Genomic DNA, 55,701 nt, shown 5'->3' with positions numbered 1-55,701 from the left:
GCCACAGATAAAGCCCGCGTGCGCCGATCGGATTGCTCGGACCGCCGTCCTGCCCGTCACGATATTTTTCCAGTTTCGGATCCCGTTCGATCATCTCGTCCGGCGGAAACCATTTCGGCCACTCGCGCTTGAAGCGGATTTCCGCCTCACCGTTCCAGGCAAAACCGGCGCGACCGACACCGATGCCATAGCGGATGGCACGACCACCGGGCTGGATCAGGTAGAGATACTTGCTGCCGGGATCGACAACGATTGTGCCGGATGGATATTTGCTCGGATAGAACACCACCTGGCGCAGATATTTCGGGTCGAACTTCTGATACTGGATCGCCGGTATCGAAAACCCGCCATCGGTTCTGGCGGCATAGGCCGTCGCGTAATCCGGTGTTCCGTCGGCCAGCGGCGTCAATCCCGCCTGCACGGTTGAACTCTGCTGGCTCTGGCAGGCTGCCAGCAGCAGGGGTATTGCAGCAACAAATGTGCGTCGGCTCATCGTGGAAGCCATATTCGCGTCCTTTCAGCGGCGTGCTCGAACCGTCAAACTTGCAATAATACGGTTCTGACCGGATCAGAAAATTCTAAAGACACATCACGCGATCCAGGAGCGAAAGCAACATATTTATGGTAAACAGTTGATTAAAATTGGGGCTTTTCTGCCGTTAGGTTAAACAAACAATCAGGCGCTCAACCTGTTGCGGCAGGCAATCAGGTCCATTCTTGTGACAGGCACCAGCGCTCCACGGCTGCCGATCACATGCGCGGCAAGGGCACAGCCCGCACGAACAGCCTCACGCGTTCTTGCCCGTTCCATGTATTCGACCAGGAACGCCGCATTGAAACTGTCGCCTGCTGCCGTCGTATCGACGACCGTGCTTGCCGGTTCCGGCTGATACTGAAAACTGTCGCCATCGGCCCCGCGCACAAGGATCGGCCCCGCCCCGTTCTTGACCACGACCAGCCTCGCCCCATTGGCGAGATAGCGCGCCGCGGTTGCCGCTTCGTCGGTATCCTTGAAATGGCTGGCTTCATCTTCAAACGACGGCAGCACGATGCCGGCGACACTGGCCGCCTTCATCGTCCAGCGGCACATTTCGTCACTGGCCGGCCACAGGCGCGGCCGCAGGTTAGGGTCGAAGACGATTTCCGCGCCGCGCCCGGCAGCCGCCTGCAGGGCGGCTAGCAGCCGGTCCCGGGCTGCTTCGGCAAGAATGGCCACTGTGATACCGGAAAAATAGAGCAGGTCTCCTTCCCCGGCTGTCTCCAGTGCTGTGAGATCGTCGGCAAGATGCCGGGCCGCGGACTGCGAGCGCCAGTACTGAAAGCTTCGTTCGCCTTCGCTGAGGAAGATCATGTACATGCCCGGCGCTGCACCTGGCACCCTGGCCATCAAGGGCCTGATTCCTGCAGCTTCGATGAAATCCGTCAGTTGTCCGGAAAGTGCGTCATCGCCGACAGCACTCAGGTACCCGACATCCAGCTTTTCGGTGTCCGTCAGCTGGCGCGCGTACCAGGCCGTGTTGAACGTATCGCCGGCAAAGCCGACGGCGTAGGTTCCTGACGGTGTCGGTGAAAACTCGACCATGCATTCGCCGATGGCGAGAAACCGCATCGGCATACTCATTCCTCGAAATGGTCCAGGTTCTCGGCGCGGATGCGGCCGAGAATGGTGGCAATCCGGCCCAGGTGTTCGGTCAGCATGGATTCGGCCAGTTTTCCGTCCCGCCTGCGAATGGCCGACATGATACGGAAATGATCGTCCAGTGCGACTTGCGCGCCGGACGCCAGCGACAGGAACCGCACCCGGTCCATATGCGCTTTCTGCTCGCGGATCAGCGCCCAGACATAGTCGTGGCCCGAGATTTCACAGATCCTCCGGTGAAACGTATCGTCAAGCGTGTGAAACAACTGGCGTTCATTCGCATCCACCGCCGCCTGCTGCTGTGCAAGCAGCTCGTCCAGATCGTCGATCTGTGCGTCCGTGATCACTTCGATGGCGGCTCGCATGCAGGCAACTTCCAGTGCCGTCCGCACGAACTTGGCCTTTAGCACCGCAACTTCCGAGATCTTGGAGATAACCGTTGCCCGTTGGGGCCGGATCAAAAGGAACCCGAGTTGCGACAGCCGGTAGAAGGCATCGCGCACGGGTTGGCGAGACACGCCGAAGGCCTTGGCCACTTCCGCTTCCGACATGCGCGTGCCCGGCGCCAGGTCCAGTGACAGGATCTGCTGGTGCAATTCCTCGAACACCGTATCTGCGACGGTCGGGATCTTGATCGGCTCGAGCACCTTCAGGGCGCTACTTTCTGACATCAGCGTTGTCTCCGTTGACTCGTCTACTCAACTAGCATATCAGTTTACTAGTAGCAACATCAGCCTGCCCAAAGGCGCCACGGGAGAAACGAATGTCACTGGAAAGAGCGGATGCACCGGATATTTCGGAACAGGGCCTTGACCCGCACCGCCTGTTTCCCGCCGATGCGACCTCGCGCAAGATCGCGACGGAGCTTTATGCCACCGTCAAGGATCTGCCGATCGTCAGCCCGCACGGGCACACGGATCCGCGCTGGTACGCCGAAAACGAAGCTTTCCCCGATCCGGCGCAACTGTTCATCGTTCCCGATCACTACGTCTTCCGCATGCTGTTCTCGCAAGGGATCGACCTCAGCCAACTGGGTGTACCGCGCATCGACGGCGGCTTGAGCGAGACCGACAGCCGCAAGATCTGGCGAACCTTTGCCGAGAACTTCCATCTTTTTCGGGCCACACCTTCACGCATGTGGCTGGAGCATTCCTTCCAGGAAGTCTTCGGCTGGACCAAACGGATCTCCGCCCAAACCGCGGATGAAGCCTACGACCACATTGCCGATTGCCTGAGCCGCCCGGAATTCCGGCCTCGTGCGCTGTTCGAGCGCTTCAACATCGAGGTGATCGCAACCACGGAATCACCGCTGGACGACCTGAAATGGCACCGACAGATCCGGGACAGCGGCTGGAAAGGGCGGGTCGTCACGGCTTATCGCCCCGATGCGGTTGTCGACCCGGAGTTCGAGGGATTTAGCGCCAACGTCGAAAAATTCGGCGAGCTCGCCGGTGAAGACACCACCAGCTGGCAGGGCTACCTCAATGCCCACCGGGTGCGCCGGGCCTATTTCAAGTCCTTCGGTGCAACGTCGTCCGATCATGGTCACGCCACCGCACGCACCGAGAACCTGTCGGCTGCGGATGCTGAAGCCCTGTTCCAGAAGGCCCTGAAAGGCAATTGCTCACCAGAGGAAGCCGACGCATTCCGCGGCCATATGCTGACGGAAATGGCACGAATGAGCCTCGAGGACGGGCTGGTTCTGCAGATTCATCCGGGCAGCTACCGCAATCATTCGTCCGGCATCATGGCAGCTCATGGCCGGGACAAGGGTTTCGACATCCCAACCCAGACCAGCTACGTCAAGGCGCTCAAGCCGCTGCTGGACGCGGTCGGTCTGGAAAAGGACCTTTCGATCATTCTCTTCACGCTGGACGAAACGGCCTATTCTCGTGAATTGGCCCCGCTTGCCGGCGTCTATCCGACGCTCAAGCTCGGTCCGGCCTGGTGGTTCTACGACAGCCCGGAAGGCATGCGCCGCTACCGGGAACTGACCACGGAAACTGCGGGTTTCTACAACACAGTCGGTTTCAACGACGACACCCGCGCCTTCTGCTCGATTCCGGCCCGCCACGATGTGGCCCGCCGTGTCGATTGCGCTTACCTCGCATCGCTCGTGACATCCGGGAGGCTGGACGAGGACGAGGCATATGAGGTCGCTCACGACCTCACTTACAGGCTTGCCAAGCAGGCCTATCGGCTCTGACGAGCCAATTTCGGGAGGAGACTATGAAAGTATTGAAGACCCTTGCGGCATCGCTTCTGGCCACCGCCGCGCTCACATCCGCATCGCTTGCATGCGAAGTGACACTGAAATCGTCCGACACTCATCCGGACGGCTATCCGACGGTGGAGGCCGTCAAGCAGATGGGCAAGCTGCTGGAAGAGCGCACTGACGGCCGCATCTGTGTCGAAGTGTTCCATTCCGCGCAGCTTGGCGAGGAAAAGGACACCATCGAACAGACCAAGTTCGGCGTCATCGACCTGAACCGCGTCTCCATGGGCCCGTTCAACAACCTGGTCGAGGAAACCAAGGTTGTCTCGCTGCCTTACATCTTCAAGGGCGTCGATCACATGCACACAGTGATGGACGGTCCGATTGGTGACGAGATCCTGGCGGCGTTCGAACCGCACGGCTATGTCGGCCTTGCCTTTTACGACGGCGGGTCGCGCAGCTTCTACAACAAGGTCAAACCGATCAAATCGATTGAAGATCTTGAAGGCATGAAGGTTCGCGTCATGCAGTCCGACATCTTCGTCGACATGATGTCGGCGCTCGGTGCCAACGCGACGCCGATGCCCTATGGCGAAGTCTATTCGTCCATCCAGACCGGCGTTATCGACGGTGCGGAAAACAACTGGCCGTCCTACGAATCTTCCGGTCACTTCGAAGTTGCCGGCTACTACACTCTGGACGAACACCTGATCGTGCCGGAAGTGCTGGTGATGTCGAAGAAGTCCTGGGACAATCTGTCTCCGGAAGACCAGGCAGCCGTCCGCCAGGCTGCAAAGGACTCGGTCCCCTTCATGCGCGAACAGTGGCAGGCCCGCGAAAAAGCGTCTGAAGAAAAAGTCCGCGCTGCCGGTGTCGAAGTCGTCACGGAAATCGACAAGGAGCCGTTCATGGCAGCCATGGACAGCGTCTACGAGAAGCACGTGACCTCCGAAAATCTGAAGGATCTCGTCGCCCGCATCCGCGCGACCGACTGATCTTCGCAAGCCCGCAGCCGGCAAAGCTGTTTCGCGGTCCATCGACCGCGGAACGGCCCGGCTGGCTGCTGGCCGTTTTTCAGGATCCGCCTTGACCCGGCCCCCTGCTTCAGGATCTCGACGTGCAGCCTCATCTCAAGTTCACCGCGCAGATGTTGCGCCATGTCTCCACGGCAGCGCTCTGGCTTGCCGGAGGCGGCCTCATTCTCATGACCGTGTTCATCACGGCGCAGGTCTTCATGCGCTACGTCATGAACGACAGCCTCGTCTGGTCGGAACCTGCTTCCGTCATCCTGATGGGCTGGTTCATCTTCCTGGGTGCCGCCGTCGGCATCCGTGAAGGTTACCATCTCAGCTTTGACGTCCTGCTCTACTTTCTGCCGCAGGGAGCCAAACTGGTGCTTTACAGCATCTCCGATGCCGTGGTCGCCGCCTTTGGCGCGGGCATGGCCTGGTACGGCGCGGAACTGGCGCTGTCGGCCTGGGACGTAAAACTGCCGTCGCTCGGCGTTTCAGGCGCGGTTGATTTCCTGCCGCTCGTTGGCGGCGGTTGCCTGGTTTTTCTCTTTTCCATCGAACGCCTGATGCGTCGCGCAGCCGGTCTGCCGACCGCACGCTTCGGCGAAGATCCCATCGAAGAGGCTGCTTGATATGGAACCCGTTATCCTCTTCGGCACTTTCACGGTTCTGCTCCTGATTGGCACACCCGTTGCCTTCTGCCTGGGCGCAGCGTCACTGGCCACCGTGCTCTACATGGGCCTGCCGCCCGTCGTCGTCTTCCAGCGTCTGAACTCGGGTGTCTCCGTTTTCGCACTGATGGCGATCCCCTTCTTCATTTTTGCCGGCGAACTGATGGTGCGCGGCGACATTGCCCGAAGGCTGGTGGCGCTCGCCGGGGCCGTGGTCGGGCATATGCGCGGCGGTCTCGGTCAGGTAAACATCACCGCCTCCGTGCTCTTCGGCGGCATCTCCGGCTCCGCCGCGGCGGATGCAACCGCCATCGGCGGCCTGATGATCCCGCAGATGAAGGAAAAGGGCTATTCGGTCGAATACGGTGTCAACGTCACCGTGGTCTCCTCGATCATTGCGCTGATGCTGCCGCCCTCGCACAACATGATCATCTATTCGATCTCGGCTGGCGGGCGTCTTTCCATCGCCGACCTGTTCACAGCGGGCATCCTGCCGGGCCTCTTGCTCGCAGTTTCCCTGATGGTCACAGCCTGGTTCGTTGCCCGCCGTGCCGGTTATCCGACGGAACGCTTTCCCGGCCTGTCGGCTCTTGGTGCGATGTTCATCAACGCCATTCCAGGCCTGCTGTTGATCGGCATCATCTTCGGCGGCGTGCGCTCCGGTGTGTTCACGGCTTCCGAAAGCTCCTGCATCGCGGCCGTCTACGCGCTGCTGGTGACCACGCTTGCCTACCGCACCATGCACTGGCCGGAATTCGTCGCCGCCACGAAAGCCGCGGTGCGCACCACCGCCATGGTTCTGCTGGTCATCGGCTGTGCGGCTTCCTTCGGCTGGCTGCTGGCCTTCCTGCGCATTCCTGCGGAACTTGTGGCATTCATGAAGGGCATTTCCGAGAACCCGCTGATCATCCTGCTGATGATCAACATTGTGCTGCTCTTCCTCGGCACCTTCATGGACATGTCGCCGCTGATCGTCATCACCACGCCGATCTTCCTGCCGGTTGCCACCGCTTTCGGGGTCGACCCGGTCCATTTCGGTGTCATCCTGGTGCTCAACCTCGGGATCGGCCTATGCACGCCGCCGGTCGGCACAGTGCTCTTTGTCGGCTGCGCCGTCGGCCGGATATCGGTCTGGGATGCGATCAGGACGATCTGGCCATTCTACGGTGCCGCCATCTTCACATTGCTTCTGGTGACCTACATCCCGTCTCTGTCGCTGTGGCTGCCATCCCTGTTCCATTGAGGCAAAACCAATGTTCGTGAAAACCTTTCCCGAAGTGACCGCCGATCCGGGCATCCGCCGGCAGGTGCTGTCCGACAGTCCCGACCTGATGGTTGTCGCCTTCCGCTTCCAGCAGGAAGGCGCCGAAGGCAAGCTGCACAATCATCCACACGTACAGTCGACCTATGTCGAAAGCGGCCGTTTCCGCTTCACCATCGACGGCGAGACCTTCGACGTCAGTCCCGGCGACAGCTTCGTCATCCCCTCCAACGCCCTGCACGGGTGTGTGTGCCTGGAACCGGGAACACTGGTCGACACTTTCACGCCGCGCCGCGACGACTTTCTTTGAACACCGCCTGCACCCAAGGACTTTTGCCATGCTGACCGTTGAAACCCGCTACGCCATCGACCCGGACACCGCCAAGACGCTCGACACCACGGGTCTTCGGAAACATTTCCACGCCGCCGGCCTTTTCCAGGAAGGCAAGATCAACCTGATCTACACCCATTACGACCGGTTGATCCTGGGCGGCGCCGTCCCCGGAACTGGCGAACTCGTTCTGGACGAAGTGAAGGAAGCCGGCACCCCGTCCCTTCTCGACCGCCGCGAACTCGGCATTCTCAATATCGGGGAAGCCGGCACAGTGAAGGCGGGTGGGGAGACCTATCAGGTCGGCAAGGGAGATGTGCTCTACATCGGCATGGGCTCCGGACCCGTCACCTTCTCCGGCCCGGGCCGCTTCTACATCCTGTCGGCGCCCGCGCACCGGGCCTGCCCAAGCAGACTGATCACCGTCAAGGATGCGCGCCGGGTGGAACTCGGCTCGGCGGAAACCTCCAACGAGCGCGTCATCCTGCAATTCCTGCATCCGGAAGTCGCCGAAAGCTGCCAGTTGCTTATGGGCTACACCCAGTTTGCGCCCGGCTCGGTCTGGAACACCATGCCGGCCCATGTCCATGACCGGCGCATGGAAGCCTATCTCTATTTCGAGCTTGGCCCGGACCAGCGTGTGTTCCACTTCATGGGCAAGCCGGACGAGACCCGGCACCTGGTGATGGCCAACGAGGACGCCGTGGTCTCTCCGCCCTGGTCTATCCATTGCGGCGCCGGCACGGGGGCCTACACGTTCTGCTGGGCCATGGCCGGCGATAATGTCGACTTCACCGACATGGACATGGTCGCGATGGGAGATCTGCGATGAGCCCGTTTTCCCTGGAAGGCAAACGCGCCCTGGTGACAGGCGCCAACACCGGCATCGGCCAGGCCATTGCCATCGCCATGAGCAAGGCAGGCGCCGAAGTTCTGTGCGCGGCCCGGCGCGACTGCGACGAAACACTGGCCCAGATAACCAGGGGTCGCCATGTGCACCTCGATCTGTCCGACCCGATGGCTGCGATGCCACTGTTCGATGCGGAACAGATCGACATCCTGGTCAACAATGCGGGCATCATCCGCCGCGGCACGGCGGACAGCTTCAGCGAAGCCGACTGGGACGACGTGATGGACGTCAACCTGAAGTCCGTTTTCTTCACCTGCCAGGCTTTCGGCAATGCCGCGTTCAATGCCGGCCGGACCGGGGCAATCGTCAACATTGCCTCGCTGCTGTCCTTCCAGGGCGGTATCAAGGTCGCGTCCTACACCGCGGCCAAACACGGCGTTGCAGGCATCACCAAGCTGCTGGCGAACGAATGGGCGGCGCGGGGCATCAATGTCAACGCCATTGCACCGGGTTACATCGCCACCAACAACACCGAAGCCCTGCGTGACGACCCGGAGCGCAGCCGGCAGATCCTGGAACGCATTCCGGCCGGCCGCTGGGGTGAAGCCAGCGACATTGGAGAAGCCGCGGTCTTTCTCGCTTCACCGGCTGCAAAATACATTCACGGTGCTGTCCTCAATGTGGATGGAGGCTGGCTTGCACGCTGACTTGCCGCGCCTTTCCAGAACAACACCGGCGGCAAAAGCCGGCATCGTTCATCTGGGGCTCGGAGCATTCTTCCGGGCCTTTGGAGCGATCTACATAGAAGAAGCCATGAAGGCTTCTGGCGGCACCGGACAGAACAACTGGGGCATTATCGGCGTCAGCCTGCAAAGCCCGCGCATGCATGACCAGCTGGCTCCGCAGGACTTTGTCTACACAGCGCAGGAACTTGGCCCGGAAGGCGAAACCCTTCGCCAGGTAGAGATCATACGGGATGTGCTGGTCGCACGGGAAAACCCGGAAGCCGTGCTGGCCGCGATGGCGGATCCGGACGTCAGGATTGTCACCCTGACCGTGACGGAAAAGGGGTATTGTCACGATCCGGCAACCGGCAGACTGAATGCCGATCACCCGGACATCACACACGACCTGAAAGCCGCGCTGCCTGTCTCCGCTCCGGGTTACCTCGTGCGGGCGCTCGCAAGGCGGAAGGCCGCAGGCCTGCCGCCCTTCACGGTGCTCACCTGTGACAACCTGCCGGACAATGGCCGCCTGGTCCGCCGGATTGTGCTGGATCTTGCGGAGAAGCTCGATCCGGAACTGGCCGCGTGGATCGAAACCGAAGGCCGTTTCCCGTCAACCATGGTCGACCGGATCGTGCCTGCCACAAAACCAGAGGATATCGACGCCCTGGCCCGCAAGACCGGCCGCTACGATGCAGCCCCTGTGCTGCATGAGCCGTTCCGCCAGTGGGTGGTGGAAGATGATTTCGTCCCGGCTTACGGCGCGGATGCGAGGCCGGACCTCGGTGCCGTAGGTGTCGAGCTTGTTGAGAGCGTCACCGCGTTCGAGCACATGAAGTTGCGTATGCTCAACGGCACGCATTCCTCGCTGGCTTACCTCGGCTATCTCGCGGGGCACGAGACGATCGCCGAAACCGTTGCAGATCCGCTGTTCGCCCGGTTCGTGAAAAACCTGTGGCGCCAGGAAATCATTCCGTCCTTCGAGGCTCCGTCGGGTGTTGATCTGGAAGCCTACGCGGATGCGCTTTTCGAACGCTATGCAAATCCCGGCATCCGGCACCGCACCTGGCAGATCGCCATGGACGGCAGCCAGAAACTGCCTCAGCGCATTCTCGGCACCGTGCGCGACAACCTGACGAACGGTCGAAACTGCCCGGGCCTTTGCCTCGCGATTGCCGCCTGGATGATCTATGTCGGCGGCGCCGATCTTGAAGGCAAGCCGATTGACGTGCGCGATCCGCTGAGCGATCGCCTCAAGTCTCTTGTCGGAGAAAGCGATGGCGACGCCGGCAAGGTGGCAGCGCTTCTGGGGGTCACCGAAGTCTTCGAACCCGGCCTCGCCGCAGCCATCCTGGCGCCCGTCACAGCCGCCTATGCTGCCTTGAAGGCTGACGGTGTCGGCAAATCAATCGGAACCCTGTCATGATCGAAGGTTGGCGCTGGTATGGCGGCTATGACCGCATCTCGCTTTCTGAAATCGCCCAGACCGGTGCTGTCAGCATCGTCACGGCACTGCACGAAATTCCCTACGGCCAGATCTGGCCTCGCGAAACAATCGCGAACACCAGGACCCGGCTCCACGCTGCCGGTTTCGACTGGACCGTGGTGGAAAGCCTGCCGGTTCACGAAGCCATCAAGCGCGGGGAAGGCGATCTTTCGGAACTCTTCGCCAACTACCGGCAATCGATGGCAAACCTGGCCGCTGAAGGCATAAAGGTCATCTGCTACAACTTCATGCCGTTGCTCGACTGGACCCGGACGGACCTGGCCGCGCCCGTGGCACGTGGCGGTACCTGCCTGCGGTTTTCCGCTGCCAGGATGGCGGCCTTCGAAATCTACATGGTCAAGCGACCCAAGGCGGAAGACGATTATTGCGAACAGGTTCTGGTCGAGGCAAAACGCTGGTTTGATGCCGCAAAACAGCCGGACCTCGACTGCTTGACCCAGGCCATCATGGCGGGTCTGCCCGGGGCCTATGATCGTTACGACCCCAACGGCCTGCGTGAGGCTCTGGTGCCCTATCAGGGACTCGACCGGGCGGCTCTCAGACAAAACCACAAGCGCTTCCTGGAGGAAGTGGTCCCGGCTGCCGAAGAGCTTGGCCTGAAACTGGCGGTGCATCCGGATGACCCGCCCCGGGATCTGCTCGGTCTTCCGCGGATTGTCTCGGATGCGGACGACATCGACTGGATCCTGTCGGCAGTGGACAGCCCTTCCAATGGCCTGACGCTGTGCTCGGGCTCTCTTGGCGCCAACCCGAAGAACGATGTCCCTGCAATTGCGGAACGCTTTGCCGGCAAGATCCATTTCGCCCATCTGCGCAATGTCGCGAAAGATCCGGATGGCTCGTTCGAGGAAGCAGCGCATCTTGGCGGCGACACCGACATGCCTGCATTGCTCGGCGTTCTTCTTGGCGAAGAAGCAAGACGGCGACACGCGGGCCGGAAAGATGACGAAATCGTCTTCCGGCCAGATCATGGCCACGAGCTGATGAGCGATGCCGACCGCGGTGCGCACCCGGGCTACCCCCTGATCGGGCGAATGCGCGGACTGGCGGAACTGCGCGGCGTGATCGCAGGTTTGACGGCTCGCCGCGCTGTCCAGGCCTAGCCGTTACACAGGACGTGCCCGCGGACTTCGTCTTCGGGCACGCCCAGCGCCTTCAGAAGAGACGGATCGATAACGGTTTCGGAGCGGTTCAGCAGATCCTTGTTGGCCCGCCCGATTGCCTTGCGCGTGTTCGGCCCGAGCGACCCGTCCGGAGTGCCCACGTCAATGCCGCTGTTGTTGAGACCGGCCTGCACCAGCCGCACAAGACCGGCATCATATTCATCGACCTGACCGCAGAACTCCCGGGGCACCTCGGCAAAGGCGAGGCTTGCCGGGATGCGTTTGAAGGATGTCTCGAACGTTCCCATGTTTTCGGCGAACAGCTCGACAAAATAGAGCAGCGCAACCCGGTGATTGTACTCCTTCAGCGCCAGACCAACCTCGGTATTGTCGATCCCTGCGGCAATGTTCATCAAGGCCGACGCATCCCGGTCTCGAAACCCCGAAAGCTTGCCGTTGGCTTCCAGTTCGAACAGCGCCACTTGCCCGAAGTCACCGAGCAGACATTTCGAACTGCCATCGCAGACGTAGGACCGCCAGCTGTCGCCATTCGGGCTCTTCACGCCCAGACAGACAAAATTCTGCCCGGTGACATAGGTCAGGAAAGTGCGTTCGTTCGATTGCAGATTGGCCAGCAGGTCCGGCGACACGGTGTTGAAGCGCCCTTGATACAGGCTGGAACAATAGGACAGCATCTGGCTGCGGCTGAGATTTGACAGATCCTGCGGACGTCCAACGACGAAGATCCCTTCGGCCGCCATTTCCGCCAGGGACAAGTGATACATTGACCCGGGTTTCGTGCCGTACATGTTGCGCATGAAGCCGATGCCGATACCTGTGCTGAGGAAATAGTCCGTAACCTCGTTGACGCCCCGATTGATCAGCTGAACGACCTGCCCGACCTGCTCCGCGCTGTAGTTGCCCTCAGGAAGCTGGATATAAGGCTGATGAATGCCGAGACGGGCGGTTTCATGAGTAAAACGGCGAGGAAAGAAGAACCCCTCGTATCGCGTGTAGCCCGCCAGAAAGACCAGGGAACAGGCGGACTCGCAGACGGCATTTTCCGGCAGCAGCGTGATGAAGTTCTGCTCCGCGATGTATTTGCCGATTTCCAGCGCCTCGCGCAGGTTGCCGCCCGGGCTGTTGAGGGAAATCACGTTGTTATAGGGGCAGTAGCCGGGTCTCAGGCAGTCCGAAAAGCCGGTGCGTTCCACAAGAGCCTTCAGGTGATCGAGGTCCCCCTTCTGGATCTGTCCCTCGATGGAAATGACCTTGCCCGTCTTTAGCCCACCCCAGGCCGGCACGATATGCAGTGTCTCATAGGTATGTGCGCCATCGCCCGCGATGCCGTTTTCGAAATAAGGCAATGATCCGTCCTTGACGGCGCTCTTCGATGTGAAGCCGTCTTCAACGCCCTTGGCGTGACCGACGGCTTCTGCGCTCACCGTCCCAAGGTCCAGAAGCTGGTAACCGGCAGCTGCTGCAGGATTGCTGTCGAGAAGACGCATTTCCGCAGCATGGGCCGCCGAAAAGGCAGGAAAACATACAACCACCGACGCAAGCGTCTGTATTACGCTTCGGGCAAAGCCTTTTCCCGCCACCGCCGCTACAGCGTTTCGCAACATGATCAGCCCCTCATTCAATCCAGTTGTCTGCAATTTGATTTTGTAAGGCCGCAAATGTGGCAGGGATGATGGGACAGCGTCAAATACCCAACTGACGCAGTGGCCACTTTCATTTTTTGCCAACCGTATGGTAGAAGCGGATCAATCCGAGAAACGACCACGTAACGGTTCGGGATATTGCCATGAAGCCTTTTGCATTTCTTTTGATTTTTATTTCCCTGGCTCTGCCTGCCGCGGCGCAAAGCACTATCACGCTTGAGGATTTCGATCTTGGCGGCGACACCAAACCCGCAACTTCCGCCTCGCGTGACGCCAGTGCCCCGGCGGAGACCGACATGGAAAAATGCCTGCTTGATCAGGCCGCCTGCAGCAACTCGGAATTCAAGTCAAACACCGCCCTCTCGATGGACGATGTAGTGAATCTCAAGCTTGTCGATCGAGAAGGTGCTGCCTCCACCCCGCCACCAGTCGGCGGCTCTTCGGAAACCGCGTCATCGGCACCACTGCCGACGATCGACATGGAAATCCTGTTCGACTACAACTCGGCGTCGCTGCGTCCGGACCAGGCCGCGAAGATTACCGAACTCTCGCGCATTCTGAGCCAGGACAAGTTCAAGAACTATCGCTTCCTGCTGCTTGGCCACACGGATGCAAAGGGCAGCGCACAGTACAATCTTGCCCTCTCGCAACAGCGCGCCCAGACGGTCGCAGGTTTCGTTGCAGCCTGGGGCGGGCTTTCAGAGCAGCGTGTTCTGGCAAGCGGAATGGGCGCCTCCAGACTGAAGGACCAGAGCGATCCCTACGGCGAACAGAACCGCCGCGTCCAGCTGGTCCTGCTGCCGGTCAACTGATCCTCACAAGAGGACCTGCCTACACAGTCGCCTCCCCGACGTCCTCCCGGCCAATCGAAGCGCGGGCTGGACTCGGGGATGCACAGGCCTTTCGGTCTCAGAGCGCGGGCGCATCTTCGTTGAAAGCGACCCGCCTCTTCTCCTGCGTCAGTTGATCTTGAACTCGGCAAAATGATAGGCAACCCGTTCCGCGTCGGACCCGATGGTCCCGGACATCTCGTTTTGCGCGAGCTGTCCGTTGATCCGCCTGAGCACTTCCTTCTTCTGCTGATCGGAAAGAGCGGGTCCCATTGAGCAGAAGAAGCCGATACGGTTCGCCCCCTTCTCGTCCGCTTCTTCCACGACAAGGCCATAGCGCGAGCCGGGCGAGATTTCGTACCGGATCTTGCCGCCGCCGAGTTCAACCGTCTTGAAGTACGAAGTCGGGATCGGCGTCACCCGGTTTGACGGCGTTATATTAAAGAAATCCGGTGCGCACTGCTGCGGCACATCCGCCAGAACCGAGACTTCCTCGCCGGCACTGACCGAACCGGGATAGACCGCCAGCAAGGTCTGCTGATCATCTGTCTCCGGAGCGGCTGCGTTGGTGCGCTTGAAATAGAATTCCGTCTGCATCTGAGACAGCTGCTGCGGCCGCTGCTCGCCGTCGGTCTCGGCCATCACGTCACGCGTCACCCGCTTCATCAAGACGGAGACTTCAGCATCCGGTGTGGAAACGTGGCGGGCCAGAGCCTTGGCGAAAGGCGAATTCTGTCCGGCACCATCCTTTGCAACGGAATTCGGCAGGGTGGCGAAAGTAACCAGCATGTCGCCAACGGTGCGGATAGGAGCAAGCCCGCGGGTGATCCCGGCGGACCGCCCGTCGGAGGAGGACTGCGACAACAGATGTTCGGCAAAGGGGTTGTTGCGGCAGGCGTCAAGGAACAGGAGACTGATCGGCACCTCTTCCATCACCTCCATGAACGAACGCAGGCTGACCGTTTCCCGTTCGATCGAGGTCGCAGATTTCAGTTGCGCATCCACGGGTATCAGAAAATTCTCACCATCCTTCTGAATGCCATGGCCTGCGAAATAGAGCACCGCCACATCCAGGTCCGGAGCACGATCGGCAAGATCGTCCAGGACCTTGCCAAGACCGTCCTCATCAAGGTCGAAATGAACCGAAACTTCGAATCCGACCGCTTCCAGCGACTTGGCGACAAGATCCGCATCCCGTCCCGGGTTTCCGAGCCGGCCGATCTTCTCGTAGGACGAATTACCGATAACAAGCGCAAAGCGGTTTTCCTCTGCCTGCGCCAGACCTGCGGCCATCAGAAAAAGACAGCAGAACCCCGTCAGAAGCCTGACACATCTCGACATTTGACCGCCCGGCACGACTGCAACCTCATCCTTAGAAATCATCAATTTGAAATACCTCATGACGCTCTGACAATTGACTCAAGCGACCCTGCGTGATGTTGTCTTGCGAACAGATTGAAACGCAATAAGGAACGGAGAAGCAACCGGGATTTTACACCGGTGCGTCAGTTGCAACGTCTGCGAGCCTGGAAACAACCGCCCCTCAACCTTTCGCTGCAAACACCCGCCAGACCGACCTATTTTATAATTTATCATGCAAGAGTTGGAGAGACTTTCCAGCATGCCGCTTATCCGAACTGTTTTACCTGCCCGCCTTATGCATCTGGCGGGCCTTGCCGTCTCCGCCGTCATCGCCCTGCCCCTCCTGACCACTGACGCTTCAGCACAACTCGTTTCATGCGAGAGCATTCAGAAGGACTGGCTTGCGATGCCGCTGAGCGCCGGTCACGAAGACCGCGTCAGGATCTACGACCAGGCCTTCAATGACAGCGATTGCGACGGCATGGTGGTGGAAGGCTTCGGCAAGGAAATCATCGATGCCCGGCTCGACGTCATCGCGCCGTTTCAGGATCTTGAAGGCTATACCGGCAACCTTGAAACCCTGAAACAGGACCTGGCCGACCTTCAGGAATTCGGCAGCCACTGGCGTATTTCCTATCTGCTCGGAGAAATTCTGCGCAAGCAGCAGCAAACCCTGCCCGCGTTCCGCGCCTATCAGGAAGCCCTTGGCCTGGTGGATGACACCGAGCTGACCCCTGCAGAACCGGCACATGCCATGATCGCCCGGCTGCGCGACCGCCTGGATGAGCTGGCGGTGGTCGTTGCCCAGATTTCAGAGGAACCGGGAGACATCAAGATCCCGGTCACCCGCAGCGGACAGTCGATCTCGCAATACAGCTTTTCCACGCGCGGCTACAAACGCAAGAAGACCCTGGTTCCGATCCAGTTCGTCTACGATCAGGATGTCATGACCAAAGCCGGCCGGACCAGCTTTGAAGACGTGCAGGAGGCCCTGGAAAAGCAGGGGTCCCCGGACATCCAGGTCGTCGGCCATACCGATCCGGTCGGCTCTGATGCCTACAACATGCAACTGTCCATGAAGCGTGCCGAGGCCGTACGTAGCGCCTTGCTGGCAGCGGGATACTCCGGCTCCATCGAGGTGCTTGGCATGGGTGAAAGCCAGCCGTTCCAGTTCGACGATCCATCCCTCTACACCGAGGACGTGCGCAACCAGGCGCACCGGCGCGTTGAATTCGTCCAGAAATAGGCGGCCCGCATGACCAGATCCATTCTGCCGGCTTCCGCGGCTTTCCTGAAAAAGCGGGTGCCGGGATTTGCCCCTGCCCTCATGCTTGCAGCAGGCCTTGCCGCGCCGCTTCCCGCATTTGCCGGCAATCTCTACGGCCTCGTCATCGGCATTGACGACTATCAGCACATCACCGACCTCAAGGGCGCTGTCAATGACGCGAGAGATGTTGCCGGAACACTGGAAAAGCTGGAGGCCAGCAAGGTCATCCTGCTGACCGATGCCGACGCCACACGGGACAACGTCTTTGCCTCGTGGCGGGAGCTGACGGAACTTGCCGGCCCGGGGGATACGCTGGTGTTTCATTATGCCGGTCACGGTGCCCGGCAGGAAGCGATCCTTCCCGGGCACGAAGAACTCGACAACATGTTCCTGCTGGCGGGCTTCGACGAAACCGGCCCGGGTGTCAACGAGCGCATCATCGACAACGAGGTCGGCCATCTGCTGGCCGAAGAAGAGGAAGCAACCGTCGTCTTCGTCGCCGACAGCTGTTTTGCAGGCGATATGGCCCGGGCAGCCGATTTCCGCGCCGAAGTAAATGTGCGCGTTGCCGATGTTCGGGTCGACAAATCCTCGGACCGGATCGCCGACCGGGTCAGGCAACTTGGCGAAGTTGAGGAAGATGCACTTCAAAATGTCATCTGGCTTTATGCCCAGGACCGCAACAAGGTCACCCAGGAAGTGCGGATCGGCGAAGAGCTGCGCGGTGCGCTCTCCTATGCCTTTTCCCGCGCTCTTGAGGGTGAAGCGGACGGTGACAGCAACAGCGTTTTGAACACGGCCGAGCTGAAGCGTTACGTCAACAGCTCGGTCAAGCGCCATACCGAACGGCGGCAACGGCCGGAGGTCAATGCCGGATCCAGAGACCTGGAAATCCTGCTGCATGATGCTGCCGGTACGCCTGCCCCGAGCGCCGGACTACCGGAACTGACGCTCTACACCACCCCCGGCGAGACAATTCCCGCCCTGTCAGGCATCCGCAAGGTCGACAGCAAGGCAGAGGCCGATCTGATTTACGACGGTGACGGCTCTTCACTGGTCTACAAGACCGGCGACGTGATCGCCTCGTTTCCCGCGCCACCTTCCGCCGAGGCCCTGCAGGCAACCGTCGACAAATGGCGTTTCCTTGCCTTCCTGATCGGCTTTGCCGAAACTGAAGGTCCGGAACTGGATCTCTCCGACGGCAGCCGGACCTATGTCGAAGGTGAGCAGGTGACATTCTCGATCCGCTCGTCCGGCAACGAAAATGTGGTCCTGTTCAACCTCGCTTCAAACGGGGCAGTTCAACTGGTCGGCCCCGTTCGCAGAGGCAAGCGCGGTCTGGCTGCAGGCAAGCTCCGGCCTGGCCGTACTGACAGCTTCCGATCCGCGGTGATCCCGCCTTTCGGCGCCGACCATCTCATCGCCATCACCACACCGTCCCCCATGCCCGATCTCGTGGATGCGGTTCAGGACGCTCAACAAAACAATGATCTCGCCGCCCTGGCGAAGGAAATCGGCCACACGCTCGACGGCCAGTCCTTCGGCCTGGACTGGGTCGGGCTTTATACGCGCGCAAAGGGAGACCTTCAGTGAAAACCGGATACCTCAAGGCCTTCGCGGCAACCATGTGCCTGTGCCTGTCCGCCGGCACGGTTCATGCCGCGCAAAAGGCATTGCTGATCGGCGCCGGCGTCTACCCCTATCTGGAACCGGACGCGCAGCTTTCAGGCCCTGCGAACGACGTGCGCCAGATGGCGGATTTCCTCAAGGGCGACTGGGGCTTTGCATCCTCCGATGTCCGCATCCTGGTGGAAGAAGGCGCAGCCAAGAACAACATTCTGGGCTCCATCACCGGTTGGCTCGCCAGTGAAACGCGGCCGGGTGACCGCGTCATCATTTATTATTCCGGTCACGGCTCCCAGGTTCCCGATCGCAATGGCGACGAAGAGGACGGCCTCGATGAAACCTTCGTCCCGACCGATTACGGCCGCAGGGGTGCAAGGGCCGAGGATATGCTCACCGACGACGAGATCGCTTCGGCGCTGTCCACGCTGAAGGGCCGCGAAGTGATCCTGATCGCCGATTCCTGTCATTCAGGTACGGTCAACCGCGATGTCGTGCCGGATCTTGTTTCCAAGGGTCTTGATGCGAAAGCGCGTTACCTGCCGTTCTCGGGCGTTTCCAGGTCCCTGCCGGTGGTGCGTGACGAAGAGCCTCTGGCACGCGAAACCAACGTGCATCTGACCCTGTCCGCTGCCTTGCCTCACCAGCTCGCCTGGGAAACCAACGGCTCGGGCATCTTTACCCTGAACCTGATCCGGGGCCTGCGCACGCGCGAGGCCGACCTCAACGGCAATGGCCGTGTCACCACCGCGGAACTTCTGAACTATCTGCGTCCGCGGACCGAGCAATGGTGCCAGCGCGTGGAGGATTGCCGTGATCTTCAGTTCACGCCGAACATGTCACCGCGCAACGAAGCCTTCATTCTGCAACCGGCATCGGCCGAAGGCCCTGTCCAGACGGTAACCGGAAATACCGCCGACGATGTTTCCGACGTGCTTCCGGAGCAATCCTCGCAGGAAATCAAGGTCTCCATCCTGCCCGGCTCCGTACACCAGATCGGTGACGAGGTGCAATTCCAGCTCACCAGCGGGGTCGATGGCTACCTGACCCTTTTCGACCTGACCGTCGAAGACGATCTGGTGCTGCTGTTCCCGACCGATGAGGATCGCTCCGCCGGCAAGACCGGTCGCATCCGTGCCAACTCCGCGCTCACGGTTCCCGACCCGTCCTACGGCTTCAGCTTCGAGGCAGAGGCACCGGCGGGCAAGGGCAAGCTGCTGGCGATCGTGACCGAGGATCCGGTTGATCTGGAAAACCTTCTTGCTGCCAACGGCGAATTCGAGCCGATCGGTGACAAGATCGATTTCATGAAGGAACTTTCCGGCCGCCTCAACAAGGTCTGGACCGCGGACAACGCCAATCGTAGCGCCCGTTGGGCGGCCGGTTATCAGGATTATGAAATCCGGCAGTAATCCCTTGCAGGCTGGCTCAAGCAGGCCTCCAAGTTCACTTTCACGCGTCGCAAACGGGCACTTTCCCGGACCTCGTTTGGCAAAAATCATCGAGGCGGCCGGCGCCCGCTTCACTCAGCAGTCGACGGTACCCATGTTGCTCAAATCCATCGTTTTCTGTCTTTCGCTGGTTTTCTCGGTTTCGCAGCTTTCTGCCGCCGAGATTACACAGCGGCCCGATCTCGCACCGCGATTGGCACAATTGAAGCCGTTGTATCCGGGCAAAGGGTCTGCCGGCAGCGTGGTCAATGAACTGCAGGGAACGATATTCCTGATTTCCGGCGTCATCGAAAAAGGAGATCTGGAAAAGCTGAAGGCTGCTCTCGACGGCACCTGGGGCAAATTTATCGTCTTCGACAGCCCCGGCGGCAGCTTTCTGGAAGGCATCCGCATCGGCCAGTATCTGCAATACAACGTTGGCTCGCAGGACCCGGATCTCAACGGTGTCTTCGTTCTCAACGGTAACGAGTGCCTGTCCGCCTGCGCACTCGCCTTCACCCTGGCAGCGACCCCGCGCAACGCTGTTTATGGCGGCGATATCCGCTTTCTGGAAGCTGGCGCGGCACTCGGGTACCACATGGCGTTCCTGCCGGAGGAGAAGGCCAACCAGCTTGTTGCGGTCAAGGAAGCCATGAACCTGGCCTATGAAGTGACGCAGACCTACGTCAAGCTGATCAAGGGCGGCATTGCCCCGTCCATTCTGCTGCAAGAGGCCCTGTCCCACCGTACTGCCGACAGCTTCTTTTATCTGGCTGGTGGCATTCGGTCCTACGCGATGGGCCTGACGCCGGTTTCAGCCGGCACTATTGCCGACCCGATCAACAAGAGCGCCCTTTACATGGACACGGTTGGCGCCATGTGCACGCAGCTTTTCCAGGCAGACAATTCAATCAGGAAATCTGAAGTCGAATATGAATTCGGCGCAATTGACGGGTCTGGTCCGAACCCGCAGGAAACCAAGCTGGAAGATCTGATCCAGCAGCTGGGGTCACGCCGTATCGCCGCCAGCCACAATGGCGTTGCTTATTGCACCGTAGAACTTTCCGAAGACGGCACCGTCGGCATGCGCATCACCTCCGGTTCGCTACCCTGTGCGAAGGGCGGGTATGACGCCCCCACATGGTGCGCAATGCCGGGACCTTTCGACGATACCCTGCCGAAAGTGACCAATGCGCTGCTTGCCGACGCAGCCAGTTGCCACGGCGGCACGCTGACGACCGAATACGCCTACTGGACGAGCGATGTCATCGACTACGACATCGGCGAGGAAACACCGACCGTTCTGACGGACTGGAATTCGTGGGAGCGCACCATCGCGCGGGACGTCAACGTTCGCCAGAACCCTTCTCTCGACGCGGAAGCCGTTGGCCGGGTGCAGATCGGCGACAAGGTCAAGATTTCCGATTGCCGTATCGTCTCGGGGCCGCAAGGTGTCTGGTATCAACTGTCCACCGGCGGCTGGATAAGTGCCCGCTTCGTTTCCGAATTCGACCAGTTCACCCGTCCGGCAACAGAAGAAACCATGATAGGCCGATAAGGGCCTTGAACCCGTCAGCTCCCGGCTGGCAAGGCCTCTTCCTGTTGTGTCTTCAGGCCGCGGTTTTCACCTGTTCTGCTGCAGGAGACCCACCGATTGTCTGCTGCCGGGCGTCATAGATTGTCAGCAGGCGGTCGGCAACACCGGCAGACAGCCAGATGGCGGTCAGGGTGATCCACGCCGTCAGCGCGAAGATGGAAGCTCCTGTGATACCGGCCCCGACGGCACAGCCGCCGGCAAGCATGCCGCCGAACCCCATGAGCGTTGCTCCGGTGAGGTAGCGCGCCATCGACTTGCCGCCTTCGAACCCCTGCAGGGCGAGTTCCCGCGTCACGAAGGCCGCCAGGAACGAGCCCAGAAAGACGCCGGGCACCAAGCCGACATCGAAATCAAGCAGATCGCCCGGTGGTGACAGAACCAGCATCAGGGCATCGGCGGACGGTCCGGTGAAGGTTACACCTTCCACCTGCACGGGGTCGAAAGCCTGCCGTGCCATGGCGGATGTGAACCACCAGGCCAAGGGAATTGCCAGCCCCGCGCCCGCTGCCGCCACCAGTTGCCAGACCTTCACCCTCGACCGCCAGGCAAAGACAAGCCCCGCCACCAGCCAGAGCGCCGTGAAGCCAAGCGTCACGGATGTGCTCAATCCCAGCATCTCGGTCAGATTGTTGCCGCCGATATCCCCTGTCGTCCAAAGACCTGCAAACCATTCGCGCACCGGTTTCAACAGGCCACGCAGGCTCGCCTGGGCGACGACGGCAAAGACAAGCCCGGACAATAATGCCCGCAGATTGCCGGTGGCCGAAAGCACCAGCAGACGGCTTGCGCATCCGCGCGCCAGCACCATGCCGGTGCCGAACATCAACCCGCCCAGCAAAGCTCCGGAGAGGCTTTGCGGCGATGCCAACTGGCGGGCTTCATTTGCCTGCACTTCGCCCAGGTGGATCAACACTTGCGTGCACAGAACCGCTGCGGAAAAGGTCAGGAGCCAGACCGGCAACCGGTCCTTCGGCGCACCGCGAGAGAATTCCAGGCTGGCAGCGCGCAAGCAAAAGCGGCTTTGCTGGGCAAAGGCGCCAAAAAGGACGCCGACAACCAGCCCGCCGATTGCCAGCAACCAGGGCTCGGAAATTTCGTCCAGAAGAAATGTCAGGTCCATGGGCCTCTCCCGGGCACACTGCGTCCTCGATTGCCACCAGCTTGGTGCCCTTTCGCTTCAACGGGCATTGACCTCTCTCAATGAAACATAGATAAATTCAAAAGTTTGAATATGTGGAGGATGCCATGTCCCGGCAATTTCGGAAAGATCTGACGAGACGCAACGTTCTTGCCGGAGGCCTCGCGTTTGCGACCGCGGGTTTTGCCAGCCGGATAACGCCTGCCTTCGCAACCGCGAACCTGACCCTCGGCGCACACGACATCACTGTCTTTTCCGACGGTCATCTGACCCTGCCGATGAACTTCATTTTGCCAGAGCAAAGCGAAGAAGAGATCGCGGCGCTGCTGAAACCCCATGGCCTTGCCACGGACGCTCTGACGCCGGATTGCAACATCACATTGCTCCGGACCGGCGACCGCACAGTCCTCTTCGACGTCGGATCAGGCGCCAATTTCCAGTCGACGGCAGGTGAGTTGCCAGGCCACCTGGCGGAAGCCGGTATCGATCCGTCGGGCATCACCGACATTGTCTTCACCCACGCCCACCCGGACCACCTTTGGGGCATCCTGGACGATTTCGACGATCCGCTTTACCCGGAAGCGCAGATCTGGATGCCACAGGCCGAATGGGACTACTGGCGCGCCGACGATACGCTGGCCAAGACGCCGGAGGAGCGCAAGAGTTTCGTGGTCGGGGCACAGGCGCGTTTCGACGTGATCGAAGACCGGGTGAACATGATCAAGCCGGGCCAGGAAGTGCTTCCAGGCGTTGAGGCGGTCGACACGGCGGGCCACACTCCGGGGCACATGTCCTACATGCTGCACGGCGGATCCGAGAGCCTGCTGGTGGTGGGCGACGCAATTTCCAACACGGTGATTTCTTTCGAAAAACCCGGCTGGGCTTCCGGCTCCGATCAGGACCGCGATATGGGCATTGCCACCCGCAAGGCACTGCTCGACCGCCTGGCGCAAGATGGCTCCCGCGTCATCGGGTACCACTTCCCCCACCCCGGTGGAGGGCACGTGGAACGCACCGGCGATGCCTACAGTTTCGTCGCAGCCTGAACTGCCGAATGAAAGGTGCCGGGTTTCACTCCGCCGCCGAGTGATGGGCACTACCCTGGTTGCGCTGGAAGGCGGCAAGGACGTTGCCTTCCACAAGCCAGGCAAGCCCGACCCGCGCACCGAGCGCCATGGATACCATCACGATGGGCGCAGAAATCGCCAGCGTGGAAAAGCCGGTTATGCCCTGCCCCACCGTGCAGCCCATGGAGAACACCCCGCCGACACCCATCAGGGTGCCACCCAGAAGATGGCGGCCGAGTTCGCGTGCATCGTCGCACGCTTCCCAGCGGATATCCCGTTTCCACATGGCCGCGACCACGGCGCCGACCAGCGTGCCGGCAATCAGACCTACGCCGTAATCCGGCAGGGTCCCCGTGTAGGTGATCAGCTGCATGATGGTGTCACCGACCGGCACCACGAAGGATCCGGCCTCGATCTGGATCGGATCGAAGGAGCGCCCCGCGAGAAAGGTCGTCGCCCACCAGCCGAAGGCGATCACGCTGCCGATGACAACACCGGTTCCTATCTTGCTCCATTGCCGGCGATAGGACGCCGATTTGAAGATCCAGATCAGACCGGCCAAAGCGAGCACGATGGCAACCACACCCTGCAGCTTCATGCCCAACAGGGTCGAGACAATGTCGCCCATGGACTGGCTGCCGCTTGCGGTGAAGGAAACGGCAAGATCATCGACGATCGGCACCCGCACGATGCCGACGATGCCCCTTTGGGCGGCCAGTGCCGACAGGCCGATGACCGTCAGCACCACAAGCGCCCGGAGGCTGCCGCCACCCAGACGCAGAACGGCACCGAAACCGCAGGTGCCGACAAGCGCCATGCCGATGCCGAACATGAAGCCGCCCAGAATGGCGCCCGTCCAGGCAAATTCCGGTGACAGGTAAAAGGACGCAGCCGTGTCGGCCATGCCGAAGGCCACGAGCAGCTGTGTGCCGATCAGTGCGGATACGGAAGCAAGCACCCATGTCCTGAGCGCGCTGCTGTCGCCCGCGTACCAGTGCCGTTCCAGAGCCGACAGCGTACAGAAATGGTTTGACCTGGCAACGAACCCCAGCACGCACCCCGCGAGCACACCGAGAAGCGGTGTCAGCACCGCCGGATCGAGATTGACCATGCGCGTCCTACCCTCCGCCGGTTATTCCGGCCGCGTTTCCCGTACTCGCTCTTTCGGCGATTATTCAAACCGTAGCAGGCAGCGAAATTTGCAGCAATCGAACTCGTTGCTGCATCGCACGCCCTTATGTTGCGCTACCTGCGTTTATTTTTCAGGTGCACGCACGTCCTTGCAGAACAGCTCGTAGAGGCTCGAAATGATCGAACTGACCTCATCGTTCATGAGGCTGTAGTAGATCATGCGCCCGTCGCGCCGCGACTGCACAAGGCCTTCCAGGCGAAGCCGTGCAAGCTGCTGGGAAACCGCGGCCTGCGGCATTGTCAGGATCTCTTCGAGCTCGGAAACCGACTTTTCGCCTTCAGACAGCAGACACAGGATGACAAGGCGCACTTCGTGCGAAAGGGCCTTGAGCAGATCGCTCGCCTTCCGCGCCTGCTCCATCAGCAGGTCGAGGTCCTTCGCATCCAGGTTCTTGTCAAAGGCCGGCAGTATCATCCGGAACCCACACCCTTTTCAGCATTGCCATTGCAGCGCACAAAACCGCTTTTCAGATTCATGCCTCAACTTCAGCACCGGATCAACAGCATCACTTGCTCGTGTCCGGAAGCTTTCCCAACATATCGGTCAGCAGCGGCCAGAAGAAGTGCTCTCCCGGATAGCCGCGCAGACGGTCGATTTCAACGCCGTCGGCCACCAGAATGAAGGTTGGCGTCATCCGCTCTTTCGGTATGCCGGCCAGGTCCTGCGGCCAGGCGTCGGTAATATCGACGCGGCGCAACGGCGCTTGCCGGCCTTCCGACGTCTTCGGATAGGCGATGCCGATTTCCTCGTTCCAGCGCTTGCACCAGACACACCCCGGCTGCTCAAGCATGACCAGCTCGGCACTCCAGGCAGGCAATGCCTGAAACAGGCCGGAAACCAACACTCCGGCAAGGGTCATCGCACGTGTCGCGACGGACATTTTGCAGTCTCCACATTTCTTCCATTGCAATATATAGGAACTTTTGAATATTTTAAAGCAACCGAAGATCGAGTTTCTCTGGGAGGAAATGAATGCTCGATGTTTCTCTGGGCGCTGCCTTTCTGGCAGGTCTGCTTTCATTCATTTCGCCTTGTGTCTTGCCGATTGTGCCGCCCTACCTGTGTTATCTGGCCGGTGTCAGCGTCGATGAACTGAAGGGCGACACGGCCACGGCCGAAACGGGTCGCCGGGTGATTCTGGCGGCGATCGCCTTCGTGCTCGGCTTTTCGCTCGTCTTTGTCGCCCTCGGTGCAACGGCCAGCGTCATCGGCCAGTCGATCGCCCGCTACTACGATATCCTGTCTTATGTTGCAGGCGCGATCATCATCGTCATGGGCCTGCATTTTCTCGGTGTCTTTCGCATCGGGCTCCTGTTCCGCGAAGCCCGCATTCATGTCGAACGCAAGCCCGCGGGTCTGGTTGGAGCCTTCGTCATGGGCCTGGCTTTCGCGTTCGGCTGGACACCGTGCGTCGGCCCGGTTCTGGCGGCAATCCTGTTCGTTGCCGGATCGTCGGACACCACCTGGCACGGCGCCGGGCTGCTTGCGGTCTATGCACTCGGCATCGGTCTGCCTTTCATCCTGGCGGCAGCGTTTGCCAGCAGGTTCCTGAAACTGGCCGGACGTTTCCGCAAACACATGGGCACGGTGGAAAAGATCATGGGCGGCCTCCTGGTGCTCACCGGCCTGCTGTTCATCACCGGGCAAATGTCGGCAATCGCCTTCTGGCTGCTCGAAACTTTCCCGGTTTTCTCACAAATCGGCTGACCGGCCATTTCCGGTCCAGGGAGGACAATGACATGCGTATCTGGAAACAATTGGTGCTGGCAGTCGAGCTCTTGGCGGCCCTGACCACAACGGCGCTCGCCGCAACGCTCGGCGACGACGGCCTGCACAAGCAGCCCTGGTTCACCGTAACCTTCCGCGACATAGGCGAAGACATTGAAACCGCGGCAGGAGAAGGCAAGCGCCTCGCCATCATCTTTGAACAACGTGGCTGCATCTATTGCCGCCAGATGCACGAAAAGATCCTCTCCGACCCGGAAGTGACCGACTACATCAAAGAGAACTTCATGGTCGTGCAGTACAACATGTTTGGCGACGAGGAAGTGATCGACCTGGACGGCGAAGAACTGACCGAAAAGACCGCCGCGCGCAAATGGGGCTATGTCTTCACACCCACAATCGTGTTCCTGCCGGAGGAGGTTCCGAGCGAGGGAACCGTGTCGGAAGTGGCCGTTGCAACGATGCCGGGCGCCTTCGGCAAGTGGACTTTCCTGAACATGTTTCGCTGGGTTCAGGAAAAAGGCTACGAAGGCGACGAGCATTTCCAGAAGTATCATGCCCGCATAATCAACGAGTTGCGCGAAAAAGGCCGCCTCGACGCGGAATAGGAAGAGCGGATAAAACAGGTTTATGCCGGATACGGCAAAAGGCCTATTGCATAACATATGCAAAAAATCATATCTTTTAATATGAGGAGGACAGGCAGGCTGGGGAATCGGACCTGCCGAAGGAACGCAAACGGCACCACAGCCGGCCGTTCCGCACTGAGGAGGAAAGCCGACACAATGTTCAAGGGCGCGACACATTTCAGCCTGCCGGCGGCCTTTGCCGGCCTAGCCGTCCTGGCCGCTTCCGCAGCGGCCGCCGGAACGGTTGCTCCGGACAGCGTTCCCATCGTCGATATGGAACTGTCCGAATCCCTGACGGGCGTTCAGGGAGACCCGCAGGCCGGACGCGAAGCCTTCGCCGACCGCAAGAAGGGCAACTGCCTGGCTTGCCATGCCAATGCCGATCTCAGCGACCAGCTGTTCCACGGCGAAGTCGGCCCCGTCCTCGACGGTGCCGCCGACCGCTGGAGCGAGGCGCAACTGCGCGCCATCGTGGTCAACAGCAAGGACGTCTTCGGCGAACAGACCATCATGCCCGGTTTCTACACCCTGAAGGTGGGCATCAACGTCGACGAGGAATTCGCCGGCAAAACCATCCTGTCAGCGCAAGAGGTAGAGGACGTCGTCGCCTATCTCATGACGCTGAAAGAGAATTGATCTCGGGTTTCAAGGAGCAAGAGATGAGCTTTACAAGACGCCAGGTGTTTGGTCTCACGATCGGAGCAGCTGCATTCGTGGCCGCCGGATCGCGGGTTTCCTTCGCCGCAACCGACCAGACCGAAGAGGCCATCAAGGCCTTCACCGGCGGAGCAGATCCCAAGGAGGGAACAGTTTCCCTCGACACGCCGGAAATTGCCGAGAACGGCAACACGGTGCCGGTCGGCGTATCCGTCGACAGCCCGATGACGGCAGACAGCTTCGTTGAGTCTGTCCTGATTCTGGCCGACGGCAACCCCAACCCGGCTGTTGCCACGTTCCACTTCACTGCCATGAGCGGTGTTGCCGAAGCCAAGACCCGCATCCGGCTCGCCAAGACGCAGAACGTCATCGCGGTCGCCAAGATGAACGATGGCTCCACCTTCATCGACCGCAAGGAAGTGAAAGTCACCATCGGCGGCTGCGGCGGCTAATCCGCAACAGCGCAAGCGGCTTGTCCGCAGGACCGGCACCGGCCTTTAGCCGAAACGCCGCCCGGCAAGCAGATCAGGGATACGAAGGAACCAAATCATGGCAGATCCGAAACCGCGCGTGAAAGTGCCCAAGAAGGCAGCTGCGGGCGAAGTCATCACCATCAAGACGCTTATCAGCCACCCGATGGAATCCGGTCAGCGCAAGGACAAGGAGGGCAACCTCGTTCCGCGCCAGATCATCAACAAGTTCACCTGCGAGTTCAACGGACAGGTGGTGTTTTCCTGTGACATGGACCCGGCCGTCTCGGCGAACCCCTACATGGAGTTCAGCGCCAAGGTGAATGAAACCGGCACGTTCAAGTTCACCTGGGTCGATGACGACGGCAGCGTCTACGAATCCGAGAACAAGATCACTGTTGAATAGGCGGCGGCCCTGCATCTGCGGCTGTGACGTCCGCACGGACTGAAAAGCCCGGGACAGGGTGCATCGAGAGTGTCGGGACATCGTATCTGCAGTCGGTTGAAGGCAGGATGTTCCAGGGATCGCTCAAATCGGGAGGAGACGATTTGGCCAATAGAACGAAACGCATAGCCACCATGTTCGCAATAACGATGGTCGGCACAAGCGCAAGCCTGGCCGGGGGGCCGGTTGACGAAAAGCTCGTTATCGACGGGGAAGTGGAGATCATGACCCGTGTACCGGCGCCGGAAGGGCACCCGTTCGACGAACTGATCTCGGGCTGGCACTACCGCACGGAAGAAACGCGTGATCTGGAGGCCGACAGCTTCCAGAACCCGGGTATGCTCTATGTGGAGCGCGGCGAGGAAATCTGGAACACCGTGGACGGTGCTGCTGGCAAGTCCTGCGCCTCCTGCCACGAGGATTCCGAGGAGTTCCTCAAGGGTCTCGGCGCCAGCTATCCCAAGTGGAATGAGGACGCCGGCAAGCCGTTCAACATCGAGCTTCAGATCAACCAGTGCCGTGAACAGAACATGCAGGCAGAGCCCTACAAGTTCGACGCGGCCGATCAGAAGGCTCTGACGACCTACATCAAGCACCAGTCGCTTGGCATGCCGATGAAAGTCGATCTGAGCGAAGGCGAAATGCAGACCTGGTGGGACAAGGGCAAGGAGCTCTACTACACCCGCACGGGTCAGCTGAACCTGTCCTGTGCCACCTGCCACGAGAACTACAACGGCAACTACATCCGGGCTGACCACCTCAGCCAGGGCAGCGTCAACGGGTTCCCGACCTATCGTCTGAAGCAGGCGGACCTTGTCTCCCTGCACAACCGCTTCCGCGGATGTATCCGCGATACGCGGGCAGCCTTCCCGGCCGCCTTCTCCGATGAGCTGATGGCTCTGGAGGTCTATGTGACCTGGCGTGGCTCGGGGCTCGGCATCGAAACCCCGGCGGTTCGCCAGTAGGCTGACCGTTTAAACTCCGGCGCGGTCGCAGCCACCGCGCCGGTTTCTTTCCTGTCGCCGGCGAATTCCCGCCCGGCCACCAGGCGGAAACAAAGGGCTGAAAACATCAATGTCCCGAACGTGGGATAACCGGGGTGCACGGCGTCGTCGTGCCTCAACGGGAAAACTGTGCAACCGGCCGGGCATCGGCCGTTGGTTTGGAGTAACTGAGGATGTTCTCAAGACGTGAGTTCCTGATGGCGGCAACCGCGACAAGTGCCTTGCTCGGATCGGGCATGGCGGGTTCGTGGTCGCGGCTGATGGCCCAGCAAGCCCTGACGGAAGACCAGCTCCTGGGTATGGACCCGAAAGGCAAGCTCACGCTGGTGCATATCACCGACATCCACGCCCAGCTGAAGCCGATCTACTTTCGCGAACCGTCCATCAACCTGGGCATCGGCGACGTCAACGGCAAACCTCCACACGTGACCGGTGCCGATTTCCTGAAGCTCTACAACATCGAGGCCGGGTCGCCGGATGCCTATGCGCTGACCTCGGAAGACTTCGTCTCCCTGGCCAGGAGCTACGGCAAGATGGGCGGCATGGACCGGGTCGCGACCGTGATCAAGCGCATTCGTGCCGAACGCGGCGCTGACAACGTTCTCCTGCTGGATGGCGGCGACACCTGGCAGGGCAGCTACACATCCAACGTCACCCAGGGCGAAGACATGATCACGATCATGAACTCTCTCGAGCCCGACGCCATGACCGGGCACTGGGAATTCACCTACGGCACCGACCGGGTTCAGGAAGTCATCGACAGTCTGCCCTTCGCCTTCCTCGGCTCCAACATCTACGACAACGAATGGGACGAGCCCGCCTTCGAAGCCTGGAAGATGTTCGAACGTGGCGGGTCCAAGGTTGCCGTCATCGGTCAGGCTTTCCCGTATACGCCGATTGCCAACCCGCGCTGGATGATCCCCGGCTGGTCCTTCGGCATCCGCGAGGAAGACATTGCCAAACATGTGACCGAGGCTCGCGACGAGGGCGCTGAAATCGTCGTGCTGCTGTCGCACAACGGTTTTGACGTCGACCGGAAGCTCGCCTCGCGCGTTGACGGCATCGACGTCATCCTGACGGGCCACACGCACGACGCCCTGCCGGAACCGGTCATCGTAAACAACACGCTGGTGATTGCGTCCGGCTCCAACGGCAAGTTTGTCTCCCGGGTCGATCTCGACGTTCAGGACGGCAAGCTGGCCGGGTATGCCTATCGCCTGATCCCGATCTTCTCCGACGTCATCACGCCAGATGCGGACATGGCTGCGCTCATCGATGAAGTTCGTGCGCCTTACGAAGCGGACCTCGCCCGCGTTCTCGGCAAGACCGAGAACCTTCTCTACCGGCGCGGCAACTTCAACGGCACCTTCGACGATCTGATCTGCCAGGCACTTCTGACCGAACGCGACGCCGAAATTGCCCTTTCACCCGGCTTCCGCTGGGGGACATCGCTTCTGCCGGGCCAGGACATCACCTTCGAGGATGTCCATAACGCCTGCGCCATGACCTATCCGGCCGCTTACCGTTCGTCGATGACGGGCCAGATGCTGAAGGACATTCTGGAGGATGTCGGCGACAACCTCTTCAACAAGGACCCCTACTACCAGCAGGGTGGTGACATGGTCCGCGTTGGCGGCATGGGCTACACCATCGATCCCGGCAAGGAAATCGGCGAGCGCATCTCGGGCATGACCCTGCTTGCCACCGGAGAAGCCATCGACCCCGCCAGGGAATATGTCGTTGCCGGCTGGGCCTCGGTCAACGAGGGCACGGAAGGCCCGCCCATCTCCGAAGTCGTTGAAGCCTATCTCACAAGCAATCCCGTGGTCAGCCTGCCGGACAACCAGTCCGTCAAGCTAGCAGGATGACGCCTTTTCTTCAGAGATCCTGAGGACACGATCATGACTGACAAAACCAACTCCAAGACGCCGGGTCTTTCCAGGCGTTCCCTCTTGAAAGCAGGCTTCGCCGCAGGCGCCGTTGCAGGCACGGCTGGTGCCGCGCGCGCGGCCGGCGATCCATTGATCACCGAGATACAGGACTGGAACCGGTACCTCGGTGACGGTGTGCAGGCGCGCCCTTATGGCACGCCGTCGGAATACGAGGCCCATGTGGTCCGCCGCGACGTGGAGTGGCTGACGGCCTCCACCGAGAGTTCGGTGAACTTCACACCGCTGCACGAGCTGGACGGCATCATCACGCCCAACGGCCTGTGTTTCGAGCGCCACCACGGCGGCATTGCCGACATCAATCCTGCAGATCATCGGCTGATGATCAACGGTCTGGTCGACAGCCCCCTCGTCTTCACCATGGAAGACCTGAAGCGCTTCCCGCGCGAGAACCGGGTCTACTTCCTGGAATGCGCCGCCAACTCCGGCATGGAGTGGCGTGGCTCCCAGCTCAACGGCTGTCAGTACACCCACGGCATGGTTCACTGCGTGATGTACACCGGCGTGCCGCTGAAACTGATCCTGGAAGAGGCTGGCCTGAAGACCAACGCCAAATGGGTGATGCCGGAAGGCGCCGATGCTTCGGCCATGACCCGGTCCATCCCGATGGAAAAGGCCCTCGACGACTGCCTGGTCGCCTTCAAGATGAACGGTGAAGCTCTGCGTCCCGAACAGGGTTATCCGCTGCGTCTGGTCGTGCCTGGCTGGGAAGGCAACATGTGGGTGAAATGGCTGCGCCGGATCGAAGTCGGCGACGAACCCTGGCACCAGCGCGAGGAAACATCCAAATACACGGACCTTCTTGAGAACGGCAAGGCCCGCCGCTTCACCTGGGTGATGGATCCCAAGTCCGTCATCACCTCGCCGAGCCCGCAGGCCCCGATCAGCCACGGCAAGGGACCGATGGTCATCTCCGGTGTCGCCTGGTCCGGCAACGGACGGATCAAGCGGGTCGATGTATCGCTTGACGGCGGCCGCAACTGGAAGACCGCCCGCCTCGACGGCCCAAGCCTGTCGAAAGCCATGCACCGCTTCTACCTGGACATCGACTGGGACGGCTCGGACATGCTGATCCAGTCCCGCGCGATGGACGAGCACGGCTTCTTCCAGCCGACCAAGAACGAGCTGCGTGCCGCCCGCGGCGAAAACTCGATCTACCACAACAACGGCATCCAGACCTGGTATGTCAAAGCAGACGGAATGGTGGAAAATGTCGAAGTTTCTTAAAGCCCTCAGCCTTGGAACCGTCCTCGCCACCCTGCCCCTGCTTGCCGCGACAGCTCATGCGGGAGATGCAGAAAAAGGTGAGAAGGTCTTCAAGAAATGCGCCGCCTGCCACGCGGTCGGGGAAGGCGCAAAGAACAAGGTCGGTCCGGAACTGAACGAGATTTTCGGCCGTACCGCAGGATCGCTTGAGGACTACAAGTATTCCAAGGCAATGATCGAGGCCGGTGGTGGCGGGCTCGTCTGGGACGAGGCAACACTGACGACCTATCTGACCAAGCCCAAGGACATGGTCAAAGGCACCAAGATGGCCTTTGCCGGTCTGAAGAAGCAGGAAGACCTGGACAACGTGATTGCCTATCTGGCCACCTTCTCCAGTGCTGCTGCTCCCGCCGACCAGCAGGGCGCCGCAGAACCTGCTGCCACTGAAACGGAAACCGCCAGCGCCGACACGGCAGCGGAAGCTCCAGCCGTACCAGTGTCCGAAGTCCGTGAAGGTGGCATCTTCGGCCTTGGCCGCGTGGCGACGGAAGACGAGGTCGCCGCGTGGGACATCGACGTTCGCCCAGACGGCAGCGGCTTGCCTGAGGGCTCCGGTACGGTGGCCGATGGGGAAGTGCTATTCACGGACAACTGCGCCGTCTGTCACGGCGATTTTGGCGAAGGCGTCGGCCGCTGGCCGGTTCTGGCCGGTGGCCAGGACACCCTGACCGAGGAACGCCCGGAAAAGACCATCGGCTCCTACTGGCCGTATCTGTCCACTGTCTACGACTATGTCCGCCGCGCCATGCCCTACGGCAACGCCCGTTCCCTGTCGGATGACGACGTTTACGCGTTGACGGCCTATCTCCTTTACCTGAACGACATCGTCGAGGACGAGGACTTCGAATTGTCGAAAGACAATTTCCTGGAGATCCGTCTTCCCAACGAGGAAAACTTCATCGCTGACGATCGCGCCGAAGAGCCGCATTATGCTGCCAAGGCCGAACCCTGCATGAGCGACTGCAAGGACAGCGCGGTCGAGATCACCATGCGCGCCCGTATTCTCGACGTGACCCCGGGATCCGTCGACGACGACGAGGCCTCCGGCATGGGAGGCGTCGACTGACATCGTTTTGCGGCAACGGCCCGTGAAAGAAAGGCCGCCCGCGCAAGGCCGCCGCAGGATATCCTGCGGCGTTAGGAGGAGGAAACGATGGGAATGTTTTCACGACTGGCAGTGGCCACTTCGGCCCTGCTGATGCTTGGCTCTGCCGTATTGGCAGGCGACGGCATTCACAAGCTTGCCCTGCAGATCAGCGACAATGATCCGCAGAAGATGAACACCGTCTTGAACGTCGCGTCCAATGTGGCACGCCACTACTCTGAAATCGGCGAGGAGGCCGATATCAAGATTGTTGCCTTCAATGCGGGCCTGCACATGTTCCGGGCGGATACGTCCCCCGTTTCGGACCGCATGAAATCCTTCGTGGAGAGCATGCCGAATGTCGCCTTCGAGGCTTGCGACAACACCCGCCAGGCCATGGCCAAAAAGGAAGGCAAGGACATCGAGTTTCTGGAAGGTGTCGAAGTCGTTCCCGCTGGTGCCGTCACTCTGATGGAGCTGGACGAAGACGGCTACACCATCCTGCGGCCCTAGACAGTCACAAGACCCGCCGTGCGGACAGTTGCAAGGTCCGTACGGCTTCGTCCCTTTCGGCATGTAGCCCGCCGGAACGCCCGGCTCTTGTATTTCCGCAATCAATTGTCAGCCGTTCTTGGACTTTCTTTTGCACGAAGCATTCGCGTCCGGCATCGGACAGACTTGCTTTCCCACACCCTTCTGCCTCAAATGGGAACCAGCAGCAGTTCTAGGCGTTTTGATGGATTGCCAATGGAGATGCCATTTGAATGACCGAAACAGTCCCGTTTCAAACCAATTGCCAAACCTGCCCCCTGAGACGGAAATCCGTATTCCGCTCGCTGGAAGACAAGGAACTGGACTTCATTTCGGATTTCAAGACCGGTGAGCTGACGGTCGAAGCCGGAGCAACCATTGTTCAGGAAGAGAACAAGAGCCCGCATCTCTACACCATTCTGGATGGCTGGGCCTTTCGTCACAAGGCTCTGGCGGACGGCCGACGGCAGGTGCTGAACTTTGCTTTGCCGGGCGATCTTGTCGGCCTTCAGCTTGCCGTCCTGAACGAGATGCAGCACACGGTTACCGCCCTTACCGACACTACCTTGTGCGTCTTTCAGCGCGACAGGGTCTGGTCGATCTTCAAGGACTACCCGAGCCTGGCCTTTTCAATGACCTGGATCGCAGCGCGTGAGGAACAGATCCTGGACGGGCACATAATCAGCCTCGGTCAACGTTCTGCCCTGGAACGGCTCGCCTATCTCATCCTGCATCTTTACGACCGCGCAGAGACCATCGGCTATGCGAGCAATCAGGCGCTGGATGCACCGTTTTCCCAAAGTCACCTGTCAGATGCGCTTGGCATCACACCGGTTCACACCAGCCGTACGCTCCGCAAGCTTCAGGAAAAGAGGCTGATCAGCTGGGCGAAGGATCGGATCCGGATCCTGGACAGGGATGCTCTGGAAAAACTCGCCTCATACGAGAGCATGGCCGATGAGTGCCGCCCGCTCATCTGAGCGGCGGCCGACATCTTCACGTTTGCTTGAAAGGCATCTTCCAGCGAAAACGAGCGCGTCAGATCAGGGCGCCGATCTGGGCTTTTGTATAGGGCTTGCTCAGGACCACCTGCCCCTCGAACGCCGTGGGCAGCGGGTCGAGATCGCTGTAACCGCTGGCGAAGATGAACTTCGTCCCCTTTTCCAGCAGCTGACTGGCGAAAGCCAGGCTGGTATCGTCGCCGATCTTCACATCCAGAATGGCAAAGCTGAACAGCTGAGCTGCCAGTGTTTCCGCCGCTTCCGCAAGATTTGCGAGCGTCTGTACCGGCGAGAACCCGAGCTCTTCCAGCATCATCTGCGTATCGAGAGCGATGATCGGGTTGTCTTCGACAACCAAGGCAGGGCCGCGCGGCACTGGCGCGGTGATGTGGGTTTCCGTTGTCACGAGGGTTCTCATCGTCAGACTGTTGACCATCTGCACGATGACACGAAATCAAATGCCCCGCATTAACATAAGTTATCGGGTCGATTGATTTTCCACTTTGATGTCAGCCTCTTCTGTTGTCGCAAAGAAACGTGAAACCTTTTCTTAACTCGGGAGTTTACTAGGCGGAGGTAGACACCATGTTCACGCATCGCAAACGAATTCCGACCAACGCCCCTACGGCAATCGCCATTGCCGCCCTTCTGGCTTCCAGCCTGATTGTGGCAGAACCCCTTTTCACCAATGAAGCTGGTGCGGAAACCGCTCACAACAGCAACACGCCCGCACCGGTAGAAGTTGAACAGAAGGCCGCTCCCAAAGGCGACCTGAAGGTTGAGCTTGCCGACGTGCATGGCCGCCCGATGCGCTGCGTCTCCGGCACGCGCGTAACCACCTGTACCGGCTGGCCGATTTCCCACGGCATGCTGGCATTCAATACCGAGTAAAGAGTTCATGACGCAAAATCGTTGAAAAGCCGCCTTTTCCAGGCGGCTTTTATTTTGCCTTGATCCGTGGCGAACGACACACGACCCCGCCGGAAGGGCCCCACCCGGCAAGCATACTGGCAATTGACAAATTGTCCGTTTCACCTGATGGAACCTAGAACCGGTACCCACCCTCACCCACGGCATCGAACAATTGCAGCCTGGGTGCCACCTTCCATCCACTCCGGAAAGAAGAAACCCGCGACAACGTTGAACCCGCGGGCATTGGAACGCCGGCACGGGTGGCCTTTGTCATGTCCGCGGGTTCGCAGGATTGCGATTGTCAGTGAGATGCGCCGGCCTCGGGCTCAGCTTCGGAACGCCCGGGCTCTTCAGACTGAGCTGTGTTGTTGATGATCTCCAGCACACTGACCACAACCAGCAGCAACGGCACGGCTATGAATCCGCCGATCGGTCCCCACAGCCAGATCCAGAAGGCAATTGCCAGGAAAACCGCAAAGGGGTTCAGCGTCATCGTCCGGCCGAGAACGGTTGGTGTGACGAACTGCGCTTCGATCAGGTTGAGAACCAGATAGGCCAGCGGCGGCGTCAGGATCTCCACCGCCGTGTACCCCGTCGCAAGTCCGATGCCGCTCATCACCAGGACCATGATCGCCGGCCCCAGATAGACGACGTAGTTCAAGACGCCGGCCAGCATTCCCCACAACAGCGGCGAGGGAACATCGAGCAGCCACATGGTCAGCGCCACGGCCACGCCGAGCCCCGCGTTGATAACGCTGATGGAGATGAGATAGGTGGAAAGGCGCGCTTCGATCGTCCGAAACGCTGTTACGATGCAACGTCTGCCTTCGCTGTCGGGAGACAACTGGAGCGCCGCCCTGCGCAGATGCGGGCGTGTCAGCAGAAAGAAATAGAGACTTGCCAGGAACAGGACCACCTGGGCCATGAAGGCCGGTGCGAAATAGAAAACGCTTTCTACCGCGGAATTGTCGTCGACACTCACCTGCATGCCGCCCTTCTGGCCCATGGCACTGCGAAGGTCTTCCTGCAGGCTTGCGACAGACGAAAAGAACCCCTGCCAACTGACCAGCTGCGCCTGCAGCCGTGACCAGATGAGCGGAAGCCTGTCGAGCCAGTCCGACAGCGGCACGACGAAAGCCGCCCCGGCGGTCAGGATCAACGCAATAAAGACGAGCACCATCCCCCCTGCAGAGAGCCAACTCGGCACGCCCAGGCGAGACAATCTTTCCATGGGAAGTCCGAAGATCGTGCCGACAACCACCGACAGGAAAACCGGTGCGAAAAACACTTGGGCAAGATCAAGGGAAGCAATCACCACGATGCCACACAGGATGGCCGCCGAGTAGCGGACAACCGGGTCCGATCTGACAGCCTCGCCCACTGTTACGGGGGGAACAAGTCCTGTTACTGCGGGTCGGTCTGGCTGCGCTGTCATCACTGTTTGCTCCGGTGGCCGGCAAGAAGGCGCGGCAATGGGTTAGCCGCGCTCTTCGTCACCTCGTGCCTGCGCTGCCAGAAAGGCCAGACCGCCCAAAGCGGCGGTGATCATCAGGCCTTTTGATTTTGTGAGCTGTGGCAGAACGGAAATGGCAGCGGCCAGGCCCAGTCGCTGCGCGGCCTGACTATGCGCCTTGCGTCTTCGGTCCTTGTGCTTCAGGAAGCTGAGCACCGCCACGAAGACCAGTCCCGTCACGGCCATGAAGACGGCAATCAGCAAAGCCGCCATCGCAGGGCCGAACACCGGCGCCAGAAAGGCGCCGGCTGCCACCACGCCGGCCACATAGGCTGTCGCGAAACAGACTGCCGCAATGCCGCCCAACACGGCATTGCGCTTGGCACGATGAACCATGCCATTGAAGTCTCGCGAAACAGCCCCGAAGGCCAGCGGTAGGGCGCGCAGGAGCATCAGCGGCGCACCAGCGCTGCGATCAGGAAGCCGACACCGGCGGCTATGCCGATCGACTGCAGCGGGCGACGGCGCACTTCAGCAACGAAGGCGCGTTCGTAATTCTGCAGTTCAGCAGACAGATCGCTCAGGGCGTCCTGGGACAATTTGGTCAGATCCTGCCCTGCTTCGGCGGCCTTGGTCTTGTATTCATCCGTCTTGCCCGCGCCGTACTTCTTCAAGGAGCCGGCGAGAGAGGCAATATCGCCGCGAATGCGTTCGATGTTTTCCTCGATCTCACGAGCGCTAACGGTGTCATTGGCAGGATTGGCGGTCGATGCCGTGGCAGTCTTCGCAGTTGCCATCTTGTCGCTCCTGTTTTCAATCGCGTGAGGCCCTGATGACGGGCGACACGCATCGCGTGAATGGGATCAAGCCCGGAATTCGGACACTTCGACAGCGCGCTGAACCAAATTGCGCGGTCTGGCTTGTAAACGGCCTTGCGCTCATTTGGTTCCAGACAACAAAGCATGAATTGTTGCAGCGGCGTCTTCACGGCTGCCCGTCAGCCGCGCAAGGCCTCGATCAGATCGGATTTGTTCATTGAGGACCTGCCGCTGATGTCGAGCTCCTGTGCCCGTTCATAAAGCGCATCCCTGGTCCAGGTTTCATAAGGTGCGGCCTTGCCACCCTTGCGCGACGGCGCTTGGTGGTCGCTTGCCTGCGCATTGGCAATTCTCGCCGACTTTTCCTTGCTGTAGCCCTTGTCGCGCAGGGCGTCGTAGGTGTCTTCCTTCTTGATGCTGGAGCTGTTTTTGGAAGCCATGGCCGTGTCCTTTCATTTGTTGTTCCGCTGTTTTCAAAAACAACCTCAAATGAAAAACGCCGTCTCGCGCGGGATCGTTCCAATATCTCTTCGATGAAAGGACTGGATAGAGAACTTTATAACGACGTGATAAAAATGAACTATGCCTTCTGGAAGCTCAGACTTATAAAAAATACAAATGCTATTCTTGAAATAATTTCAGATCACATTTTCCATACTGTCAAAAATCGAAATATTTTCAAAAACATGGAACTGAGGACGAGCTGAAGACTTTTCCTATCGAACGTCCGGGCCACGCTCTTGTCAGCAGCACACCCGGACACATCGATCGCCAATCGAAAGCACGAAAGGAAGAACTATGTCGACGTCTCAAGTTCTGAACATCGAAACCCCGAAGGTCGACCCGATCAAGACGGGTGTTTCTGCCGAGGTGCGCGAACAACTGGCGAAGCATCTCTCGGTCATTCTGGCCGAAACCTACATGCTCACGGTGAAATCGCACCTTTACCACTGGAACGTCGTTGGACCGCTGTTCAAGTCGATCCATGACCTCACCGAAGAGCACTATGAAAATCTCTTTGCCGCGACAGACGACCTTGCCGAGCGCATTCGTGCCCTTGGACACCGGGCGCCGGTGAATGTCGACGAAGGCAAATTGAACCTGACCGTCAGCCTGCCGGCCGGCGGCATGCCCAATGCCTTCGAAATGATCGAGGATCTGGTTCGCAGTCATGAAATGATCGCTGCCGAAATGCGCGACATGGCAGCCTACGCCGGCGACAATAGCGACCCGGTGACGGAGGATCTTCTGACCCAGCGCATCACATTCCACGACAAGGCAGCCTGGATGCTGAGGGCCGTCATTACCGAATGACCGTTCCTCACCGGCATCCCGGAAAACTTGCAAGACGACAAAGGTCCGTCTGCCGCGAGACGGCAGGCGGCCTTTGGCGTATGCACCAACTCAGTTTCAACCGTGTGATACCATGATCAGCGTATCGAAACGATTTGCCGGGTTCCGGACGCCTGCAAGCGTCCTGGAAGACCGGCACCTGTCGAATGAGCAAAAGCGGACAGCCTTGCTGGCCTGGCGGGCCAGCCTGCGCAAGGCACCTCGGGCAATTTCTCGGGACGGCCGGTCTCCTGCCGAACTGATCGAAGAAATCGACGAGGCCCTGAAGGCGCTTCGCCGCGAAAAGACTTCGCTCGGCAAAGGGTGATAAAGCTTCGTCGTCGCAGGACATAAAGCACCTCTCCCGGCCCTGCCTGCAGTAAACGGCATGGGCGCCTAAGAAGTTGTCTTCCTGACAGGAAACTCGATGACGCAACTCACGCCTTCGGGAGCGAAGTCGATGTTGACGTCGCCGTCGAGCGCCGGCCCCACCAAACGTTCCAGCAGCATTCGCCCGAAACCGTTGCGCCTTGGCGGCACAACTTCCGGACCGCCACGTTCCTTCCAGACCAGCCTGATCCTTCCGTCTACGGTCGTCCACGACACCGACAGTTTCCCCCCGAGCACTGACAAGGCGCCATATTTGGCGGCATTGGTCGTCAGCTCATGCAGTGCAAGACCAAGGTTCTGAGCCGCATCCGCCGTAATCGAATGCGGATCGCCCTCAATCTCGATCTGGGGACTCCCCGGGTCGATCGATTGCGCCAGATGCGCCAGCACGAGTTCTTTCAGGTCAGCGCCGTACCAGGACTGCGACACCAGAAGATCATGACTGGCCGCCATCGCCTGGAGCCGTGCGGCAAAACTTTCGACAAAATCCTCGGTGTTGTCCGAACGCGCCGCTGTCTGGCGTGCCATGGCCTGAATGACTGCAAGCAGGTTCTTGGAGCGATGCGTCAGTTCCCGCATGACGAGATGCATCTGGCGTTCGTTTTCCCGCTTGTGGGTCAGGTCGATGGAGATGCCGATCAGGCCGGTGGTCCGACCTTCCTTGTCGCGCGAAGGCTCCATGCGCATGTTGTAGCTGCGATTGACCCCGTTCATGTCCATGTCGAATTCGATGACGGCGCTTTCGCCTGTCTCGAGGACCTTCTTCTTAACCGGAATGAGTTTCAGCTGATCTTCTTCCGGAAACAGCTCATCATCGCTTTTGCCGATGAAGAAATCCGGTTTGAAACCGGGCGACGGATTGACGACATGAATATATTTCAGGTCCAGGTCCTGTTCGAACACGGTTGTAAGCGAACCGTCGAGCGCCTTTTCAAAACGCCGGTTCGCCTCCGCGAGCTGACTTGCCAGCGAGGCGAGCCGGATCTCATAGAGGTTCTTCTCGGTCATATCGATGGCCGTGCACAGCACACCGTCAATTTCGCCACTGCTGTCGCGTGTAGGATGCACGATCAGGTCCAGCGAAATCGTTCCCGTCTCCTCACTGTCGAGCGCGAAGAAGGTAGATGCCGTCTCGCCGGTTTCCAGCACCTGGCGCTTGACCGGCTCCAGTTCCGCCGCGGTATCTTCCGGCAGCAGATCCTGATCGGTACACCCGATGACGTCATCGGCTTCCTTGCCGAACCGCGGATTGTGGATCCACGTGTAGCGCAGATCCTTGTCCTGGGTGAAAACGGAGATGTTGGATCCGGTCAACGCGGTCTCGAACCGCTCGTTGATCCGCCTTATCTCCCGCCGCGATCTGCCGACCTTGTCGGAAAGCTGGAGATTTTCAGCCTTCAGCATATCGTTGGCCCGCTCCAGATCCTTGAGCGATGGAATGGCCAGCAGCATCGGCCGCACCCGCCAGACAACCACTGCTGTTGCCACCGAGACAAGGGCTGTTACCAGCTTGATCAGACCTTGTGCGCCGTAGATCGGCCACCAGAGCGTTACCAGGGCTGTCAGATGGGTCAGCGCACACGCCAGAATGAAGGCGATGAACAGGTAACCGATCTTGCGGGAATTGCCTTGAATGTCCGGACGCTTGCGCAGAAACCCGAAGATCATCAGGGGAATGGCAATATAGGCCAGCGCAATCAGGGCATCGGAGATCGCATGAATCGCCACGAGATCCGGACGCCAGAGCAGGCAGTATCCATGCGGCATGAAGGAGGCCGCACCAAACAGATAGGACACGATTTCAGACATTTCGAATTTGCTCCGTCATCCGGGCATGTAAACTTTCGCGGCCGTCCCGCATCGGAAAAGCCGCTCCCGCGCCGATGCGCCAGCAAACAGTCGAAGCTGGCAGCAACCGCAATTCATTCGGAACCTTTGACCTCAGGAACCGTTTTCCAGATGTCAGAAAGACAAGGAGAAAACGACCGATGAATTGGGACCGGATTGAAGGAAACTGGAAAGAATTCAAAGGCAAGGCCATCACCCAATGGGGCAGGCTGACCGACGATGATGTGGATCGTGTTGCCGGCAAACGGACCGAACTCGCAGGTCTGATCCAGCAGAAATACGGCAAGACCCGTGAAGAAGCCGAGCGGGAAATCGATACCTGGATCTCGCGGCACTGATGGAAGAAGGCGGGCAGTGCCCGCCTCTTCCTCCCGCTACGGGATCTGTCGTTATCGCGCACCGAAGGGCAGACGCCGAAACCGGCATCTTGCTTCGCTCTCGTGGAACGAATGCAGTGGAACACGCCCCCCGTGCTCATCGCGCAGCGCTGCCCTCAGGCAGCGGCCACCTCTTCCGCCCCTTTGAAGAACAGCGCCTGGCTGATCCCCGCCTTCACCGTATTCGGATTGAACGGCTTGGTGATAAGGAACGTCGGCTCCGGCCGTTCGCCTGTCAGAAGACGCTCGGGGAACGACGTGATGAAGATGACCGGAACGGACATTTCGGCAAGGATATCCTTGACCGCATCAATGCCGGACGATCCGTCTGCAAGCTGAATATCAGCAAGCACAAGACCCGGGGTCTGCGCCTTTGCAGCTGCGATGGCATCGCTCGCTGTCCGGGCAACGCTGGTAACGCCGTGACCGAGCGACTCCACGATCTGGATCAGATCCATGGAAATAAGCGGTTCGTCCTCGATGATCAGCACATCCGTCTTGGTCTGCCTGTCAATTTCCGCGATCGCATCCTGGACGAGCTGGGTCACTTCATTTTCGCTACGCTCGATGATGAGGGCGGTTTCGGGAAGCGAAAACCCTTCCAGTGTGGACAGCAACAGGGTCTGCCGGCTTTCGGCCGCCATGGTTGCCAGCCGCTGCTGAGCGGTCTGCTCGAAGATGGAAACCGTCCCGTCATTCGCGATGGGCGGAACGACGCTCGCGTTCCAAAGGACATGGAAAAGCCGGTACAGACCGATTTTCACGCCATGAGATGTATCGATAATGGTCTGATCTGCCACCAGCGCCTGCAGGCAGGCCCTGACATAGGCATCGCCACTTTTCTGACTTCCCGCCAGTGCTCTTGCATATCTACGCAGATACGGCAGGAGCGGCGCGATTTCTTCCGAAAGGCTCACGGACATAAATTAGTTCCTCAATAGTTGCCGCCTGAAAGCGGTCGACGGGCCCGCGTCAAGCGCACCCATAAGCTGGAAATGCATTCGGCAAAAAAAAGTTCCATACTCGAGGAACTTTTTTTTTGCCGCCGCGTTTACGTCGCAAATCAGCCTATCGTCGAAGACGCAAATATCGGGAATCTGCCATGGCAAGCAAGCTTAACCCAAGTCGGCCCAACGCCGGATTTGGTGTAATAACACCGGCCGCCGGAGCCAAGTCCAAAGAAGACTGGATCGGCAACCAGCTCAAGAAGGTTTACGACGAGGCCCTATCGGAAGACATACCGGATGACATGATGGACCTGCTGTCCGCCTTGGACGACAGAGGCTCTGACGAGGAGGCCGCCGAATGAACGTCGCAAAGTTCAAGCAGGATCTGGTCGACGCCATACCGCGATTGCGCGCCTTTGCCAGATCGATCAGTGGTGACCGCGACCGTGCGGACGATCTGGTCCAGGAAACCCTGGCAAAGGCGATCGCCAACAAAGACAAGTTCACCGAAGGTACCAACCTCACCGCCTGGCTGATTACCATTCTCCGTAACCAGTATTATTCCGTTGGCCGGAAGATGCAGCGCGAGGTTGCCGACCCTGACGGTGAACACGCCGCCAGCCTGGAAAGCAAGCCGCAACAGGCAGGCCATCTGGAACTGAAGGATTTCCTGAGCGCCCTTCAGGTTCTTCCGGACGACCAGCGTGAAGCCCTTATCCTGATCGGTGCCAGCGGCTTTTCCTACGAAGAAGCAGCCGACATCCTCGGCGTGAAGGTCGGCACGGTCAAAAGCCGCGTCTCCCGTGCACGCCTTCGTCTGGATGACCTCATGAACGGGACCGAGAAATTTGAACGGTCCGAAATCGCCGCCGCCGAATCCGCCTCCCTGATCAGGGACGCCCTGTCCGTCTGATCATTCTCGTCTACACCGGAACCTTTCCGCTTCTGCGTCCGTCACAGGCCGGCGCACTGCATCCGGTGTGATCAGGCAAGCCGGTTGGCGCACGACAGCTAACAATGACCGGCAGGGTTCCATCGACGATGGAACCCTGCCGGTTTGAGGGGGAACGGGAATGGATCTGGCCTATCGGGAAAACGCCCGCGAACAAGCCCTCGTCCGTCTGGCCAAGGGCTTTCTGTTCATCCCCGTCTGCATCACACTTCTGGGGGCCGTGCTCGCATTTGCGGCCTTCCTGATCGATGACCTGGAACTTCTGACCGGTGTCTTCGACTTTTTCGGCTACAAATCCATCAGCATCGACGGTGCCCGCTCGGTCCTGTCGACCATTGCCGGCGCGATGATGTCGGTGATCAGCCTTGTCTATTCCCTGACGCTGGTCGTATTCACACTCGCCGCAGGCAATATTTCGGCCCGCCTGCTGGAAACATTCGCCAGCAACAGAACCACCCAGATTACCATCGGCCTTCTGGGCGCGACCTTCCTTTATTCCATGCTTGTCCTTTTCGGTGTCGACGACACCAAGGATCTCCGGTTTTCCGTCATCCTCTCGATAATCCTCGCCTCCAGCAGCTTTTTCTGGCTGGTCTATTTCGTCAACGACGTTGCCGGCCGTATCCGGGTCGACGCCGAAATCGGCCGCATTCATGCAGCGTTGCGATCCTCGATCGACGAGCTTCTGGCGCACGAACCGCGTGAAAAGCCGAATGACCGCGAGGAGATACCCGACCTGCCGGTCTGCACCTTCAAAGCGGCGCGCAGCGGCTACATCACCTTCATCGACAGCGAACGGCTGATAGACATCGCGAAGTCTCTCGACGGTTTCATCGAAGTGTCCGTCATTCCCGGAACCTACGTCATCGAAGGCATGCCGATCGCAAAGGTGCGCACGGAGGCCGAAGAGCCTGATCTGAAACCCCTGAACGGGACCTTCAAGATCGAAAAGGCCCGGGCTCCTGAAGGGGATATCCAGTTTTCGGTGCACCTGATGGTGGAGATCGCGCTGCGTGCGCTCTCCCCCGGCGTCAACGACAGCTACACCGCGATAAGCGCGATCGATCACCTGTCGGCCTCCGCCGCGCGGATCCTGCAGCGCGGCGCTCCCAGCTCGCTCATTACGGATGACGACGAGACCCCTCGCCTGTGGTTGACGATCCTGGAAGTGCACGATCTCCTGGACACGGCGATCAGTCCGCTCAGGCAGGCTTCAAGAGGCAACATCCTAGTGCTCGACCACCTCATTTGCGCTTTGGAAAAGGCGTCCCTGGTCTGCCGCAAGGAGCACCTGCACCTTGTCTCGAGGCAGCTGTTCAATATAGCCCAGGATGCCGTTTTTTCGATCGAGAGCAGACCGGACAGACACCAAATCGCCCGCCGGCTCTGGACTGCCCGCAATACGCTGCGCATTCAGGCCGAGGCCCGCTAGCCACCGGATACCGGCAAGGCGACTGAATCACCTATGTCATTGAACGAGGAAAGCGTTGTCTTGTCAGGCGTTTGACGTCGCCTGAATGCCTGTTGGGGAAGGCACAAAAAAGGGCGCCGAAGCGCCCGTTTTGTTCTCGTGTCAGACCCTGCGGCCTCTGATGGCATGTGCGACTGCCGAAATCAGGAACAGCGCAATGGCGACAAAGAAGATCAGTTTGGCAATAGAAACCGCAGTACCGGCAATACCGCCAAAACCAAGTACGGCTGCAACAATAGCAACCACCAAGAACAACAATGCCCAGGAAAGCATAGCAACCTCCGATATTTGAGATACGGAGATGAAACGCCTCGTTTTCGAAATCGTTCCAAATATTTTTGAAAATTATCTCGGAAACTTCAAGACCACCGCAGGGAACCTTCTTCGCGCCCGGCCGTTTCCGTCACAGTCACCAGCATCGGAGATCTGTCATGGAATATGGAATTGTCGGCCTGTTGATCCTCATCCTGGACGTCTACGCGATCATTCAGGTCCTCGGAAGCGGCTCCTCCACCGGGGCAAAGTTGCTTTGGGTTCTCGGGATCCTGATTTTCCCGGTCGTCGGCTTCATTGTCTGGCTGCTGGCCGGTCCGAAAAGCGCAGGCAAACTCGCCTGATTTTTCGCGTCACGGCTCAACGCCCCCCAGGCGCAGCCGTGACGCCTTCTCCCGGAACTTCCGGAAAGTTCAACCATTTACCTACTGCACTTTCAACTTTTCAGAACACGAAAGGGAGATGCTGAAATGCTTCGCCATCTACTCGCCACCACCGCAATCGTAGCTGCCATTTCAACGGCGGCTGTTGCCGGTGAGACCTCTGCGATGAAAGACGGCGGTCAGGCCGGTGCAAGTGATGACACCGGCGTATACGAATTCGAACTCCACACCCTTGCACCGGATACGACCACCGGCATTCTCGCCACCAACATGGTCGGCAAGCCTGTGGTGACCAGCAGAAATGCCGAAGGGGAAGAAATCGGCGACATCAACGACGTGGTCTTCGGCCGCGATGGCTCCGTGCATGCGGTGATTGTCGGTGTCGGCGGTTTCCTCGGCATCGGCGAAAAGGAAGTCGCCCTCGATTTCGCCCGCCTCAACTTCGTGGCCGGTGAGGACAAGCGACTCATCGTCGTCAGTGACGTCTCGCGCCAGGAACTGGAAGCGGCAACCGCCTATGAGCGCCCGGATTACATCCCGTACTGGATGACGACGGAAGGTGCGCGCGAGCAAATGGACAAGGTCACCGAAAACGCCAGGTCCACCTATGAAACAGTTAGGAAAGAGGCCATCGACCCGGCCAGGCAGCAGCTGGATGAAGCCATGTCCACCGGCTGGACTGAAGAAAAGACCGAGGTCGATGCAGCCAGCGTATCCACGGACGAGCTGATCGATTCAACGGTCTACACCAACCAGGACACAAACATCGGTGAAGTCGCCGAGGTCCTGATCGGCAAGGACGGCAAGGCCCAGGCAGTTGTCATCGATGTCGGCGGTTTCCTTGGCTTCAACGCAAAGCCGGTTGCCGTTGCCTTCAACAGCCTGAAGATGTTCGAAACGGAAAACGGCGACCTTCTGGTCACCGCCCCTTTCACCAAGGAACAGCTTGAAAATGCGCAGACCTATGAGCCTGCCACCTACAAGGCCAATCCGGATGCGGTTCTGCTGAAAGGCTGAACGGCTGTCTGAAAGACACCAAGGAAACGGGTCGCTTCGGCGGCCCGTTTTTTTTGCGTGACCAGAGGTCGTGGCTCTACCAGCGAGGAGGAGCTGGCTTAAAGGCAGAAGGACAAAGGAAAACTGGCTCACATCGGGGCTTCTTTCGTGCCGTGGACGGACGGATCACACACCTGTCCTGATCCGCGCTCCCCCGGTTGTCCGTCACGAGGAGGCCTCCCGGTTTCGGGGCGAACTCATGGACAAGGTCGTCACGAGAAGCCCTCAGGCAAGCCAGTAAACGACGGTGGCGACCGCTGCCAAGGCCACCATCAACCCCACCAGCGTCACGACGCCATCGCGCACCAGCAACCCGAGGCTCAGGAGAAGTATTGCCGAGCCGGGCAAGGCGACAGCAAAGGGCAGCAGGGTGGCGGGATAGACAAGAAGAGACAGAAAGATGCAAAACGCCGCGACAATCCGGCTCGCGGTTTCGCCGGCGAACATGGCCAGGCGTTGCCCGAGGTAACGGTCGGCGCGTTCGGCATAAGGGGTGAGCTTGTCTATGATCGACTTCACCTTCTGCTTGGGAAAACCGCGATTGCGCACGAAAGACGGTAACCAGATCGAGGTCCTGCCAAGCACAAGCTGTCCCGCCACCAGAAGCGTCAATGTTGTGAGAACAATCGGCACACCTGGTATGGCCCCGATGGGAGATATCATCACAAGGGCCGGCAGAAACAGAAGGGGGCCCGCCGCACGGCTGCCAGAAGCATTCAACAGCGAGCCGACGTCGGCGCGGCCTTCCTTTTCAATTTCGTCTTCCCAGTTTGTAAGAACTTCCTTGATTGTCTCCGACTGACCTGTCGCCATCCAGGTATCCCTCCAGTTCGAATTATCGTCGGACGTCCGCACTCTTTTCAGCCAAATTCGCGTCCGGAAATGCAAAAAGGGCCGGCAAAGCCGACCCTTCTTGACGTTATGTCACTGTGTTCACTTGATCGCTTCCAGTGACATCCGACTGACACCAACCGTGATGTTCGTGCCCGTCTGGCTTTCCACACTGAGCGGGTTCAGCGCAATCGACTTGTCGAAGCCGCCAATAAGGGCATTGGCCTTGATACCCGCACCAAGGCTCGCACCTGCGGTCACGCCGGCATATTCACCTTCAAGAGCGCCCACCTCCAGGTCGGCGGTCGGTGCAACGACGCCCCATATCAGCGTGGCCGAGTCGGTGGTCCCGATATCAAGCCCGTACTCGCTTACGGTCGCCGTGTAGTAGCTGGCAGGGCCGTCACCGACCCGGTCGAAGGTGCAGTTCATGACGGCCTTGGAACCGACGATGAAATTGGTTTCCTGCTCGACAACGCATGTCAGTTTGCCAACTTCAACGCCAGCAGGCTTGTCCTGGGCCATCACAGGGGTCGCAAGAAGCGTGGCTCCCGTCAGTGTCAGGGCGAGTTTGGTAAACCGTGTCATCAATGTCTCCTTCGTGTATGTGGCCTCCGGATTGCTCCGGTCCGCCTTCATCACGGTGAAAACGTCTGCCCTGTCTGTCAGTTCCAAAATAATTCTGCTCTTGTCCCCTCAGCGCATGGCCATCGGCAGATAAAGCGCAATCTGCGGCAGGGCGATCAGCGCCGCGACCATGGCCAGCATCGCCAACACGTAGGGAATGGCTCCCAGCATCACCTCGGCAATGGATCCGCCGCGCCGCGCACTCTGGACGACGAAGAGATTGAGCCCCACCGGCGGTGTGATCAGCGCCATCTCGATCAGCACGATCATCAGGATGCCGAACCAGACCGGATCATAGCCCAGGCTGATGACGATCGGCACAACGATGGGAATGGTGATGACCATCAGCGACAGGGTTTCGATGAAGAAACCGAGCACGATATACATCGCGACGATCACCAGCAGCGTCTGCAGGGGACCGAAGCCGAGCCCCTCCAGAAAGCCGCGCAATTCCTGCGACAGGCCGGCAGCCGAAAGCGTGAAGTTGAGAAACGACGCCCCGATAACCACCAGCATGATCATCGCCGTGACCCGCACTGTGCCGATCAGCGCTTCGCCGATCATGCGTGTGTTGAGCCCACCGAAAAGCGCGGCAATTGCCAGCGCTCCGGCAACCCCGACAGAGGCGGCTTCGGTTGGTGTCGCCCAGCCCTTGTAGATCGAGCCGATGATGGCACTGAACAGAAGAATGATCGGCAGCAGATCCGCGAGCCCGAGTGCCATTTCCCGCAAGGGGAACGTCCGCCGTGCCCCGCCGAGCTTCGGATTGACCAGGCAAACAAGCGCAGTCACCGCCAGAAAGGCCATCGCCAGCAGGATGCCGGGCAGAAGCCCTGCCAGAAAAAGCTGCGGGATCGAGGTCTGTGTCAGAAAACCGTAGACGATCAGGTTGATCGACGGCGGGATCATGATGCCGAGCGTACCCCCGGCGGCGATCGCACCGGAAAAGAGCTTCTGGTCATAGCCCAGCCGGTCGGCCTGCGGCATGGCCACCGTCGCCACCGTGGCAGCGGTCGCTACCGAAGATCCGGATGTGGCCGAGAACATGGTGGCGGTTGCCACATTGGCATGCACCAGCCCGCCTGGCAGCCAGGAGACCCAGCGGTCGAGCGCCGAGTAGGTGCGTGCGGCAATGCCGGTGCGCACCAGGATCTCGCCCAGCAGCACAAAGAACGGAATGGCGATCAGCGCCGCATTTTCCGACGTCGACCAGACCATCGACCCGAGGCCGCGTGTCAACGGAAAGGCACTGAAGAACTGGTCGATGCCGAACCCCAGCAGGAACAGCACGATGCCGACGGGAATGGAAAGGCTGAGGAGCCCAAGAAGGCCTACGGAAACGAAGGAAAGCATCAGGCCGTCTCCCCTTCCGGAAAGGCACCGATCGCCTGCTCGGATTTTGCAAATTCACCGCGCAGGACCAGCAGCACACCAGCAACAAAGGTCAGCCATGCGGTGACCGCGAACCACACCCACCCGGCAAACCAGGGCAATTGCACCAGAGCGAGCGGAGTTTCCAGGGGTGTGTTCGCCCTTGAGGAATTGCGCAGTGTCGTCTCCACCACCGGCCAGCACTTCAGCGCGACGATCGAGACGGTCGAGGACAAGGCAAAGATCGACAGAAGATCCAGCATCGCCCGCCATTTTGGCAATCCAACCGAACGGCGCAGGAAATCGATCCGGATATGCGAAAGTTCGCTCAATCCGAAAGCCATGCCCCAGGCCGTTCCGATGGCCATCACGTAGCCGGAGATTTCGTCGGTGCCGCCGAAGGAGGCACCGACACGGCGGAGACAGATATCAATCAGAACAAGACCTGCACAGGTGAGGAACAAAACGCCGACCGAAATCGCTATCGCCCGGTTGATCCTCGACAGGATTGACAGGAGTTTCTCCGCCACCTCGATGTCTCCCGGGCTTAGTTGGTCTTGATCTGCACACCGACGACGTTGCCGACGCTGTCGTTCCAGCGCGCGGCCCAGTCGCCACCGGCCCGCTCTGCCCATTCCGGCAGAACATCCGTTTCCAGGATCTGGCGTGCGCGCTCGATGTCACCGTCGCTGGCTTCGACCAGAACCATGTCCCGCACGTCGCCCGAGGCGCATTCCCCCTTGCCGGTCAGGCAGGCGATGTCATTGGTCAGCGCACCTTCCGCCGATGCCCAGGCGGGGGCTTCGAACTTCTCGGCAATTTCCTTTTCGATCAAAGCCCGGGTCTCGCCGGACAGAGCGTTCCACTTGTCGAGATTGATCGCCGTTACCACCGGGTCCCAGCCGCCAAGGGGGATCGGCAGAAGATGCGTGCTGACTTCCCACCACCCGGCGCTGTAGCCCGAGCCTGCCCCGGTCACCGCACAATCGACGACGCCCTTCTGCAGCGCGCCCGGCACCTCGGAAAAGGCAACCGTAATGCCTTCTGCTCCGAGCGCTTCCAGGAACTTGGCCGTCATGCGGCCGGATGCGCGGATCTTCTTGCCCTTCAGGTCGTCCAGCGAACCGACTTCAGCGTTGCAGAACACCACCTGCGGCGGATAGGGCGCAATCGCAAGCACCTTGGAATTGAAGCGCTTTTCGAAGATCTCCTCGACCATCGGCCGGGCGGCATCGACCGCGGCATGGGCCTTGTCGGCAGACATGGCCACCAGCGGCACATCGAGGCCTTCCAGTTCCGGTGCATCGGCAACTGCATAATCGCCCACCGTCATGCCGACGTCGAAAACACCCTGGCCAAGCAGGCGGAACACTTCGCCAACGCCGAGGTTCATCTGGTTGTGAGTGGTGACGGTTGTGTTGATGGTGCCACCGGATGCCTCAGGCAAGGCGGTCTGCCAGAACGGCGCCTCATAATCCTGGTGCAGAGGCAGGCTGGACCAACTGCCGACGACAGACAGATCTTCCGCGGCGGCGGCCGAGGACATGGCGGCACCGGCCATGAGGAAAGTCAGAATCTTTTTCATGTGTCCACTCCGTGAAGGTTCGAGCTTACAGCGTCTTTTTTGTTATGATTGGAATTTCAGCGTCATCCGGGATGTCCGTGATCAGCATGTGTCCCGGTTTATGGGTAATCAGCAGCGGCAGGGCAGCGTTCTGGATGATGGCTTGCGGTGTCACTCCGCAAGCCCAGAAGACGGGCGTGAAACCGGCCTCCACCGGCACCGCATCGCCCCAGTCCGGATTGCCGAGATCGGAAATGCCGATGGCCGCCGGATCGCCGATATGGACCGGTGACCCGTGCGCCAGAGGAAAGCGGGCCGAAATGGCAACCGCGTCCCGCACCCGCTCATCCGGGATCATCCGCATGGAAACAACCATCGCTCCCCGGAATGGCCCGGCCGGTGTCGTTTCCATGTTAGAGTGGTACATCGGCACGGTGACATTGTTTGAAATGTGCCAGAGGTCGATCCCCGCCTCGATCAGCGCATGTTCGAAAGTGAAGGAACAGCCGAGCGCAAAGGCAACGAGATCGTCTGACCACAAGGCGCTTATGTCCGTTACCGAGCCTTCCAGCCGGCCATCGCGATAGATGTTGTAGGCGGGGACGTCGGTACGAATATCCAGGCAGTGTCCCAGGGTGAACAGGAGGGGGTTTCCCGTGTCCGAAGCACCGATCAACGGACAGGGTTTGGGATTGCGCTGGCAGAAGCGCATGAAATCCAGCGCAAAGGCTTCCGGAATGATCGCCAGATTTGCCTGAAGCAGGTTCTTGCCGAGCCCCGCCGTGTGCGAGCGATAGCTGCCGGACCTTATCTGCGCCCGAAGCGTCTCGATGTTTTCCTGTCGAAGGGTTTCATAAGATTGCAGCACCGGGGCTCTCCTTCATTGGAGAAAGGCTCCCGCATTGCTGTTATAAACTCAAATTGAATGATTTTAGCAGATCTTATAAATGATTTTTATAGCCAGAGTAAGCGACCGCAACCTCCAGCGCCTTCTTCGCAGCAGCCGCGACGATGTGGCTGCGCGGGTCACCGAGATAGCTCGCCGAAAACCTCAGGGCATCCGGTACCCATCCCGGATCGAACTCGACGATGCTTCCTCCCTCGACATAGGGCCGTGCCAGCGCCCTCGGCAGTGCGGCGACCCCAAGCCCTGCTTCCACCAGCCTGAAACAGGCAGACAGAGACGATGACGGGAACATCTGCACGTCCGGTGCAACCCGTTCGAACAACAGTGTTTTCAGCTCGCGGTAAGGCCGCGTGTGCCGGGCGTAGGTGATTACGGGTTTTTCCCGCAAAAGCGCCTCGGCTTGCGCGCCCTCGGCCGGGCAATCCGCCGCCACATACCAGCCGAGGTCGAAACCGGGCAGCTCGATATTGTCGACCGAATATTCCGAAATCGGCCCCAGCAACAGGGCCAGATCGATTTCCCGGTCGAGCAGGCCAGCCCGCAGGTTCACCGAGATATCGACGTTGATTTCCACGATCAGATTGGGAAAGTCGGCCCGCAGCGCGGCAACCAGATCCGGCAGCCAGCATTGTGCAATGGTTTCCGAGGCTCCAATGCGCAGATGGCGGTCAATCCCCTCACGAGAGACTACCGTCTCCTCGACCTTGTCCGACAGACGCTCGAACTGCTCGGCGAATGTCTGAAGCAGCTCGCCGCGCTTGGTCAGCTTCAGCCTGCCGGGCGAGCGTTCAAACAGCTCGGTCCCCAGGGCTTCCTCAAGCCTCTTGATCCGCGTCGTCACCGCCGGCTGCGTCAGGTTCAAACTTCCCGCCGCCTTGTTGACGCCGCCATGACGGACAACGGCCAGAAAGGCCCTGAGCTGATCGAGATTGAGCGGATGCATGAAAGGTTCCGGCGTGATCGGTTTGGGCTACTTTGCGCGAAGCTGCGGAGATTGAAAAGCTTTCGGGAAAAGACCGACGTGCAAAAGCAGAACGAGAGAGAACCTCATCCCCGGCCTTTTTGGCGAGATATTGCTGCCCAAGGGGGGCGTGTCTGTTGCCCCTTGAGGAAAAGAACTTCGCTACTGTGCAGGCTCAGGCGCTCAGCGCCAGTTCCGGCCTTTCAAGCACTTTCCCTGCAAGCCGCCTGATCCGTTCAGGGTCCGGATGGAGGTCAGCCTTTTCCGCCATGCGTGCCCACAGGACCTTCAACAAGGTCTTGCTCGTCAGTTTCATGAAGTCATGGGCAAGGGCTGTCGGGTCCTCGCTCTGCAACACCCGATCCCTAACCCGGCACCAGTTGGCGACAACCTCATCCAGTTGCGGGTAAATCTTGTCGTTCCGCAGACATTCGGCCCGCAGGAATTCCTCGAATGCCTCGCTTTCCTTGCCCGGCAGCAGACGCGTGGTCAGTGCTCTTTCATGAATGGCGTTGGCACCTTCATAAATCGCGGTGATCCGCACATCCCGGTAGCACTGTTCCAGGAAGTATTCCTTCAGATAGCCGTACCCGCCGAGCACCTGCATGCCAAGCTCCGTTGCCTGCATGCCGGCTTGCGTGCAGTAAGCCTTGGCGATCGGTGTCAGGAATTCCGCCAGTGCTCGGTTCTCGCCTGCTTCGACCGTGACGAGCGCAAGGTGCGCGATTGCTCGTCCGCCAAGGGCAAGGGCATCGATCTCGTCCAGCATGCGACGTACGTCGGCATGACCATCCAGCGTCACCGGCTTGCCCGCGGCATCCCGACCCTGCCTGCGTTCCGCCGCATAGGTGCTGGCGATATCCGCGGCGCGGGCGGCATGGGCAACACCCTGCAAGGCCACATCCACGCGGGCATGGTTCATCATCGTGAACATCGCCTTCAGGCCTTCGCCTTCCCGGCCAACCAGTTCGGCGACGGCGCCGTCGAAAGCAAGCTGGCAGGTGGGCGAAGCATGCAGACCCATCTTTTCCTCAATACAGGTAACGGTCACCGCGTTGCGGCTGCCGTCCGCACGAGTGCACGGGCACAGAAACAGCGACAGGCCTTTCACGCCGTCGTCTGACGTGCGCGCCAGCACCAGGTGATGGATCTTCTCGCTCATGTCCTGATCGCCGCCGGAGATGAAGATCTTCTCGCCGCTGATTGACCAGCCATCACCAGCCTGCACAGCCCGACAACGGATGCGGGAAAGATCGGACCCCGCGTCCGGTTCTGTCAGGCACATGGTGGCGAGGGCCTCGCCGGAGGCAAATTGCGGGATCACGCGCGCCTGCTGATCTTCCGTGCCAAAGGCCAGCAAGGTGCGGGCGGCACCCGCAGCAAGGCTCGTCACCATCTGCAGACTGTGGTTGGCGCCGGTGAAGATTTCTGAAGTGATCGCAAGTACGCCGGCATCGAGCCCCTGCCCGCCAAGTGCTTCCGGGATCGTCAATCCCGGCCAGCCCTGCTCCGCATAAGCGGCATAGGCTTCGCGGAACCCGTCCGGCATGCGCACCCGTCCGTCCACCAGCCGGCAACCCTGGCTATCCCCCGGTTCGTTCAACGGAGCCAACTGCTCTTCTGCAAAGGCAGCAAAATGACCGCCGATCTCGGCGGCAAGATCCGCATCGAAGTCCGGCAGATCGGCTGCCCCGGCAACATGGGCCAGGCAGAACAGGATATCGTCAAGCGGTGCGGTGAAGGGTTTCATGGCTACAGGCTTTCAATGGATCGGCAATACGAGCAGTTGCTGCAATTTCCCCCTCATCCTGAGGAGGGCGCCAGCCCGTCTCGAAGGATGGGCGGCAAACTTCGGCGCAAGCGGCCCATCCTTCGAGACGGACCCGAAGGTCCTCCTCAGGATGAGGAGATCGGTGATCGAGGACTTTGTTTCGAATTGTTTCGAGAGCCCGGACATCACAACTTCACTCCCGCCCTCACCC

At 59.9% G+C, this 55,701-nt stretch carries 61 protein-coding genes (1 of these 61 only partly in view); 35 read left to right on the top strand and 26 right to left on the bottom strand.

Going from position 1 to position 55,701, the window contains the following annotated elements:
- The 3 genes from HEP89_RS13895 to HEP89_RS13885 all read right to left on the bottom strand — a co-directional run.
- Positions 1-505 carry the 5' portion of a L,D-transpeptidase gene (locus tag HEP89_RS13895; RefSeq protein ID WP_023003258.1) on the bottom strand. 158 nt of this gene lie to the left of the window's left edge, so the window shows 505 of its 663 coding nt (coding positions 1-505); it begins with the start codon at positions 503-505; the stop codon falls past the left edge of the window.
- Between the two features lie 171 nt (positions 506-676).
- The gene (locus HEP89_RS13890; protein ID WP_168692288.1) at positions 677-1,615 is read right to left on the bottom strand and encodes a sugar kinase; all 939 of its coding nucleotides are present in this window, start codon (positions 1,613-1,615) and stop codon (positions 677-679) included.
- A gap of 2 nt (positions 1,616-1,617) precedes the next feature.
- Complete coding sequence (locus HEP89_RS13885; protein WP_055656081.1) at positions 1,618-2,310, bottom strand: GntR family transcriptional regulator; 693 nt, start codon at positions 2,308-2,310, stop codon at positions 1,618-1,620.
- Positions 2,311-2,402: 92 nt separating this feature from the next.
- On the opposite strand from HEP89_RS13885, the gene uxaC reads away from it, so the two are divergent.
- From uxaC to uxuA, 9 genes are all read left to right on the top strand, one after another.
- Positions 2,403-3,845 (top strand): glucuronate isomerase, encoded by a 1,443-nt coding sequence (gene uxaC, locus HEP89_RS13880; protein WP_077291958.1) that lies wholly within the window; start codon positions 2,403-2,405, stop codon positions 3,843-3,845.
- Between the two features lie 23 nt (positions 3,846-3,868).
- Positions 3,869-4,849, top strand: coding sequence for a TRAP transporter substrate-binding protein (locus tag HEP89_RS13875; RefSeq protein ID WP_023003254.1), 981 nt, complete (start codon positions 3,869-3,871; stop codon positions 4,847-4,849).
- Between the two features lie 152 nt (positions 4,850-5,001).
- The gene (locus HEP89_RS13870) at positions 5,002-5,499 is read left to right on the top strand and encodes a TRAP transporter small permease (protein ID WP_088665314.1); all 498 of its coding nucleotides are present in this window, start codon (positions 5,002-5,004) and stop codon (positions 5,497-5,499) included.
- A 1-nt stretch (position 5,500) separates the two neighbouring features.
- Positions 5,501-6,781, top strand: coding sequence for a TRAP transporter large permease (locus tag HEP89_RS13865; RefSeq protein WP_055656087.1), 1,281 nt, complete (start codon positions 5,501-5,503; stop codon positions 6,779-6,781).
- Positions 6,782-6,791: 10 nt separating this feature from the next.
- Complete coding sequence (locus HEP89_RS13860) at positions 6,792-7,109, top strand: cupin domain-containing protein (protein WP_062487450.1); 318 nt, start codon at positions 6,792-6,794, stop codon at positions 7,107-7,109.
- 28 nt (positions 7,110-7,137) lie between these two features.
- Positions 7,138-7,962, top strand: coding sequence for a 5-dehydro-4-deoxy-D-glucuronate isomerase (kduI, locus tag HEP89_RS13855; protein WP_168692287.1), 825 nt, complete (start codon positions 7,138-7,140; stop codon positions 7,960-7,962).
- On the top strand, positions 7,959-8,687 hold the full coding sequence (gene kduD, locus HEP89_RS13850; RefSeq protein WP_168692286.1) for a 2-dehydro-3-deoxy-D-gluconate 5-dehydrogenase KduD: 729 nt from the start codon (positions 7,959-7,961) through the stop codon (positions 8,685-8,687). The genes kduI and kduD overlap by 4 nt, the downstream gene beginning before the upstream one ends.
- Positions 8,677-10,131 (top strand): mannitol dehydrogenase family protein, encoded by a 1,455-nt coding sequence (locus HEP89_RS13845; protein ID WP_286201049.1) that lies wholly within the window; start codon positions 8,677-8,679, stop codon positions 10,129-10,131. The genes kduD and HEP89_RS13845 overlap by 11 nt, the downstream gene beginning before the upstream one ends.
- Positions 10,128-11,315: a mannonate dehydratase gene (gene uxuA / locus HEP89_RS13840; protein ID WP_168692285.1), complete on the top strand. Its 1,188-nt coding sequence runs from the start codon at positions 10,128-10,130 to the stop codon at positions 11,313-11,315. Before HEP89_RS13845 ends, uxuA begins: the two co-directional genes overlap by 4 nt.
- On the opposite strand, the gene HEP89_RS13835 is transcribed toward uxuA, so the two are convergent.
- Positions 11,312-12,940: a hypothetical protein gene (locus tag HEP89_RS13835; protein ID WP_168692284.1), complete on the bottom strand. Its 1,629-nt coding sequence runs from the start codon at positions 12,938-12,940 to the stop codon at positions 11,312-11,314. The genes uxuA and HEP89_RS13835 overlap by 4 nt on opposite strands.
- Positions 12,941-13,122: 182 nt before the next feature.
- On the opposite strand from HEP89_RS13835, the gene HEP89_RS13830 reads away from it, so the two are divergent.
- Positions 13,123-13,791 carry an OmpA family protein gene (locus HEP89_RS13830; protein WP_055656098.1) on the top strand — a complete coding sequence of 223 codons (669 nt, stop codon included), beginning with the start codon at positions 13,123-13,125 and terminating at the stop codon, positions 13,789-13,791.
- Between the two features lie 147 nt (positions 13,792-13,938).
- Here the strand turns inward: HEP89_RS13830 and HEP89_RS13825 are convergent, their stop codons facing one another.
- Positions 13,939-15,150, bottom strand: coding sequence for a caspase family protein (locus tag HEP89_RS13825; RefSeq protein WP_168692283.1), 1,212 nt, complete (start codon positions 15,148-15,150; stop codon positions 13,939-13,941).
- 280 nt (positions 15,151-15,430) lie between these two features.
- Here HEP89_RS13825 and HEP89_RS13820 point away from each other — a divergent pair, with 280 nt between their 5' ends.
- The 4 genes from HEP89_RS13820 (at position 15,431) to HEP89_RS13805 (ending at position 21,049) form a co-directional block, all read left to right on the top strand.
- On the top strand, positions 15,431-16,417 hold the full coding sequence (locus HEP89_RS13820; protein WP_168692282.1) for an OmpA family protein: 987 nt from the start codon (positions 15,431-15,433) through the stop codon (positions 16,415-16,417).
- Between the two features lie 9 nt (positions 16,418-16,426).
- Positions 16,427-18,031, top strand: a complete 1,605-nt coding sequence (locus HEP89_RS13815; protein ID WP_168692281.1) for a caspase family protein — start codon at positions 16,427-16,429, stop codon at positions 18,029-18,031.
- Positions 18,028-19,473 (top strand): caspase family protein, encoded by a 1,446-nt coding sequence (locus tag HEP89_RS13810; protein ID WP_062487445.1) that lies wholly within the window; start codon positions 18,028-18,030, stop codon positions 19,471-19,473. The genes HEP89_RS13815 and HEP89_RS13810 overlap by 4 nt, the downstream gene beginning before the upstream one ends.
- A gap of 76 nt (positions 19,474-19,549) precedes the next feature.
- Positions 19,550-21,049, top strand: coding sequence for an SH3 domain-containing protein (locus HEP89_RS13805; protein WP_168692280.1), 1,500 nt, complete (start codon positions 19,550-19,552; stop codon positions 21,047-21,049).
- A gap of 52 nt (positions 21,050-21,101) precedes the next feature.
- Here HEP89_RS13805 and HEP89_RS13800 read toward each other — a convergent pair whose 3' ends face one another.
- On the bottom strand, positions 21,102-22,208 hold the full coding sequence (locus tag HEP89_RS13800; RefSeq protein WP_168692279.1) for a YeeE/YedE family protein: 1,107 nt from the start codon (positions 22,206-22,208) through the stop codon (positions 21,102-21,104).
- 125 nt (positions 22,209-22,333) lie between these two features.
- On the opposite strand from HEP89_RS13800, the gene HEP89_RS13795 reads away from it, so the two are divergent.
- Positions 22,334-23,272 (top strand): MBL fold metallo-hydrolase, encoded by a 939-nt coding sequence (locus tag HEP89_RS13795; RefSeq protein ID WP_168692278.1) that lies wholly within the window; start codon positions 22,334-22,336, stop codon positions 23,270-23,272.
- A gap of 25 nt (positions 23,273-23,297) precedes the next feature.
- Here HEP89_RS13795 and HEP89_RS13790 read toward each other — a convergent pair whose 3' ends face one another.
- The 3 genes from HEP89_RS13790 to HEP89_RS13780 all read right to left on the bottom strand — a co-directional run bounded on the left by HEP89_RS13790 (position 23,298) and on the right by HEP89_RS13780 (position 25,365).
- Positions 23,298-24,404: a YeeE/YedE family protein gene (locus tag HEP89_RS13790; protein WP_168692277.1), complete on the bottom strand. Its 1,107-nt coding sequence runs from the start codon at positions 24,402-24,404 to the stop codon at positions 23,298-23,300.
- A 144-nt stretch (positions 24,405-24,548) separates the two neighbouring features.
- Complete coding sequence (locus HEP89_RS13785; protein ID WP_023003236.1) at positions 24,549-24,899, bottom strand: metalloregulator ArsR/SmtB family transcription factor; 351 nt, start codon at positions 24,897-24,899, stop codon at positions 24,549-24,551.
- Positions 24,900-24,990: 91 nt separating this feature from the next.
- A complete protein-coding gene (locus HEP89_RS13780) occupies positions 24,991-25,365 on the bottom strand; it encodes a transcriptional regulator (RefSeq protein WP_168692276.1) in 375 nt (124 codons plus the stop codon).
- Positions 25,366-25,457: 92 nt separating this feature from the next.
- On the opposite strand from HEP89_RS13780, the gene HEP89_RS13775 reads away from it, so the two are divergent.
- The 11 genes from HEP89_RS13775 (at position 25,458) to HEP89_RS13725 (ending at position 35,225) form a co-directional block, all read left to right on the top strand.
- Positions 25,458-26,192 (top strand): cytochrome c biogenesis protein CcdA, encoded by a 735-nt coding sequence (locus tag HEP89_RS13775; protein WP_023003234.1) that lies wholly within the window; start codon positions 25,458-25,460, stop codon positions 26,190-26,192.
- 32 nt (positions 26,193-26,224) lie between these two features.
- The gene (locus tag HEP89_RS13770; protein ID WP_023003233.1) at positions 26,225-26,818 is read left to right on the top strand and encodes a thioredoxin family protein; all 594 of its coding nucleotides are present in this window, start codon (positions 26,225-26,227) and stop codon (positions 26,816-26,818) included.
- A 177-nt stretch (positions 26,819-26,995) separates the two neighbouring features.
- Positions 26,996-27,475 carry a sulfur oxidation c-type cytochrome SoxX gene (gene soxX / locus HEP89_RS13765; RefSeq protein WP_075282328.1) on the top strand — a complete coding sequence of 160 codons (480 nt, stop codon included), beginning with the start codon at positions 26,996-26,998 and terminating at the stop codon, positions 27,473-27,475.
- Positions 27,476-27,498: 23 nt separating this feature from the next.
- On the top strand, positions 27,499-27,948 hold the full coding sequence (soxY, locus tag HEP89_RS13760; RefSeq protein ID WP_023014500.1) for a thiosulfate oxidation carrier protein SoxY: 450 nt from the start codon (positions 27,499-27,501) through the stop codon (positions 27,946-27,948).
- Positions 27,949-28,045: 97 nt separating this feature from the next.
- Positions 28,046-28,372 carry a thiosulfate oxidation carrier complex protein SoxZ gene (gene soxZ, locus HEP89_RS13755; RefSeq protein ID WP_023003230.1) on the top strand — a complete coding sequence of 109 codons (327 nt, stop codon included), beginning with the start codon at positions 28,046-28,048 and terminating at the stop codon, positions 28,370-28,372.
- A gap of 173 nt (positions 28,373-28,545) precedes the next feature.
- Complete coding sequence (soxA, locus tag HEP89_RS13750) at positions 28,546-29,376, top strand: sulfur oxidation c-type cytochrome SoxA (protein WP_077291945.1); 831 nt, start codon at positions 28,546-28,548, stop codon at positions 29,374-29,376.
- 212 nt (positions 29,377-29,588) lie between these two features.
- On the top strand, positions 29,589-31,283 hold the full coding sequence (gene soxB / locus HEP89_RS13745) for a thiosulfohydrolase SoxB (protein ID WP_062487430.1): 1,695 nt from the start codon (positions 29,589-29,591) through the stop codon (positions 31,281-31,283).
- Positions 31,284-31,316: 33 nt separating this feature from the next.
- Entirely contained in the window at positions 31,317-32,591 is a 1,275-nt protein-coding gene (gene soxC / locus HEP89_RS13740) for a sulfite dehydrogenase (RefSeq protein ID WP_023003227.1), read from the top strand.
- Complete coding sequence (locus HEP89_RS13735) at positions 32,575-33,696, top strand: c-type cytochrome (protein WP_168692275.1); 1,122 nt, start codon at positions 32,575-32,577, stop codon at positions 33,694-33,696. Before soxC ends, HEP89_RS13735 begins: the two co-directional genes overlap by 17 nt.
- A gap of 93 nt (positions 33,697-33,789) precedes the next feature.
- Positions 33,790-34,227: a DsrE family protein gene (locus HEP89_RS13730; RefSeq protein WP_023014501.1), complete on the top strand. Its 438-nt coding sequence runs from the start codon at positions 33,790-33,792 to the stop codon at positions 34,225-34,227.
- A gap of 251 nt (positions 34,228-34,478) precedes the next feature.
- A complete protein-coding gene (locus tag HEP89_RS13725) occupies positions 34,479-35,225 on the top strand; it encodes a Crp/Fnr family transcriptional regulator (RefSeq protein WP_062487424.1) in 747 nt (248 codons plus the stop codon).
- Between the two features lie 58 nt (positions 35,226-35,283).
- Here the strand turns inward: HEP89_RS13725 and HEP89_RS13720 are convergent, their stop codons facing one another.
- Complete coding sequence (locus tag HEP89_RS13720) at positions 35,284-35,652, bottom strand: response regulator (protein ID WP_208993476.1); 369 nt, start codon at positions 35,650-35,652, stop codon at positions 35,284-35,286.
- A gap of 179 nt (positions 35,653-35,831) precedes the next feature.
- Here HEP89_RS13720 and HEP89_RS13715 point away from each other — a divergent pair, with 179 nt between their 5' ends.
- On the top strand, positions 35,832-36,137 hold the full coding sequence (locus HEP89_RS13715; RefSeq protein ID WP_077291943.1) for a hypothetical protein: 306 nt from the start codon (positions 35,832-35,834) through the stop codon (positions 36,135-36,137).
- 322 nt (positions 36,138-36,459) lie between these two features.
- On the opposite strand, the gene HEP89_RS13710 is transcribed toward HEP89_RS13715, so the two are convergent.
- The 4 genes from HEP89_RS13710 to HEP89_RS13695 form a co-directional block, all read right to left on the bottom strand.
- Positions 36,460-37,593, bottom strand: a complete 1,134-nt coding sequence (locus tag HEP89_RS13710) for an AI-2E family transporter (protein WP_055656125.1) — start codon at positions 37,591-37,593, stop codon at positions 36,460-36,462.
- Positions 37,594-37,635: 42 nt separating this feature from the next.
- Positions 37,636-38,064, bottom strand: a complete 429-nt coding sequence (locus HEP89_RS13705; protein ID WP_023003219.1) for a hypothetical protein — start codon at positions 38,062-38,064, stop codon at positions 37,636-37,638.
- Positions 38,064-38,408 carry a DUF883 family protein gene (locus HEP89_RS13700; protein ID WP_023003218.1) on the bottom strand — a complete coding sequence of 115 codons (345 nt, stop codon included), beginning with the start codon at positions 38,406-38,408 and terminating at the stop codon, positions 38,064-38,066. The genes HEP89_RS13705 and HEP89_RS13700 overlap by 1 nt, the downstream gene beginning before the upstream one ends.
- A gap of 200 nt (positions 38,409-38,608) precedes the next feature.
- Positions 38,609-38,869, bottom strand: a complete 261-nt coding sequence (locus tag HEP89_RS13695; RefSeq protein ID WP_075282322.1) for a Rho termination factor N-terminal domain-containing protein — start codon at positions 38,867-38,869, stop codon at positions 38,609-38,611.
- Positions 38,870-39,227: 358 nt separating this feature from the next.
- Between HEP89_RS13695 and HEP89_RS13690 the strand changes: the two genes are divergently transcribed.
- The gene (locus HEP89_RS13690) at positions 39,228-39,743 is read left to right on the top strand and encodes a DNA starvation/stationary phase protection protein (RefSeq protein WP_055656126.1); all 516 of its coding nucleotides are present in this window, start codon (positions 39,228-39,230) and stop codon (positions 39,741-39,743) included.
- A 112-nt stretch (positions 39,744-39,855) separates the two neighbouring features.
- The gene (locus HEP89_RS13685; protein WP_062487420.1) at positions 39,856-40,089 is read left to right on the top strand and encodes a hypothetical protein; all 234 of its coding nucleotides are present in this window, start codon (positions 39,856-39,858) and stop codon (positions 40,087-40,089) included.
- Between the two features lie 68 nt (positions 40,090-40,157).
- Here HEP89_RS13685 and HEP89_RS13680 read toward each other — a convergent pair whose 3' ends face one another.
- Entirely contained in the window at positions 40,158-41,960 is a 1,803-nt protein-coding gene (locus HEP89_RS13680; protein WP_168692274.1) for a PAS domain-containing protein, read from the bottom strand.
- A gap of 179 nt (positions 41,961-42,139) precedes the next feature.
- Here HEP89_RS13680 and HEP89_RS13675 point away from each other — a divergent pair, with 179 nt between their 5' ends.
- Positions 42,140-42,337, top strand: coding sequence for a CsbD family protein (locus tag HEP89_RS13675; RefSeq protein ID WP_023003212.1), 198 nt, complete (start codon positions 42,140-42,142; stop codon positions 42,335-42,337).
- 155 nt (positions 42,338-42,492) lie between these two features.
- Here HEP89_RS13675 and HEP89_RS13670 read toward each other — a convergent pair whose 3' ends face one another.
- Entirely contained in the window at positions 42,493-43,293 is an 801-nt protein-coding gene (locus HEP89_RS13670) for a response regulator (RefSeq protein ID WP_168692429.1), read from the bottom strand.
- A gap of 185 nt (positions 43,294-43,478) precedes the next feature.
- Between HEP89_RS13670 and HEP89_RS13665 the strand changes: the two genes are divergently transcribed.
- The 3 genes from HEP89_RS13665 to HEP89_RS13655 all read left to right on the top strand — a co-directional run bounded on the left by HEP89_RS13665 (position 43,479) and on the right by HEP89_RS13655 (position 45,707).
- Positions 43,479-43,685 (top strand): NepR family anti-sigma factor, encoded by a 207-nt coding sequence (locus tag HEP89_RS13665; RefSeq protein ID WP_023003210.1) that lies wholly within the window; start codon positions 43,479-43,481, stop codon positions 43,683-43,685.
- A complete protein-coding gene (locus tag HEP89_RS13660) occupies positions 43,682-44,236 on the top strand; it encodes a sigma-70 family RNA polymerase sigma factor (protein WP_023003209.1) in 555 nt (184 codons plus the stop codon). Before HEP89_RS13665 ends, HEP89_RS13660 begins: the two co-directional genes overlap by 4 nt.
- Before the next feature lie 160 nt (positions 44,237-44,396).
- A complete protein-coding gene (locus tag HEP89_RS13655) occupies positions 44,397-45,707 on the top strand; it encodes a DUF2254 domain-containing protein (RefSeq protein ID WP_168692273.1) in 1,311 nt (436 codons plus the stop codon).
- A 141-nt stretch (positions 45,708-45,848) separates the two neighbouring features.
- On the opposite strand, the gene HEP89_RS13650 is transcribed toward HEP89_RS13655, so the two are convergent.
- Positions 45,849-46,019 carry a DUF1328 domain-containing protein gene (locus tag HEP89_RS13650; RefSeq protein WP_023003207.1) on the bottom strand — a complete coding sequence of 57 codons (171 nt, stop codon included), beginning with the start codon at positions 46,017-46,019 and terminating at the stop codon, positions 45,849-45,851.
- 158 nt (positions 46,020-46,177) lie between these two features.
- Between HEP89_RS13650 and HEP89_RS13645 the strand changes: the two genes are divergently transcribed.
- Both HEP89_RS13645 and HEP89_RS13640 read left to right on the top strand, forming a co-directional pair.
- Positions 46,178-46,363 carry a PLD nuclease N-terminal domain-containing protein gene (locus HEP89_RS13645; protein WP_023003206.1) on the top strand — a complete coding sequence of 62 codons (186 nt, stop codon included), beginning with the start codon at positions 46,178-46,180 and terminating at the stop codon, positions 46,361-46,363.
- A gap of 126 nt (positions 46,364-46,489) precedes the next feature.
- Entirely contained in the window at positions 46,490-47,419 is a 930-nt protein-coding gene (locus HEP89_RS13640; RefSeq protein ID WP_062487413.1) for a PRC-barrel domain-containing protein, read from the top strand.
- A gap of 264 nt (positions 47,420-47,683) precedes the next feature.
- Here HEP89_RS13640 and HEP89_RS13635 read toward each other — a convergent pair whose 3' ends face one another.
- The 9 genes from HEP89_RS13635 to HEP89_RS29700 form a co-directional block, all read right to left on the bottom strand.
- Positions 47,684-48,271, bottom strand: a complete 588-nt coding sequence (locus tag HEP89_RS13635; protein ID WP_023003204.1) for an exopolysaccharide biosynthesis protein — start codon at positions 48,269-48,271, stop codon at positions 47,684-47,686.
- 120 nt (positions 48,272-48,391) lie between these two features.
- A complete protein-coding gene (locus tag HEP89_RS13630) occupies positions 48,392-48,877 on the bottom strand; it encodes a DUF992 domain-containing protein (RefSeq protein ID WP_031270375.1) in 486 nt (161 codons plus the stop codon).
- A 108-nt stretch (positions 48,878-48,985) separates the two neighbouring features.
- Positions 48,986-50,269: a TRAP transporter large permease gene (locus tag HEP89_RS13625; RefSeq protein WP_075281884.1), complete on the bottom strand. Its 1,284-nt coding sequence runs from the start codon at positions 50,267-50,269 to the stop codon at positions 48,986-48,988.
- Positions 50,269-50,817, bottom strand: coding sequence for a TRAP transporter small permease subunit (locus HEP89_RS13620; protein WP_168692271.1), 549 nt, complete (start codon positions 50,815-50,817; stop codon positions 50,269-50,271). The genes HEP89_RS13625 and HEP89_RS13620 overlap by 1 nt, the downstream gene beginning before the upstream one ends.
- 17 nt (positions 50,818-50,834) lie before the next feature.
- A complete protein-coding gene (locus tag HEP89_RS13615; RefSeq protein WP_168692270.1) occupies positions 50,835-51,872 on the bottom strand; it encodes a TRAP transporter substrate-binding protein in 1,038 nt (345 codons plus the stop codon).
- 25 nt (positions 51,873-51,897) lie between these two features.
- The gene (locus HEP89_RS13610) at positions 51,898-52,719 is read right to left on the bottom strand and encodes a putative hydro-lyase (RefSeq protein ID WP_077291937.1); all 822 of its coding nucleotides are present in this window, start codon (positions 52,717-52,719) and stop codon (positions 51,898-51,900) included.
- 73 nt (positions 52,720-52,792) lie between these two features.
- Positions 52,793-53,701: a LysR family transcriptional regulator gene (locus tag HEP89_RS13605; RefSeq protein WP_168692269.1), complete on the bottom strand. Its 909-nt coding sequence runs from the start codon at positions 53,699-53,701 to the stop codon at positions 52,793-52,795.
- Positions 53,702-53,894: 193 nt separating this feature from the next.
- Complete coding sequence (locus tag HEP89_RS13600; protein ID WP_168692268.1) at positions 53,895-55,469, bottom strand: acyl-CoA dehydrogenase family protein; 1,575 nt, start codon at positions 55,467-55,469, stop codon at positions 53,895-53,897.
- A gap of 12 nt (positions 55,470-55,481) precedes the next feature.
- Positions 55,482-55,701: hypothetical protein (locus HEP89_RS29700; protein WP_207106375.1), on the bottom strand; the 220-nt coding region annotated here is incomplete at its 5' end.

Source organism: Labrenzia sp. 5N, assembly GCF_012395805.1.
Classification (GTDB): Bacteria; Pseudomonadota; Alphaproteobacteria; order Rhizobiales; family Stappiaceae; genus Roseibium; species Roseibium algicola.
Note: the sequence above shows the minus strand (reverse complement) of the source record. Positions and strands in the feature narration are given on the sequence as shown.

Bases quoted from the DNA above. Each gene is read 5' to 3' on its own strand.
- HEP89_RS13705 (WP_023003219.1), bottom strand. From the start codon at position 38,064: ATGCTCCTGCGCGCCCTACCGCTGGCCTTCGGGGCTGTTTCGCGAGAC.
- HEP89_RS13865 (WP_055656087.1), top strand. From the start codon at position 5,501: ATGGAACCCGTTATCCTCTTCGGCACTTTCACGGTTCTGCTCCTGATT.
- HEP89_RS13655 (WP_168692273.1), top strand. From the start codon at position 44,397: ATGGATCTGGCCTATCGGGAAAACGCCCGCGAACAAGCCCTCGTCCGT.
- HEP89_RS13700 (WP_023003218.1), bottom strand. From the start codon at position 38,408: ATGGCAACTGCGAAGACTGCCACGGCATCGACCGCCAATCCTGCCAAT.
- HEP89_RS13785 (WP_023003236.1), bottom strand. From the start codon at position 24,899: ATGATACTGCCGGCCTTTGACAAGAACCTGGATGCGAAGGACCTCGAC.
- soxY (WP_023014500.1), top strand. From the start codon at position 27,499: ATGAGCTTTACAAGACGCCAGGTGTTTGGTCTCACGATCGGAGCAGCT.
- HEP89_RS13645 (WP_023003206.1), top strand. From the start codon at position 46,178: ATGGAATATGGAATTGTCGGCCTGTTGATCCTCATCCTGGACGTCTAC.
- HEP89_RS13710 (WP_055656125.1), bottom strand. From the start codon at position 37,593: ATGACAGCGCAGCCAGACCGACCCGCAGTAACAGGACTTGTTCCCCCC.
- HEP89_RS13730 (WP_023014501.1), top strand. From the start codon at position 33,790: ATGTTTTCACGACTGGCAGTGGCCACTTCGGCCCTGCTGATGCTTGGC.
- HEP89_RS13825 (WP_168692283.1), bottom strand. From the start codon at position 15,150: ATGTCGAGATGTGTCAGGCTTCTGACGGGGTTCTGCTGTCTTTTTCTG.
- HEP89_RS13885 (WP_055656081.1), bottom strand. From the start codon at position 2,310: ATGTCAGAAAGTAGCGCCCTGAAGGTGCTCGAGCCGATCAAGATCCCG.
- HEP89_RS13830 (WP_055656098.1), top strand. From the start codon at position 13,123: ATGAAGCCTTTTGCATTTCTTTTGATTTTTATTTCCCTGGCTCTGCCT.
- HEP89_RS13790 (WP_168692277.1), bottom strand. From the start codon at position 24,404: ATGGTCAATCTCGATCCGGCGGTGCTGACACCGCTTCTCGGTGTGCTC.
- HEP89_RS13680 (WP_168692274.1), bottom strand. From the start codon at position 41,960: ATGTCTGAAATCGTGTCCTATCTGTTTGGTGCGGCCTCCTTCATGCCG.
- HEP89_RS13835 (WP_168692284.1), bottom strand. From the start codon at position 12,940: ATGTTGCGAAACGCTGTAGCGGCGGTGGCGGGAAAAGGCTTTGCCCGA.
- HEP89_RS13795 (WP_168692278.1), top strand. From the start codon at position 22,334: ATGTCCCGGCAATTTCGGAAAGATCTGACGAGACGCAACGTTCTTGCC.
- HEP89_RS13820 (WP_168692282.1), top strand. From the start codon at position 15,431: ATGCCGCTTATCCGAACTGTTTTACCTGCCCGCCTTATGCATCTGGCG.
- HEP89_RS13600 (WP_168692268.1), bottom strand. From the start codon at position 55,469: ATGAAACCCTTCACCGCACCGCTTGACGATATCCTGTTCTGCCTGGCC.
- HEP89_RS13735 (WP_168692275.1), top strand. From the start codon at position 32,575: ATGTCGAAGTTTCTTAAAGCCCTCAGCCTTGGAACCGTCCTCGCCACC.
- HEP89_RS13690 (WP_055656126.1), top strand. From the start codon at position 39,228: ATGTCGACGTCTCAAGTTCTGAACATCGAAACCCCGAAGGTCGACCCG.
- HEP89_RS13605 (WP_168692269.1), bottom strand. From the start codon at position 53,701: ATGCATCCGCTCAATCTCGATCAGCTCAGGGCCTTTCTGGCCGTTGTC.
- HEP89_RS13870 (WP_088665314.1), top strand. From the start codon at position 5,002: ATGTTGCGCCATGTCTCCACGGCAGCGCTCTGGCTTGCCGGAGGCGGC.
- kduD (WP_168692286.1), top strand. From the start codon at position 7,959: ATGAGCCCGTTTTCCCTGGAAGGCAAACGCGCCCTGGTGACAGGCGCC.
- HEP89_RS13725 (WP_062487424.1), top strand. From the start codon at position 34,479: ATGACCGAAACAGTCCCGTTTCAAACCAATTGCCAAACCTGCCCCCTG.
- HEP89_RS13860 (WP_062487450.1), top strand. From the start codon at position 6,792: ATGTTCGTGAAAACCTTTCCCGAAGTGACCGCCGATCCGGGCATCCGC.
- HEP89_RS13715 (WP_077291943.1), top strand. From the start codon at position 35,832: ATGTTCACGCATCGCAAACGAATTCCGACCAACGCCCCTACGGCAATC.
- soxB (WP_062487430.1), top strand. From the start codon at position 29,589: ATGTTCTCAAGACGTGAGTTCCTGATGGCGGCAACCGCGACAAGTGCC.
- HEP89_RS13890 (WP_168692288.1), bottom strand. From the start codon at position 1,615: ATGCCGATGCGGTTTCTCGCCATCGGCGAATGCATGGTCGAGTTTTCA.
- uxuA (WP_168692285.1), top strand. From the start codon at position 10,128: ATGATCGAAGGTTGGCGCTGGTATGGCGGCTATGACCGCATCTCGCTT.
- soxZ (WP_023003230.1), top strand. From the start codon at position 28,046: ATGGCAGATCCGAAACCGCGCGTGAAAGTGCCCAAGAAGGCAGCTGCG.
- HEP89_RS13635 (WP_023003204.1), bottom strand. From the start codon at position 48,271: ATGGCGACAGGTCAGTCGGAGACAATCAAGGAAGTTCTTACAAACTGG.
- HEP89_RS13625 (WP_075281884.1), bottom strand. From the start codon at position 50,269: ATGCTTTCCTTCGTTTCCGTAGGCCTTCTTGGGCTCCTCAGCCTTTCC.
- HEP89_RS13630 (WP_031270375.1), bottom strand. From the start codon at position 48,877: ATGACACGGTTTACCAAACTCGCCCTGACACTGACGGGAGCCACGCTT.
- HEP89_RS13675 (WP_023003212.1), top strand. From the start codon at position 42,140: ATGAATTGGGACCGGATTGAAGGAAACTGGAAAGAATTCAAAGGCAAG.
- HEP89_RS13875 (WP_023003254.1), top strand. From the start codon at position 3,869: ATGAAAGTATTGAAGACCCTTGCGGCATCGCTTCTGGCCACCGCCGCG.
- HEP89_RS13685 (WP_062487420.1), top strand. From the start codon at position 39,856: ATGATCAGCGTATCGAAACGATTTGCCGGGTTCCGGACGCCTGCAAGC.
- HEP89_RS13815 (WP_168692281.1), top strand. From the start codon at position 16,427: ATGACCAGATCCATTCTGCCGGCTTCCGCGGCTTTCCTGAAAAAGCGG.
- HEP89_RS13650 (WP_023003207.1), bottom strand. From the start codon at position 46,019: ATGCTTTCCTGGGCATTGTTGTTCTTGGTGGTTGCTATTGTTGCAGCC.
- HEP89_RS13695 (WP_075282322.1), bottom strand. From the start codon at position 38,869: ATGGCTTCCAAAAACAGCTCCAGCATCAAGAAGGAAGACACCTACGAC.
- HEP89_RS13615 (WP_168692270.1), bottom strand. From the start codon at position 51,872: ATGAAAAAGATTCTGACTTTCCTCATGGCCGGTGCCGCCATGTCCTCG.
- kduI (WP_168692287.1), top strand. From the start codon at position 7,138: ATGCTGACCGTTGAAACCCGCTACGCCATCGACCCGGACACCGCCAAG.
- uxaC (WP_077291958.1), top strand. From the start codon at position 2,403: ATGTCACTGGAAAGAGCGGATGCACCGGATATTTCGGAACAGGGCCTT.
- HEP89_RS13665 (WP_023003210.1), top strand. From the start codon at position 43,479: ATGGCAAGCAAGCTTAACCCAAGTCGGCCCAACGCCGGATTTGGTGTA.
- HEP89_RS13640 (WP_062487413.1), top strand. From the start codon at position 46,490: ATGCTTCGCCATCTACTCGCCACCACCGCAATCGTAGCTGCCATTTCA.
- HEP89_RS13780 (WP_168692276.1), bottom strand. From the start codon at position 25,365: ATGTCCGTCGCGACACGTGCGATGACCCTTGCCGGAGTGTTGGTTTCC.
- soxX (WP_075282328.1), top strand. From the start codon at position 26,996: ATGTTCAAGGGCGCGACACATTTCAGCCTGCCGGCGGCCTTTGCCGGC.
- soxC (WP_023003227.1), top strand. From the start codon at position 31,317: ATGACTGACAAAACCAACTCCAAGACGCCGGGTCTTTCCAGGCGTTCC.
- HEP89_RS13660 (WP_023003209.1), top strand. From the start codon at position 43,682: ATGAACGTCGCAAAGTTCAAGCAGGATCTGGTCGACGCCATACCGCGA.
- HEP89_RS13775 (WP_023003234.1), top strand. From the start codon at position 25,458: ATGCTCGATGTTTCTCTGGGCGCTGCCTTTCTGGCAGGTCTGCTTTCA.
- HEP89_RS13800 (WP_168692279.1), bottom strand. From the start codon at position 22,208: ATGGACCTGACATTTCTTCTGGACGAAATTTCCGAGCCCTGGTTGCTG.
- soxA (WP_077291945.1), top strand. From the start codon at position 28,546: ATGTTCGCAATAACGATGGTCGGCACAAGCGCAAGCCTGGCCGGGGGG.
- HEP89_RS13770 (WP_023003233.1), top strand. From the start codon at position 26,225: ATGCGTATCTGGAAACAATTGGTGCTGGCAGTCGAGCTCTTGGCGGCC.